The 56,444-nt window shown below is 65.5% G+C and carries 51 protein-coding genes, 1 tRNA gene and 1 riboswitch (2 of these 53 running past the window's edge); of the genes, 22 read left to right on the forward strand and 30 right to left on the reverse strand.

The features are described from left to right. From AC1DV8_RS02975 to AC1DV8_RS03025, 11 genes are all read right to left on the reverse strand, one after another. Window positions 1–21 carry the beginning of an ABC transporter ATP-binding protein gene (locus AC1DV8_RS02975; RefSeq protein WP_477156422.1) on the reverse strand. 804 nt of this gene lie to the left of the window's left edge, so only the first 21 of its 825 coding nucleotides appear in the window; it begins with the start codon at window positions 19–21; its stop codon lies off the left edge, out of view. Beyond that, window positions 18–836, reverse strand: a complete 819-nt coding sequence (locus AC1DV8_RS02980; RefSeq protein ID WP_477156423.1) for an ABC transporter permease — start codon at window positions 834–836, stop codon at window positions 18–20. Before AC1DV8_RS02980 ends, AC1DV8_RS02975 begins: the two co-directional genes overlap by 4 nt. 30 nt (window positions 837–866) lie before the next feature. After that, the gene (locus AC1DV8_RS02985; protein ID WP_477156424.1) at window positions 867–1,934 is read right to left on the reverse strand and encodes a putative urea ABC transporter substrate-binding protein; all 1,068 of its coding nucleotides are present in this window, start codon (window positions 1,932–1,934) and stop codon (window positions 867–869) included. A gap of 76 nt (window positions 1,935–2,010) precedes the next feature. Further along, window positions 2,011–2,133, reverse strand: a riboswitch (guanidine-I (ykkC/yxkD leader). Between the two features lie 257 nt (window positions 2,134–2,390). Next, entirely contained in the window at window positions 2,391–2,894 is a 504-nt protein-coding gene (locus AC1DV8_RS02990) for a GyrI-like domain-containing protein (protein ID WP_477156425.1), read from the reverse strand. A gap of 107 nt (window positions 2,895–3,001) precedes the next feature. Next, entirely contained in the window at window positions 3,002–4,078 is a 1,077-nt protein-coding gene (locus AC1DV8_RS02995) for an ABC transporter ATP-binding protein (RefSeq protein ID WP_477156426.1), read from the reverse strand. A 5-nt stretch (window positions 4,079–4,083) separates the two neighbouring features. Beyond that, window positions 4,084–5,076 (reverse strand): hypothetical protein, encoded by a 993-nt coding sequence (locus AC1DV8_RS03000; protein WP_477156427.1) that lies wholly within the window; start codon window positions 5,074–5,076, stop codon window positions 4,084–4,086. 11 nt (window positions 5,077–5,087) lie between these two features. After that, window positions 5,088–5,966, reverse strand: coding sequence for a carbohydrate ABC transporter permease (locus AC1DV8_RS03005; protein ID WP_477156428.1), 879 nt, complete (start codon window positions 5,964–5,966; stop codon window positions 5,088–5,090). Beyond that, window positions 5,966–6,997 carry a carbohydrate ABC transporter permease gene (locus AC1DV8_RS03010; protein ID WP_477156429.1) on the reverse strand — a complete coding sequence of 344 codons (1,032 nt, stop codon included), beginning with the start codon at window positions 6,995–6,997 and terminating at the stop codon, window positions 5,966–5,968. The genes AC1DV8_RS03005 and AC1DV8_RS03010 overlap by 1 nt, the downstream gene beginning before the upstream one ends. 144 nt (window positions 6,998–7,141) lie before the next feature. Further along, window positions 7,142–8,398 (reverse strand): sugar ABC transporter substrate-binding protein, encoded by a 1,257-nt coding sequence (locus AC1DV8_RS03015; RefSeq protein ID WP_477156430.1) that lies wholly within the window; start codon window positions 8,396–8,398, stop codon window positions 7,142–7,144. A gap of 5 nt (window positions 8,399–8,403) precedes the next feature. Next, the gene (locus AC1DV8_RS03020) at window positions 8,404–9,486 is read right to left on the reverse strand and encodes a LacI family DNA-binding transcriptional regulator (protein WP_477156431.1); all 1,083 of its coding nucleotides are present in this window, start codon (window positions 9,484–9,486) and stop codon (window positions 8,404–8,406) included. 157 nt (window positions 9,487–9,643) lie between these two features. Beyond that, window positions 9,644–10,666, reverse strand: a complete 1,023-nt coding sequence (locus AC1DV8_RS03025; protein WP_477148568.1) for a LacI family DNA-binding transcriptional regulator — start codon at window positions 10,664–10,666, stop codon at window positions 9,644–9,646. Window positions 10,667–10,872: 206 nt separating this feature from the next. On the opposite strand from AC1DV8_RS03025, the gene AC1DV8_RS03030 reads away from it, so the two are divergent. Genes AC1DV8_RS03030 through AC1DV8_RS03040 form a run of 3 tightly spaced genes read left to right on the forward strand, consistent with a single transcriptional unit; the run spans window position 10,873 to window position 14,400 of the window. Next, the gene (locus tag AC1DV8_RS03030) at window positions 10,873–12,414 is read left to right on the forward strand and encodes a sugar ABC transporter ATP-binding protein (protein ID WP_477148569.1); all 1,542 of its coding nucleotides are present in this window, start codon (window positions 10,873–10,875) and stop codon (window positions 12,412–12,414) included. Then, window positions 12,395–13,399: an ABC transporter permease gene (locus AC1DV8_RS03035; protein WP_477148570.1), complete on the forward strand. Its 1,005-nt coding sequence runs from the start codon at window positions 12,395–12,397 to the stop codon at window positions 13,397–13,399. The genes AC1DV8_RS03030 and AC1DV8_RS03035 overlap by 20 nt, the downstream gene beginning before the upstream one ends. A 50-nt stretch (window positions 13,400–13,449) precedes the next feature. Then, window positions 13,450–14,400, forward strand: coding sequence for a substrate-binding domain-containing protein (locus AC1DV8_RS03040; RefSeq protein WP_477156432.1), 951 nt, complete (start codon window positions 13,450–13,452; stop codon window positions 14,398–14,400). On the opposite strand, the gene AC1DV8_RS03045 is transcribed toward AC1DV8_RS03040, so the two are convergent. Then, on the reverse strand, window positions 14,347–15,282 hold the full coding sequence (locus tag AC1DV8_RS03045; RefSeq protein ID WP_477156433.1) for a LysR family transcriptional regulator: 936 nt from the start codon (window positions 15,280–15,282) through the stop codon (window positions 14,347–14,349). The two genes, AC1DV8_RS03040 and AC1DV8_RS03045, sit on opposite strands and share 54 nt — an antisense overlap. Window positions 15,283–15,456: 174 nt before the next feature. Between AC1DV8_RS03045 and AC1DV8_RS03050 the strand changes: the two genes are divergently transcribed. The 5 genes from AC1DV8_RS03050 (at window position 15,457) to add (ending at window position 20,670) form a co-directional block, all read left to right on the forward strand. Beyond that, entirely contained in the window at window positions 15,457–16,458 is a 1,002-nt protein-coding gene (locus AC1DV8_RS03050) for a nucleoside hydrolase (RefSeq protein WP_477156434.1), read from the forward strand. Continuing rightward, a complete protein-coding gene (locus AC1DV8_RS03055; protein WP_477156435.1) occupies window positions 16,455–17,771 on the forward strand; it encodes an ABC transporter substrate-binding protein in 1,317 nt (438 codons plus the stop codon). The genes AC1DV8_RS03050 and AC1DV8_RS03055 overlap by 4 nt, the downstream gene beginning before the upstream one ends. 185 nt (window positions 17,772–17,956) lie before the next feature. After that, window positions 17,957–18,829 (forward strand): carbohydrate ABC transporter permease, encoded by an 873-nt coding sequence (locus tag AC1DV8_RS03060; protein WP_477148575.1) that lies wholly within the window; start codon window positions 17,957–17,959, stop codon window positions 18,827–18,829. Then, the gene (locus tag AC1DV8_RS03065; protein ID WP_477156436.1) at window positions 18,829–19,677 is read left to right on the forward strand and encodes a carbohydrate ABC transporter permease; all 849 of its coding nucleotides are present in this window, start codon (window positions 18,829–18,831) and stop codon (window positions 19,675–19,677) included. The genes AC1DV8_RS03060 and AC1DV8_RS03065 overlap by 1 nt, the downstream gene beginning before the upstream one ends. A 12-nt stretch (window positions 19,678–19,689) precedes the next feature. After that, window positions 19,690–20,670 carry an adenosine deaminase gene (gene add, locus AC1DV8_RS03070; RefSeq protein ID WP_477156437.1) on the forward strand — a complete coding sequence of 327 codons (981 nt, stop codon included), beginning with the start codon at window positions 19,690–19,692 and terminating at the stop codon, window positions 20,668–20,670. Between the two features lie 60 nt (window positions 20,671–20,730). Here the strand turns inward: add and AC1DV8_RS03075 are convergent. After that, window positions 20,731–20,807, reverse strand: a tRNA-Met gene (locus tag AC1DV8_RS03075). Between the two features lie 235 nt (window positions 20,808–21,042). Here AC1DV8_RS03075 and AC1DV8_RS03080 point away from each other — a divergent pair. After that, entirely contained in the window at window positions 21,043–22,287 is a 1,245-nt protein-coding gene (locus AC1DV8_RS03080) for a glycoside hydrolase family 5 protein (protein ID WP_477156438.1), read from the forward strand. Window positions 22,288–22,296: 9 nt separating this feature from the next. On the opposite strand, the gene AC1DV8_RS03085 is transcribed toward AC1DV8_RS03080, so the two are convergent. Together AC1DV8_RS03085 and AC1DV8_RS03090 are read right to left on the reverse strand one after the other, a co-directional pair. Further along, on the reverse strand, window positions 22,297–23,715 hold the full coding sequence (locus AC1DV8_RS03085) for a phenylacetate--CoA ligase family protein (RefSeq protein WP_477156439.1): 1,419 nt from the start codon (window positions 23,713–23,715) through the stop codon (window positions 22,297–22,299). A gap of 10 nt (window positions 23,716–23,725) precedes the next feature. Then, window positions 23,726–24,718 (reverse strand): lipid II:glycine glycyltransferase FemX, encoded by a 993-nt coding sequence (locus AC1DV8_RS03090; RefSeq protein ID WP_477156440.1) that lies wholly within the window; start codon window positions 24,716–24,718, stop codon window positions 23,726–23,728. Between the two features lie 281 nt (window positions 24,719–24,999). On the opposite strand from AC1DV8_RS03090, the gene AC1DV8_RS03095 reads away from it, so the two are divergent. From AC1DV8_RS03095 to AC1DV8_RS03105, 3 genes are all read left to right on the forward strand, one after another. Further along, window positions 25,000–26,439 carry a lipopolysaccharide biosynthesis protein gene (locus AC1DV8_RS03095; protein WP_477156441.1) on the forward strand — a complete coding sequence of 480 codons (1,440 nt, stop codon included), beginning with the start codon at window positions 25,000–25,002 and terminating at the stop codon, window positions 26,437–26,439. Window positions 26,440–26,549: 110 nt separating this feature from the next. Beyond that, window positions 26,550–27,050 carry a response regulator gene (locus AC1DV8_RS03100; RefSeq protein WP_477148582.1) on the forward strand — a complete coding sequence of 167 codons (501 nt, stop codon included), beginning with the start codon at window positions 26,550–26,552 and terminating at the stop codon, window positions 27,048–27,050. Window positions 27,051–27,056: 6 nt separating this feature from the next. Further along, window positions 27,057–28,133: a glycosyltransferase family 4 protein gene (locus tag AC1DV8_RS03105; RefSeq protein WP_477156442.1), complete on the forward strand. Its 1,077-nt coding sequence runs from the start codon at window positions 27,057–27,059 to the stop codon at window positions 28,131–28,133. Window positions 28,134–28,195: 62 nt separating this feature from the next. On the opposite strand, the gene AC1DV8_RS03110 is transcribed toward AC1DV8_RS03105, so the two are convergent. Continuing rightward, the gene (locus AC1DV8_RS03110; protein WP_477156443.1) at window positions 28,196–29,779 is read right to left on the reverse strand and encodes a GumC family protein; all 1,584 of its coding nucleotides are present in this window, start codon (window positions 29,777–29,779) and stop codon (window positions 28,196–28,198) included. 262 nt (window positions 29,780–30,041) lie between these two features. Between AC1DV8_RS03110 and AC1DV8_RS03115 the strand changes: the two genes are divergently transcribed. From AC1DV8_RS03115 to AC1DV8_RS03125, 3 genes are read left to right on the forward strand one after another with little or no spacing between them, the layout of a single operon-like run. Next, window positions 30,042–31,307 (forward strand): nucleotide sugar dehydrogenase, encoded by a 1,266-nt coding sequence (locus AC1DV8_RS03115; RefSeq protein WP_477156444.1) that lies wholly within the window; start codon window positions 30,042–30,044, stop codon window positions 31,305–31,307. After that, on the forward strand, window positions 31,304–32,578 hold the full coding sequence (locus AC1DV8_RS03120) for a glycosyltransferase family 4 protein (RefSeq protein WP_477156445.1): 1,275 nt from the start codon (window positions 31,304–31,306) through the stop codon (window positions 32,576–32,578). Before AC1DV8_RS03115 ends, AC1DV8_RS03120 begins: the two co-directional genes overlap by 4 nt. Before the next feature lie 3 nt (window positions 32,579–32,581). Continuing rightward, window positions 32,582–34,552 (forward strand): heparinase II/III family protein, encoded by a 1,971-nt coding sequence (locus tag AC1DV8_RS03125; protein ID WP_477156446.1) that lies wholly within the window; start codon window positions 32,582–32,584, stop codon window positions 34,550–34,552. A gap of 5 nt (window positions 34,553–34,557) precedes the next feature. Here AC1DV8_RS03125 and AC1DV8_RS03130 read toward each other — a convergent pair whose 3' ends face one another. Continuing rightward, window positions 34,558–35,703: a glycosyltransferase family 4 protein gene (locus tag AC1DV8_RS03130; RefSeq protein WP_477148588.1), complete on the reverse strand. Its 1,146-nt coding sequence runs from the start codon at window positions 35,701–35,703 to the stop codon at window positions 34,558–34,560. A 46-nt stretch (window positions 35,704–35,749) separates the two neighbouring features. Further along, complete coding sequence (locus AC1DV8_RS03135; RefSeq protein WP_477148589.1) at window positions 35,750–36,766, reverse strand: lipid II:glycine glycyltransferase FemX; 1,017 nt, start codon at window positions 36,764–36,766, stop codon at window positions 35,750–35,752. A gap of 232 nt (window positions 36,767–36,998) precedes the next feature. Here AC1DV8_RS03135 and AC1DV8_RS03140 point away from each other — a divergent pair, with 232 nt between their 5' ends. From AC1DV8_RS03140 to AC1DV8_RS03150, 3 genes are all read left to right on the forward strand, one after another. Continuing rightward, entirely contained in the window at window positions 36,999–38,270 is a 1,272-nt protein-coding gene (locus AC1DV8_RS03140; RefSeq protein ID WP_477156447.1) for a VpsF family polysaccharide biosynthesis protein, read from the forward strand. Between the two features lie 191 nt (window positions 38,271–38,461). Continuing rightward, window positions 38,462–39,832, forward strand: coding sequence for an exopolysaccharide biosynthesis polyprenyl glycosylphosphotransferase (locus tag AC1DV8_RS03145; RefSeq protein ID WP_477156448.1), 1,371 nt, complete (start codon window positions 38,462–38,464; stop codon window positions 39,830–39,832). A gap of 18 nt (window positions 39,833–39,850) precedes the next feature. Then, on the forward strand, window positions 39,851–40,204 hold the full coding sequence (locus AC1DV8_RS03150) for a hypothetical protein (RefSeq protein ID WP_477156449.1): 354 nt from the start codon (window positions 39,851–39,853) through the stop codon (window positions 40,202–40,204). On the opposite strand, the gene AC1DV8_RS03155 is transcribed toward AC1DV8_RS03150, so the two are convergent. Continuing rightward, the gene (locus tag AC1DV8_RS03155; RefSeq protein WP_477156450.1) at window positions 40,201–40,401 is read right to left on the reverse strand and encodes a DUF2934 domain-containing protein; all 201 of its coding nucleotides are present in this window, start codon (window positions 40,399–40,401) and stop codon (window positions 40,201–40,203) included. The genes AC1DV8_RS03150 and AC1DV8_RS03155 overlap by 4 nt on opposite strands. 240 nt (window positions 40,402–40,641) lie before the next feature. Here AC1DV8_RS03155 and AC1DV8_RS03160 point away from each other — a divergent pair, with 240 nt between their 5' ends. The 3 genes from AC1DV8_RS03160 to AC1DV8_RS03170 all read left to right on the forward strand — a co-directional run bounded on the left by AC1DV8_RS03160 (window position 40,642) and on the right by AC1DV8_RS03170 (window position 45,335). Beyond that, complete coding sequence (locus tag AC1DV8_RS03160) at window positions 40,642–42,492, forward strand: ABC transporter ATP-binding protein (RefSeq protein ID WP_477156451.1); 1,851 nt, start codon at window positions 40,642–40,644, stop codon at window positions 42,490–42,492. Further along, window positions 42,489–44,387: an ABC transporter ATP-binding protein gene (locus tag AC1DV8_RS03165; RefSeq protein ID WP_477156452.1), complete on the forward strand. Its 1,899-nt coding sequence runs from the start codon at window positions 42,489–42,491 to the stop codon at window positions 44,385–44,387. Before AC1DV8_RS03160 ends, AC1DV8_RS03165 begins: the two co-directional genes overlap by 4 nt. A 111-nt stretch (window positions 44,388–44,498) precedes the next feature. After that, on the forward strand, window positions 44,499–45,335 hold the full coding sequence (locus tag AC1DV8_RS03170) for an aldo/keto reductase (RefSeq protein WP_477156453.1): 837 nt from the start codon (window positions 44,499–44,501) through the stop codon (window positions 45,333–45,335). Window positions 45,336–45,366: 31 nt separating this feature from the next. On the opposite strand, the gene AC1DV8_RS03175 is transcribed toward AC1DV8_RS03170, so the two are convergent. From AC1DV8_RS03175 to AC1DV8_RS03205, 7 genes are all read right to left on the reverse strand, one after another. Then, the gene (locus AC1DV8_RS03175) at window positions 45,367–45,843 is read right to left on the reverse strand and encodes a group II truncated hemoglobin (protein ID WP_477148597.1); all 477 of its coding nucleotides are present in this window, start codon (window positions 45,841–45,843) and stop codon (window positions 45,367–45,369) included. 79 nt (window positions 45,844–45,922) lie between these two features. Beyond that, window positions 45,923–46,561: a hypothetical protein gene (locus AC1DV8_RS03180; protein ID WP_477156454.1), complete on the reverse strand. Its 639-nt coding sequence runs from the start codon at window positions 46,559–46,561 to the stop codon at window positions 45,923–45,925. Window positions 46,562–46,820: 259 nt separating this feature from the next. Beyond that, window positions 46,821–47,081 (reverse strand): cell division topological specificity factor MinE, encoded by a 261-nt coding sequence (minE, locus tag AC1DV8_RS03185; RefSeq protein WP_477148599.1) that lies wholly within the window; start codon window positions 47,079–47,081, stop codon window positions 46,821–46,823. Continuing rightward, window positions 47,078–47,893: a septum site-determining protein MinD gene (gene minD, locus AC1DV8_RS03190; protein WP_477148600.1), complete on the reverse strand. Its 816-nt coding sequence runs from the start codon at window positions 47,891–47,893 to the stop codon at window positions 47,078–47,080. The genes minE and minD overlap by 4 nt, the downstream gene beginning before the upstream one ends. A gap of 20 nt (window positions 47,894–47,913) precedes the next feature. After that, window positions 47,914–48,645, reverse strand: coding sequence for a septum site-determining protein MinC (minC, locus tag AC1DV8_RS03195; protein ID WP_477156455.1), 732 nt, complete (start codon window positions 48,643–48,645; stop codon window positions 47,914–47,916). A 205-nt stretch (window positions 48,646–48,850) separates the two neighbouring features. Continuing rightward, window positions 48,851–49,402: an alpha/beta hydrolase gene (locus tag AC1DV8_RS03200; RefSeq protein WP_477156456.1), complete on the reverse strand. Its 552-nt coding sequence runs from the start codon at window positions 49,400–49,402 to the stop codon at window positions 48,851–48,853. 16 nt (window positions 49,403–49,418) lie between these two features. Continuing rightward, window positions 49,419–49,658, reverse strand: coding sequence for a hypothetical protein (locus AC1DV8_RS03205; protein WP_477148603.1), 240 nt, complete (start codon window positions 49,656–49,658; stop codon window positions 49,419–49,421). Between the two features lie 126 nt (window positions 49,659–49,784). Between AC1DV8_RS03205 and pdxR the strand changes: the two genes are divergently transcribed. After that, window positions 49,785–51,179 (forward strand): MocR-like pyridoxine biosynthesis transcription factor PdxR, encoded by a 1,395-nt coding sequence (pdxR, locus tag AC1DV8_RS03210; protein ID WP_477156457.1) that lies wholly within the window; start codon window positions 49,785–49,787, stop codon window positions 51,177–51,179. Between the two features lie 565 nt (window positions 51,180–51,744). Here pdxR and hutG read toward each other — a convergent pair. The 4 genes in view from hutG to hutI are tightly spaced (at most 3 nt apart) and all read right to left on the reverse strand, a layout consistent with a single transcriptional unit that may run on beyond the window. Beyond that, window positions 51,745–52,563 (reverse strand): N-formylglutamate deformylase, encoded by an 819-nt coding sequence (gene hutG / locus AC1DV8_RS03215; RefSeq protein WP_477156458.1) that lies wholly within the window; start codon window positions 52,561–52,563, stop codon window positions 51,745–51,747. Window positions 52,564–52,566: 3 nt separating this feature from the next. After that, complete coding sequence (gene solA / locus AC1DV8_RS03220; RefSeq protein WP_477156459.1) at window positions 52,567–53,733, reverse strand: N-methyl-L-tryptophan oxidase; 1,167 nt, start codon at window positions 53,731–53,733, stop codon at window positions 52,567–52,569. Next, on the reverse strand, window positions 53,730–55,271 hold the full coding sequence (gene hutH / locus AC1DV8_RS03225; RefSeq protein WP_477156460.1) for a histidine ammonia-lyase: 1,542 nt from the start codon (window positions 55,269–55,271) through the stop codon (window positions 53,730–53,732). The genes solA and hutH overlap by 4 nt, the downstream gene beginning before the upstream one ends. Next, window positions 55,268–56,444 carry the 3' portion of an imidazolonepropionase gene (gene hutI, locus AC1DV8_RS03230; protein WP_477156461.1) on the reverse strand. 38 nt of this gene lie beyond the right edge of the window, so the window shows 1,177 of its 1,215 coding nt (coding positions 39–1,215); its start codon lies beyond the right edge, outside the window — the gene reads right to left on this strand; its stop codon occupies window positions 55,268–55,270. The genes hutH and hutI overlap by 4 nt, the downstream gene beginning before the upstream one ends.

The raw sequence follows: 56,444 nt of genomic DNA on the forward strand, positions 1-56,444 counted from the left end.
GACATTGTCGACGACGATCATGACGCCTTCCCCAGTTCGGACCACGGGAAGACGCGGATGCGCAGCCAATCGAGGAGGACGTTGGTCAGGACCGCGAGCAGCGTGATCCAGATCACGTAGGGGAAGATCACGTCCATCGACAGGTAGCGGCGGACGAGGAAGATGCGGTAGCCGAGCCCCGAGTCTGCCGATATCGCTTCGGCGGCGATGAGGAACAGCCAGGCCGGCCCGAGCTGCAGGCGGAGGCAAGTGATGAGCCGGGGCAGGATCTGCGGGAGGACGACGCGGAGTGCGATCTGCCACGAATTGCCGCCCAGGGTTTCGGCTTTCACGGTCTGCTCGCGCGGCAATTCCATGACCTTGAGCGCCAGGTCGCGGATCATGATCGGGGCGACGCCGATGACGATCAGGGTGATCTTGGATGTCTCCCCGAGCCCCATGACGATGAAGAGAATGGGCAGCAGCGCCAGCGGCGGGACCATCGAGACGGCGGCGAAGAACGGGGCGAGCAGGGCCCGCGCGTAGGGCAGCATGCCGATGATCATGCCGAAGCAGAGCGCGATCACCGTCGAGATGCCGAGTGCGGTGAACAGGCGCCCGAGGCTTGCAAGCGTGTCGCCCCAGAGCAGGTATTCGCCGGTGCGCGGGTCGGCGATGAAGGCCATGCGGTTGATGGCATCGGTCAACGAGCCAAGCGCCGGCAGCAGCTTGTCCGCGGGGTTTTCGGTGAGGCGGGCGGCCGAGCCCAGCGCGTAGGCGAGCACCAGCAGCACGAAGGGCGCCAGTGCGAGGAGCAGCTGGTTGGTGCGTGTGGGCTTGAGGTTGATCAGGCGCATGGGGGCGGTCCGCCGTTCGTCACCGTCTGGTCAAAGCGACCCCGCCGCGGCCTCCTTCATGTAGGCGTCGGAGAACCGCAGCTTGATGTTGTTGGCATCGCCGAGGACCTCGCCGGACGGCAGCTCGATGCCGATCACGTCGGCTGAGGGGGCGCCGGAGCCGAGCAGGCCCTTGTCGAAGAGGAAGGTGCGGACCTTGTCCATGGTGGCCTTGAGGTCCGGGCTGTCAGTGAAGGCCACGGCCTCGGCAGGCGTCGGGAACAGCTTGGTGGCGGCGAGCTGGGACTCGAAGCCGGCCTGGTCGGTGCCCGAGGCGGCGCCCATGGCGGCGCGAGCCGCGGCGCCTTCCGGGGTGTCGGCGGTCATCACGGCCATGGTGTCGTACCAGATGCCGGCCAGCGCCTTGCCGAAGTTCGGGTTGTCCTTCAGCGTGGCGGAGTTAGCGACCATCATGTCGATGATCTCGCCAGGAATCTGCGAGCTGTCGAATACCTTGTGGGCGTCGGGAAGCGCGGCAATTTCGGAGACCATCGGGTTCCAGGTCACCATGGCGGTGACATCAGGGGTCTGGAAGGCGCCGACCATATCGGGGTCGGAGGTGTTGACGACGTTGACGTCGCGCTCGGTCATCCCGGCGCTTTCGAGGGCGCGGGCTAGCAGGTAGTGGCTCACCGAGAACTCGACGAGGTTGACCGGTTGGCCCTTGATGTCGGCGAGCGCGGTCTTGTCCTTCAAAATCACCGCGTCGTTGCCGGCGGAGAAATCGCCGATGATGACGGCGGTGGTGTCGACGCCGCCGGCGGCGGGGATCGACAGGCCGTCCATGTTGGTGAGCGTCACCGCGTCATAGGCGCCAGCGGTGTATTGGTTCATCGACTCGACGTAGTCGTTGAACTGGGTGACCTCGATGGTGATGCCGTACTTGTCGGCCCACTTGTTGACGATGCCGTTGTCAGCGGCGTAGCCCCAGGGCATCCAGCCGACATAGATCGACCAGGCGACCTTGAAGTCAGTCTTTTCGGCCGCGAAGGCGAGTGTCGCCGTGCTGGCGGCAAGGGCCGCGAGGGCGAGGGCGGAAACCAGTTTGGTGAACTTCATGCGCAATCCCCTGTTTCGACTTGGGGATTGGCGAGGGCGCGTAAAGACCCGCGCTGCCAATCCCTTGGCTTACGAGGTCTCCCGGGCTTTTGTCCCGCCGTGTCCCGGGCGGATGTCTCCCGCGCCGGTGGGTGCTCTCGGACCAGACACGCCGGCTCTTTAGAAAGATGCCGACGCCGGAACCCTAGCTCCTAATCTCTGCATACAGTCCAGCAAGCGACGTGCCACTCTAGGAAATACAGTGATTTCAATGAGTTGTTATGTGGATCGGCCTCGCCGCAGAACGCGACCTGCGGATTTTGCGAGCGCGATGGTCACGAAGTAGGCACTGCCTGCTGCTAAGGCAGAGACGCTGCATCTCGCCAGGCGCTGGCCAAAGCAAGCGCTGAGAACGGGAGCCGGGTTTGCCGGTCACGCGGCGCCCGCCTTTGCCCCTGTACGGATGGAATGATGCCGCTAGGTCACGATCTTGATCGATAACTCCACATCCCAGAGCAGCTTTCTTGGCTCGATCCGGTGATCGGTCAAATAGGCCTCGTAGCGGCACACGTACGACTCGGCTTGGGTGGGGTCGATCGGCTCAAACGCGGTTCCCGTATCGCGCGCCCACTTCATGAGCGCTTGATTGCTGCGCAGGCCGTTGCCCCTGTAGATAAGGGAGGCGAATTTGCCGCCAGGGAGCAAGCCGGCCTTGATCTGGGGGTGGTTTGGCGGGGCCGACCCGGTCAGGAAGCCGGCCTCGATATCCATGATGTCCTTCATGTCGCAATGATAGTAGCGGAGGAAGTACGGCCCTTCCTCCTCGATGCCGTTGGTCTTGCTCCACGCCCGCAAGTCCTTGAGCGCCCGCGTGGCGCGAGCGAACATTCCGGGAAACGGGGTCTTCAACCGTATCCCCACATAGGGCCGGTCGCGCTTCTCGACGATCGTGGCCGGACCGATGACGGTTTCTGCCTTCATGCCGCCCTCCATGTGCTCAACTTGTAGCGAATGCTTCCGCATTCCAACACGTTCAAGACGGGCGCATTTGATAATCCGTGCCTTGTGCCTTCCGTCAGACTTTGGCGTTAGTGCACCGCTGCCCCCGAGGCCAGGAACAGACTTGCCCTCTCGGGCTGTGGCGCAAGGTTCAGGTCCTCGCCGACGACTACGTCCACATCGCCGGGAAGCGCCACGATGATCTGCTGGCCGGATGCGAGGGTCATTGCAGCGAGGGTTTCGTTGCCGAGCCGCTCGACGAGCTTCACTTTGCCGCCAATCTGGTGGTCGCCGGTGGTGCCCAGGTGATGCGGCCGTAGGCCGATGGTGACCTCGTCGCCGCTGCTCACGGCGGCGTTCGAGCGGGGAAGGACCAGCGTGCCAATGTCACTCGACGACAGCTTGACGCTGGTCGCATCGGCGTCATCGACGCGGGCCTTGAGCAGGTTCATCTTCGGCGAGCCGATGAAGCCGGCGACGAACAGGTTCGCCGGACGATGGTAGAGGTCAAGCGGCGAGCCGATCTGCTGGACGACACCGGCGTCGAGCACGACGATCTTGTCGGCGAGCGTCATGGCTTCGACCTGGTCGTGGGTGACATAGATCATCGTCGCCCCGAGGTCGGCGTGGAGCTTCGCCAGTTCCATGCGCATGTCGACACGCAGCGCCGCGTCGAGATTGCTCAGCGGCTCGTCGAACAGGAACACGCCGGGATGACGCACGATAGCGCGGCCGATGGCGACGCGCTGGCGCTGGCCGCCCGAGAGCTGGCTCGGACGCCGCTCGAGCAGGTGCTCCATCTGCAGGATGCGTGCGGCTTCGGCGACCTTGGCGTCCTTTTCGGCCTTGGGCGCCTTGGCGATGGTGAGGCCGAAGGCGAGGTTCTCGCGCACCGTCATGTGCGGGAAGATGGCGTAGCTCTGGAACACCATGGCGATCGACCGGTCCTTGGGCGGCAGGTCGTTGACCACCCGGTCGCCGATGGTGAGCGTGCCCCCCGAGATGTCCTCGAGCCCGGCGATCATCCGGAGCAAGGTCGACTTGCCGCAGCCTGACGGGCCGACGAACACGCAGAACTCACCGTCCGCGATGTCGATGTCGACACCCTTGATGACCTCGGTGGAGCCGTAGACCTTCTTGATACCGTTGAGCGACACGCGTGCCATTGTTGCTACTCCGCTGCGTCTCTGATGGGGACTACCGAAAGCAGGCCGTCTGCGCCGACGACCACCGGTTCGGGATCCATGACGTAACCGCCAAATTGCGCCTTGCCGTTGTCGGCAAAGCCGAGAATCCGCAGCCCGTCCGGCGTTTCGACAATCCGCGCCGCATACCGCCGGCAGGGTTCGGCGCCATCGAGGAACGGACCGGGCGCGATCTGCCAGGGCCCGCGCGGATCGTCTGCGATGAGGTAGTGCGTGCCGGTGACCGGGCTTTGCGGGTTGAACCGCCGGTAGGCCTCGGACCATTGCTGGCCCGAGCAGCAGAACAGGCAGTACCATTTGTGGCCCTGCCGAAAGACCTGCGGCACTTCGAGCTGGCCGAAACCGCCGGAGAACACCGGTGGCTGCAAGGTCCAGGTCATCAGGTCGTCCGAGGTGGCAAAGCCGATCGCCCCGCCGGCGTTGGGTTCGGCCACGCCGGGAACGCGGGCGGTGAAGTACATCAGCCAGCCCTTGCCGTTGGGATCTCGCATCACCCACGGATCGCGCATGGCGCGGTCGTGCCAGTGGCCGATGGCATGCTGCGCCTCGTAGTGCGCGGCCGCCGGCCCTTCGATATCGAGGCAGAAGCCGGTGCCGACGCGCTGCCAGTTGTGCAGGTCCGTCGAGGTGGCGTGGCCGATACGCTGATAGAGTCCGTCCTCAGCGCGGCGCGTGCCGGTGTAGAACAGGTGCCATAGGTCATCGTCGCCGCGGATCACCGAGCCGGTCCAGGTGGTGTAATCGTCCCAGGCCGAGCCGGCACTGGGGGTCAGGCTCGTTCCCAGGTGCTGCCAGTCGATGAGGTTGTCCGACACGGCGTGTCCCTGCGAGACGTTGAAGTGGCGTAGATCGGGATCGCCAAGGCCCTTGTCGGCCTGCAGGAAGAACCCGTGCCAACGGCTGCCGTCATGGACGTACCAGCTGTCCCAGATCCATTTCTTTTCGAGGGCAATGACCATGAATAACTCCGTCAGCCTTTGACGCCGGTCGAGGCGATCGAGGCGATAAATGCGCGTTGCAGGAAGAGGTAGAAGGCGAGCACCGGCACGGTGATCATCGACAGGTAGGCCATGATCTCGCCCCAGGCCCGGTTGAGCTGGAAGAAGTACTGCAGCCCGACCATCACCGGCCGGTAGCCCTCCTGCTGCACCACCATCAGCGGCCACAGGTACTGGTTGTACATGACGAGGAACTTGAGGATTGCCGCGGTCGCCAGCACCGGGCCAGCAAGCGGCATCACCACCTTGCGGTAGACCTGCCACCAGGTTGCCCCTTCGACGCGGGCGGCCTCGATCAGCTCGCCCGGCAGGTCCTTGAAGTACTGCACGAACAGAAAGATCGTGAGGCCGTCCGCGATGAAGGGGACGATCTGCACCTGGTAGGAGTTGAGCCAGCCGAAGGTCAGGCCGTCGAGGCCGAGCCACGGCAGCTTGGAGGCGATTAGCAGCAGCGGGATGGCGATGGTCTCGAACGGTACGATGAGTGTCGCGAGGATCGCCGTCAGCACCAGTTCGCGTCCGCGCCAGTCGACGAACACAAAGGCGAAGGCGGCGGCGGAGCAGATGAGCAGCGATAGGATCACCGTCACGCCGGTGACCAGCACCGAGTTGAAGATGAACAGCCCCACCGGCGCCCGCTTGAACGCGTCGGAATAGTTATCGAGCGAGATGTCGCCCACCGGCAGGAACGCGGCGAGGCTGCCTGTGTCACCCAGCAGTTGCTGGTCCGGCTTCAAACTCGACACCACCATGAAGATCAGCGGGAAGATGAAGATCACCGCGATCAGGATCAGCACGGCATAGCGCACGGCGAGGCGCAGCCCGCGGTTGTCGGAGGCGATCGTGGCCATCACTTCTTCTCCCGGGTGAGGTAGCGCTGGATCAGCGAGATCGAGAATACGATGACGAACAGGATCACCGAGATGGTCGAGCCACCGGAGATGTCCTGCTTGCCGTAACCGCGTTCGACCGCCTGGAAGACGATGGTCTGGGTGGAGTCGAGCGGCCCGCCGCCGGTCATCACGTCGATCTGCGAGAACAGCGCGAAGGCCTGCATGGTGATGACGATCAGGATCAGCACGGCCGTATTGCGGAGGCCGGGCCAGGTGACATAACGGAACACCTGCCACTTGCTCGAGCCCTCGATAGCCGCGGCCTCGTACAGTGAGGGACTGATGGTCTGGAGGCCCGAGAGCCAGATCACCATGTGGAAGCCCACCGCCTGCCAGATCGACATGGCGATGATGGCGCCGAGCGCGGTCGAGGGGTTGCCGAGCCAATCCACCTTCGGGAACGCCCCGAAGGTCACCGCGCCAAGCAGGTTGTTCAGCAGCCCACTGCTGCCGTCATAGATGAAGCGCCAGAGCAGCGAGACGACGACGATCGAGACCACGACCGGCATGAAATAGATGGCGCGGAACAGGTTGATGCCCTTGAGCCGCTGGTTGATCAGTAGCGCCAGCACCAGCGCGAGCCCGGCCTGCACCGGCGCGACCACCAGAACGAAGATGAAGGTGTTGACGATCGCCTTCATGAACACGACGTCGCGGGCCAGCACATAGGTGGGGTTATCGCCCAGCTGGAAGCTGAACCATTCGCGCATGCCGTCGAATTGCGGGAAGTCTGGATTGTTGCGGGTGAAGCTTCGCAGCGACGGATACTTTGGCGCGCCGGCCTCGTTGCGCACCACGGCGCCCGTATCGTCGCGCTCGGGCTCGAGCGTCAGCAGACCGACACCGAGCAACTGCTCGTAGTTGGCAAGGCCGACGAACTGGGTGGGATTGGGCGAGATCAGCCGCTGGTTGGTGAAGCTGAGGATAATCGCGAAGATGAACGGCAGGACCACGAACACGGCGATGAGGAACGCCGCCGGCCCCGCCATGAGCCATCCAACTCGATTTGACCGTGTGAACTTGGAAGCCATGTTGATCTCGCGAATTGCCAAGGACTTGGGGACCGGCGTGGGGACCGACGTGGGACCCCGGCCGGAGCCGGGATCCCTCCCAGGGCTAGAGGGAGTTGAGCCCTAGAAGCCGTAATTGCCGTTCTTGGCGATGTCGGCGTCGATCTCGTCGACCGCGGCATCGAGCGTCGCGCTGACCTCGGCGCCGTTGGCGATATCGGCAATGGCCTTTTCGAACACCTTGGCGGCGACGACGTAGCCCGGGGTCACCGGACGGACGAGCGCCTGCTTGGCCGAGAGATCGAAGAACACGGCCATGTCGCCGCCGTCCTTGTAGTGCTCTGTCAGCTGGGCCGCCGTCGGGGTGGCCGGGATCAGGCCGATGCCGTCGGTGAAGGTCGCGAGATACTTGTCCTGCAGGGCGAACTCGATGAACTTGGCCGCCCCGTCGGGATGGGCCGACTTGGCCGAGACGCCGAACTGCCAGGATGCCGCGCCGATCTTGGGCCCGTTACCGAAATCGGGAGCAGGCAGGAAGACGGTGTCCGGGAACTGCTTGAGCGTGTTCAACGCTGCCCAGTTGCCGTTCCACGAGAAGGCGTACTTGCCGGCGGCAAAGCCGTTGTCGCGGTCCGCAGGATCCTGAGTCGCCTGGGCATAGCCGTCCTTGAACAGGCTCTGCCACCATTCGCCGAACGCCACCGCGGCTTCGCCATTGAGCACGCCTTCCGCAGTCTTGTAGGTCGAGCGATCGACGATGTCGCCGCCGAAGCTCTGCAGGAACGGCGAGAACGCATAGGGGTACCACTCGCCGGTCCAGGCCATGCCCGGGTCGAAGGCGAACTCGTACTTGCCCGAAGCCTTGGCCTTGGCCAGGGCGTCCATGAATTCGTCCTTGGTCCAGGGCTGGTCGAGGGTCGGCTGCCGGAGCCCGAGCTCGTCGAGGATCGACTTGCGGGTGACGAGGGCCACCGCCGCGTCCCACAGGCCGATCGAATAGAGCTGGCCGTTCCAGACGCCCTTGGTGCCGGGCAGGAACGTCGCGATCTTGCTCTCGTCGATCTTGAGCGGCTGCATATAGCCGGACCACGCCCAGTTGGGCATCACCGGGCCGTCGACGTCGAGAATGTCCGGCAGGTTGCCCGCCAATGCCCCGGCGACGACGCTGTCGTTATAGGCGGCCTGCGGGAAGCTCTGCAGCTCGACCTTCCAGTCGGCTTGGCTGGCGTTGAAGTCCGTGATGATCTGATTGACGATCTTGGATTCAACTTCGTTGCCGGCGCCGTGATACCACATGGAGAGCGTGGTCTGGGCGAAGGCAGCGCCTGACGAAAGCGCCGTAGAGAGCAGGACGCTCGCTAGGATCGCGAATTTGCTCATTGTCATTAGTCCTCCCTGACGAGTTTGAGCTGTGAGACATTGGGGGAGCGCCGCTCGGCCACCGAGCTGCGCCAGTAGACCGGCCCCGCGACGATATCGGGGCCCGTCTCATCTCGGCCTTCGCCGGAGATCAGGTCCAGGAGGCGCTGCGCCGCGCGCACGCCCATGGCGGTATAGGGGAGCTCCACCGTGGTCAGCGGCGGATAGAGCGTCTCGGCGATAACGCGGTAGTTGTCGTAGCCGGCCACCGAGATCTCGTCCGGCACCTGCAGGCCGCGCGAGCGCAGGATCCCGTAGACCTTGAGCGCCATGCGATCATTACCGCAGCAGAACACGGTGGGCGGCTGCGGCAGGCGCAGCATGTGGTCGATTGCCGCCCACAGCACTTGCGTCTCGCCCTCGGGGCTGCCGATCTCAACGCACTGTACCAGCGTCGGGTCATAGGCAAGCCGCGCCTCGGCCAGCGCCTCGCGGTAGCCCGCCTTGCGCAGCCCTGTCGCAACGATATCCTCGCGCAGCGTCAGGTAGGCGATCCGCTCGTGCCCGGCCGCGATCAGCCGCGCCACCAGGTCATGCTGTCCCCGCCGGTCGTCGGGAATCACCGCAGGCGTACCGGCATCGTCGAAGCAGTTGGTCAGCACGATCGGCGTATCGTCGGGCACAGGCGGCAGTTGGACGTTCTGGTGGTACGGGGCCACGTAGAACAGTCCTTCGACCCGGTGCTCGAGGAAGGTCTTGATGAGCTCGGGTGCCCGCTCGGAGCGGCCCCCGGAATCCGCGATCATCAACGTCTTGCCGGTGAGGCCGATGGTCTGCTGGATGCCGCGAACCAGCAGCAGTTCCGGCAGACCGGCTGGTTGCGCCGGCTCGACCTGGTCCGAGATGGCGCCGGTGATCAGCCCGATCAGGCCGGATTTGTTGGACCGCATCATGCGGGCCGCGCTGGAGGGGACGTAGCCGAGCGAAGCAATCGCGGCATTGACCGCGTCGCGCGTCTTCTTGCCGACGGGCGCGTCCCCGTTCAGCACACGGCTCACGGTCTTGGGCGACACCTTCGCGGCTTTCGCCACGTCGTAGATGGTTGCCATCTGCTCCTCCCGGGCCATTCATCGTTGTGACACCGATGTCATGACACCGATGTCATCTACGTCCAGAAGGCGCGAGAGTCAATGGTCGGCTCTAGGAGGTGGGATCGAGAAACAGGAGCGCAGCCGCAAGGCCCGCTCCGGGGTAGGGCGTACTCGGCTATGGGGCCGGGGGACTTACTGAATTGCGAACGACGAGCTCGCTGCGGAGTAGCAACTCAGTGCGGTCGGGCCGGTTGCCCTCAAGCAGGCCGAGCAGAACGTCCATGGCGGCCTCGCCGATTCTGAGCCGCGGCTGCTTCATGGTCGTGAGGGAGGGGGTAACGAAGCTGGCGAATGAGATGTCATCGAAGCCCATCACGGAGAACTGGCGGGGCAGGTCGTACCGGCGTGCGGTGAGGGCGATGATGACGCCGAGCGCGGTGGCGTCGTTGACGCACAGGAACGCCGTCGGCAGCACGTCGCGCACGAACATGTGCTCGGTTGCCTGCCTGCCGCTTTCGGTCGTGCCGTCGCCATTGAGGATCATGAGCGGATCGATGGTAATTCCGGCGCCCTCGAGCGCGGCGCGATAGCCTTTCTCGCGCAGTTGGTTGACCGCCCGGCTGGTCGAACGGCCGATGAAGGCGATCCGCTGATGGCCCTGCGAGATCAGGTGCTCGGCCGCCAGCCTCGCGCCCTCGAAATTGTCGACGCCGACGAACGGCACGTCGCTATTGGCCACCGGCTCGTTCACCGCCACCATCGGAGGCAGGCGGGTCTCGGCGCCCTCCTGGCCGTGACCGAAGGGCAGGTGCCCGGTGAGGAGAATCAGGCCGTCGGCCTGGTTGGAGCTGATAAAGCGCAGGTAGTCGGTCTCACGCTCGGGGTCGTTTCGCGTGTTACCGATCAGCACCCCGTAGCCACGCTTGCTCGCCTCGGTTTCGAGCCCGACGAGGATGTTGGAGAAGTTCGGGTCGCCGACATCGGGGGCGAGAATCAGGATCATGTTGGAGCGCCGCATGCGCAGCGAGCGCGCCATGGCGTTGGCGGCGTAGCCGGTCTGCGCAATGGCCTCGTTGACCTTGCGGCGGGTCTCGTCGGCTACCTTGGTCGGCTCGTTGATGGCCCGGCTGACCGTGGCGATGGACACCCCGGCAATCGCCGCAACGTCTTCTATCGTCGCCAGTTTTTGTTGCTGCACCTGGTACTCCGTCCGCCACCCAACTTGCCAGGCGTCCCCCTTCTTCCCTTAGCCAGAAGGCATGGAATGCGCCAGATGGTCCGACCAAAGGCTACACAGTTACCTGTCTATGTAAACCTTTACATCATTTATGAAAACCTTTACATCGATGGTTCGGAAGCGAGCGGAGGGCATAACCCGGCCGCTTCCAGGGGAGGCAAATCAAGATGTCGAACGCCGTGGGCGCGAGCGCGCCGGCGATCCTTGCGGCCAGCCGGATCTCGAAGTCGTTCAACGACGTCCCGGTGCTGTTCAGCGTCGATTTCGACGTGAAACGCGGCGAGGTTCACGCCATCATCGGCGAGAACGGCGCCGGCAAGTCCACCCTCATCAAGATCCTCTCGGGCATCGAGCAGCCGACCTCGGGCACCGTGGTCTATGACGGCAAGCAGGCCGTGCTGCCACCCAATGGCGAGGCCGAGGCGATGGGCATCGTGCTCATCCACCAGGAGCTCAACCTCGCCGAGCACCTGACCGTTGCCGACTCGATCTTCCTTGGCCGCGAGATCCGCCGTTTCGGCTTCCTCGACGTGCGCCAGATGCGTCAGAAGGCGAGGGCGGTACTCGAAACGCTGCACGTCCATGTCGATCCCGATGCGCGGATCAGCACGCTCTCGGTCGCGGACAAGCAGATGGTCGAGATCGCAAAGGCCATCAGCCGCGATGCGCGAGTGCTGATCATGGACGAGCCGACCGCCGTGCTGTCGGTGGGCGAGACGCAGACGCTGTTCGAGCAGATCCGCCGCCTCACGGCGCGCGGCGTCGCCGTGATCTTCATCTCGCACAAGCTCGACGAGGTCATGCAACTTGCCCAGCGCGTTACCGTGCTCCGCGACGGCCAGTTGATCGCCACGGTCAGCACCACGGCGCTGACGCCGGATTCGGCGGCGCAGATGATGGTCGGCCGCGAGCTCACCAACCTCTATCCGCCCAAGCACGAACCCGATATCGACGCGCCGCTGCTGCTCTCGGTGCGCGGGCTCAAGGCGCCGGGCGTCAAGGACATCTCGTTCGATTTGAGGAAGGGCGAGATTCTCGGCTTTGCCGGCCTCATCGGCTCGGGCCGCACCGCGGTCGCCGAAGCTATCGCCGGCCTCACGCACAGGACGGGCGGCGAGATCGAGGTCAAGGGCAAGCCGGCCAACTTCACCCGTGTCGCCCAGTCGGTGGCGGCCGGCCTCGCCTACATGACCAAGGACCGCAAGGGCAAAGGCCTCCTCCTCAACATGGGGCTGCAGCCCAACCTCACGCTGCTGACGCTCAAGAAGCACCTCAAGGCCGGCTTCCTCGACAGCGCCAGCGAGGCCAAGGCGCTCGAGCGCGCAGTGCGTCGCTTCGATATCCGCGCCCGCGATCCCTCGGTCGCCGTCGGCCGGCTCTCAGGCGGCAACCAGCAGAAGCTGATGCTGGGCAAGACCATGGAATCCGAGCCCGACATCATCATCATGGACGAGCCGACGCGCGGCATCGATGTCGGCACCAAGCAGCAGATCTACCACATCATCGCGGCGCTCGCCGCCGAGGGCAAAGCCATCATCGTCATCTCGTCCGAGATGCAGGAGGTCATCGGGCTCAGCCACCGCGTCGTGGTCATGCGCGAGGGTCGCATGGCGGGCCTGCTCGAGGGCGCCGAGATCACCGAAGCAGAAATCATGCGGTACGCCGCCGGCATCAAACAGAGTGGAAACGATGAGCGCATCAGCGCCTGATATTGCAGCGAAGCCCGCCAGGGGGTTCCGCCTCGATCTGAAGACGGTCGGACCCCTCGTGGCGCTGTTGTTGCTGGTGATCCTGGGCATCTCGCTCAACGAGAACTTCCTCACCTACAACAACCTCACCAACGTCCTCGCACGCTCGAGCTTCATCGGCATCATCGCCATCGGGGCGACCTTCGTCATCACCTCGGGCGGGCTCGACCTCTCGGTCGGCTCGATGGCGGCGGTGATCGCGGGCGTGATGATCATCGTCATGAATTCGCTGATCCCCTCGATGGGCATCGGAGTAGGCGTCGTCCTCGTCGGCATGGGGGCAGGCCTGCTGCTCGGCGGCGGGGCCGGTGTCGGCAACGGCCTGATGATCACGCGCGGCCGCATCGAAGCCTTCATCGTGACGCTGGGCACCATGGGCATCTTCCGCTCTCTCGTCACCTTCCTTGCCGATGGCGGTACGCTGTCGCTCAATTTCCAGGTCGCCGACGTCTACCGCCCGGTCTACTACGACGGCATCCTCGGCGTGCCGTGGCCGATCATTGTCTTCGCGGTCGTCGCGATCGGCGGCGAGATCGTCATGCGCCGCACCGCCTTCGGCCGCTACTGCGCCGCCATCGGCTCCAGCGAGCAGGTCGCGCGCTATTCCTCGATCAATGTCGATAACGTCCGGCTGCTGACCTACATCCTGCAGGGCGTGCTCGTCGCCGTCGCGGTGCTGCTCTATGTGCCGCGGCTCGGCTCGGCCTCGAGCACGACAGGCGTCCTCTGGGAGCTCGAAGCTATCGCCGCGGTGATCATCGGCGGCACCACGCTCAAGGGCGGCTACGGCCGGATCTGGGGCACCGTGGTCGGCGTCGTGATCCTCGGGCTCATCGGCAACATCCTGAACCTCCAGAGCTTCATCAGCCCGTACCTCAACGGAGCGTTCCAGGGCGTCATCATCATTCTCGCCGTGCTGCTGCAGCGGGGGCGCCGCACCAGCTAGGCCAATCGCAATCCACATCGCCCGCTCAAGGGCACTTTTGGGAGGACTAAATGAAATTGCTGAAATCTCTTCTTGCCGCGGCGGTCGTCGCCGGCGGCCTGGGTGGGGTCGCGCTCGCGCAGGACAAGGTGACCATCGGCGTCTCGGTGCCGGCGGCCGACCATGGCTGGACGGGCGGGGTCAACTACTTCGCCCAGCAGGCGATCGAGCGGCTGAAGAAGACCTACGCCAATGTCGATTTCGTCTTCGCTTCGGCCCCCGATGCGCCCAAGCAGATCGCCGACATCGAGGACATGGTCTCGACCCGCAATATCGATGCCCTCGTCATCCTGCCGGGCGATCCCGACGCGATGACCTCGGCTATCAAGCAGGTCAAGGACGCCGGCAAGTTCGTCACCGTGGTCGACCGCCAGCTGTCGATCAACGGCGTTGAGAACCTCTATGTCGCCGGTGACAATCCGGGCCTCGGCGCCAACTCGGCCGCGTACTTCAAAGATGCGCTGCCCGAGGGCGGCAACATCGTCATCCTGCGCGGCCTGCCGATCCCGATCGACCAGCAGCGCTTCGACGCCTTCATGAAGGGCATCGAAGGCACCAACATCAAGGTGCTGGACGACGAGTTCGCCAACTGGAACCGCGATGACGGCTTCAAGGTGATGCAGGACTTCCTGACCCGCTTCCCCGACATCAAAGCGGTGTGGGCGCAGGACGACGACATCGCGCTCGGCGCCATCGAGGCGATCAAGCAGGCCGGCCGCGAGAACGACATGTTCATCGTCGGCGGCGCCGGCATGCAGCAGATGCTGCAGCGCGTCCAGGCGGGCGACAAGCTCGTCCCGGTCGATGTGAGCTACAGCCCGGCGATGATCGCCACCGCGATCGAGCTCACTACGTCGCACTTTGTCGGCGGCGTGCAGGTGGCTGGCCGTTTCGTTCTCGACTCGACGCTAATCACCAAGGACAACGCCGCCGAGTTCCTCGACGCCGAGAGCCCGTTCTGATCGAACATCTGAACTGAAAACGAAGGGGSGGGGCCCCCACGGGCCCCCCCTGGCGTTCATCGTGCGGCTCGAGCGATCGTCGCGCCAGGCGAGGAACCAGTGGCCGGGGCGGGTGACCATGCCGAGTGGCGCGATCAGGCGGCCCTGTGCCAGCGCATCCCAGGTCGCGGGGCCGGGGCCAATGGCCACACCGAGGCCGGCTTCCGCCGCCTGTACGCTGAACGAGAGCGCGTCGTACCAGATGGTCTCGCGCGGGGGCAGGGCGATGCCCGCCTCGCGGGCCCAGTTGGTCCACATATCGGGCGGCCAGCGGATATCGAGCCGCGGCAGGCTCCACAGAAAATCGCGCGTCACCTGCCGATCACGCACCAGCATCGGGCTCACCACCGGACCGAACGTCTCGGGCGCCACCGGCACCACGGTCATCCCGTGGATCTTGAGCAGCGGCCCCACCCCGACATAGACATCGATCGAGCGATCGGCCGGGTTGATCTCGCGCGTCCAGGTGGTGAGCCGCACTGATTTGCCGCCGAGCGCCGCTTCGAGGCTCTGCAGCCGCGGTACCAGCCAGCGGAGGAGGAACGTGTCGGGCGCGGTCAGCATGATGGTCGATTGGCTGGCGGCTGCATGCAGATGCTCGGTGCCGCGCGTAATCGAGGCGAAGGCCTCGGTCACCGTCGCCGCGAACGCCGCCGCCTCCGGCGTCAGCTTCATCGAACGGTTGCCGCGCTCAAACAGGGCCATGCCGAACTCGTCCTCGAGGTTCTTGATGTGCCGGCTGATGGCGCCGCTCGTCACATGCAACTCGTCGGCAGCCCGCTTCACGCTGCCCAGCCGGGCGGCGACCTCGAAGGCACGGATGGCGTTGAGCAGATGCAGCATCGGACCGTTGAGGAAAAGTCAATCGAACAGCTGAAATTGAGGCTGTTTGTCACGCAACGTCCATCCTAGCGTAACGCCATAATACGCGGGCTTATCAGGCGATCCGGGAGGCACTCGGCGCCCGGACGATATCTCGCAGTTTTCCTTGACGACTATCTGCGAGTGACCAGCCCTATGCCCACCCACCGGATCATCATCGATTGCGACCCCGGCCATGACGACATGGCGGCGATCCTGCTCGCCGCCTGGCACCCGGACATTAAGATCGAGGCGATCACCAGCGTATGTGGCAACGCGTCCGTCGCCAACACCACCAATAATGCGCTGCGCATCGTTGAGGCGTTCGGGCTCGATGTGCCGGTCTATGCCGGCGCCGTGCAGCCGCTCCTCCACCGCTACGAGTTCCCCGCGGCCTTCCACGGCCCGAGCGGGCTCGACAGCGCGGGTGCGGAGCTCCCGGGCGCCACCCGTGCTGCCGAGTCCACCCACGCCGTCGACGCCATCATCGCGCTGGCCGATGCCAACCCCGGCGAGATCACCGCCGTCGTCATCGGCCCGATGACCAACCTGGCGCTGGTGCTCGCCAAGCGCCCGGACATGGCGCAGAAGCTGAAGCAGATCGTGTTCATGGGTGGCTCGGCCGGCGAGGGCAACGTCACGCCGGCGGCCGAGTTCAACATCTGGGCCGACGCCGAGGCGGCGCGGATCGTGTTCCGCTCGCGCGTCAAGCTCACGATGTTCGGGCTCAACGTCACGCACCAGACGCTGCTCGGGCGCGACCATGTTGCCGCCGTACGCGCCTCGCAGCCCGCGCCCAATCCGGTCGCTGACACTATGGAGTTCTACTGCGGCACCTACTATTCGTTCGCCGGCGCCGACAAGCCCGGCGCGCCGCTGCACGATCCCTGCGCCATCGCCTACCTGATCGACCCGACCATCTTCACAGTTGAGCAGCTTCCCGGTGAGGTGATCGTCGCGGATAGCGAGTCTTATGGCCAGACGCTGATCGACTTCCGTCCGCAGGATCCCGCGCACGACAAGCGCATCAAGAATGTCGGCGTCGCGCTCCAGGCCGACGTGGGCCGTTTCATAGACCTGGTGACCCAGGCCCTCATCTGGGGCGCCAGCCGGTATGCCTCCCCCTCGCACGTCACTCCCGAAAAGGTGCACTCATGAAGATGTGGAAGACCGCAGCCATTGCCGGGCTCGTTGCCGGCATGCTCACCACCACCGCGTTCGCGCAGCAGAAGACCCTCAACCTCATCGTCATCGAGGGTGGCGACACCACCGCCATGCAAGCGGTGGTCGATGCCTATTCGGCAGCGCATCCCGACATCAAGATCAACCTCCAGCCCTATCCCTTCGCGCAGTTCTTCCAGGTCGCCGACCTGCGCCTGCGCTCGAAGGATGCCGGCATCGATATCGTCTATGTCGATGCCCCGCTGGTCGCGAGCTATTCCTCGCGTGGGTTCCTGTCGCCGATCGATCCGGCGATCGATACCGCCAGCCTCGTGCCGGGTTCGGTCGATGCCGGCAAGTACGACGGCACGCTCTACGCGCTGCCGGTCAACAACTCGGCCCAGGTGCTCTACTACAACAAGAAGCTGTTCGCCGACGCCGGCATCGCGGCGCCCGAGGGCCTCACGGCCGGGGCCACCGCGACGCAGGCGCAGGTCGACGAGCTCGCTTCCACCAAGCGCTGGACCTGGGAGCAGGTGGCCGATGCTGCGCAGAAGCTGACCAAGCGCGACAATGGCCGCACCACCCAGTGGGGCTTCACCGTCGAGCAGTTCGGTGAGCTCTACCAGCTGCAGCCGTTCGGGGAGTCGTTGGGCACCGACGTGATCGGGCCCGACGGCTACACCGCCAAGGGCTATCTCGACAGCGAAGCCTGGACCAAGGCCGCGACCTACTGGTCGAACCTCTACAATGAGTGGGCAGTGAGCCCGAAAAGCCTCGGCTATGGCGAAGCGGCCCAGCTGTTCGGCAACGGCCAGCTCGCCATGTTCGCCGGCGGCACCTGGAACCTGCCCATCCTCAGCGACACCGGCGTCGACTACGGCGTCGCCCCATACCCCTATTTCGAGGGTGGCAAGGTGCTGACCCCGACCGGCAGCTGGTATATCGGCGTCAACGCCGCCTCGGCCAACCAGGCGGAATCGTTCGATTTCGTGAAGTACCTCACCACGTCCGACGAGGGCACGCGCGTCTGGTTCAAAGCGCTCAACCAGCTCCCGACCTACAAGCCGCTGCTCGACGAAATCAGCAACTCGGCCGACTACGATGCTTTCCCGAACGACGTGTTCCGCATGGGCGTCTACGACTCGCTCAACACCGCCAAGGTCCGTCCGGTGACGGCCGCCTACGGCCAGCTGCAGGACGCGTTCCGCACCGCTTTCGTCGATATCGCCAACGGCGTGCCGGTGAAGGATGCTCTCACGAGCGCCGTGCAGAAGTTCGAATCCGCCGCCTCGCGCGTCGCGCAGTAGTCTCCTGCGCCGCCGGTGGCTGTTGGCCCCCACCCCTGTCCCCTCCCCCTCAACAGGGGGAGGGAGACGAGAACACTGGCGCATGTGCGAGGGTCTCCCTCCCCATTCTTAGGGGGAGGGACAGGGGTGGGGGTCAACAGCCACTGTGCTACCCAGTTGTCACTTACCAGATGAAGCAGCCGCCATTGACCACCCGAGCCAAGTCCCCCCTCTTCTTCGTCGTGGCGCTCCTCACCCCCGCGCTGCTCGGCCTCGTCGTCTTCCGGCTCTATCCGATCGCGCTGGCCATCTCGGACAGCTTCTTCAACGTCTTCCGCGGCAACCAGGTGTTCGTCGGGCTCGACAACTACCTGTCGCTCGTCACCGACTCGACGTTCTGGAAATCGCTGCAGGTCACCCTCTGGTTCAACCTGCTGATCAACCCGATCCAGATCGCGCTCGCGCTGGGTCTCGCGCTGCTCTACGTGCAGAAGTTCAAAGGCGTCACCTTCTACCGCATCCTGTTCCTCATCCCGATCGGGGTGTCGCTGCCCACCGCGGTGATCATCTGGCGCATCATGCTGAGCCCCGACGGGCTGGCGAATGGCCTCCTCAACATTGCTGGCATCCCCGGCCAGCCCTGGCTGACCTCGGAGAGCCTCGCGCTCTATTCGATCATCGCCATCGCGACCTGGAAGGGGATCTCGTACTGGATGATCTTCATCATCGGCGGGCTGCAGAACATCTCGCCCGAGATCTATGACGCCGCCAAGATCGACGGCGCGCAACCGTGGCAGCGGCTGTTCTTCATCACCATCCCGCTGCTCAGGCCGACGCTGCTCTTCGTCCTCGTCGCCGACGTGTCGATCAATTTCCTCCTCTTTGCGCCCATCTTCATGATCACCCAGGGCGGCCCAGCCGACAGCACCAACGTGCTCATGTACGAGGCCTACAAATCCGGCTTCATCTTCGGCGACATGGGCCGCGCCATGGCGATCATCGTGGTGGTCGTCGCCATCCTCCTCGTCATCGTCGGGCTGCAGTTCCGCCTGCTCAACGGCAAGCCGGAGAAGAAGTGATGGCGACCACCGCACTCCGCAAAGGTCTCGGCTTCGGCCTGAAGCACCTCGCCTACATCGCCATCGCCTTCATTTTCGTCCTGCCGCTCTGGTGGGCCATTGTCTCTTCGCTCCGGTCGAACACGGCGGTCTTTGCCGATATCTTCCCCTTCACCACCAAGGCGTTGATCCCTGCGCCGTTCTCGCTCGAGGCCTACCAGGGCGTGTTCGATCGCGGCTTCGGCCTCATCATCGCCAACACCATGTTCGTCGCCATCATCACGATGATCGCGGGGCTGATCGTCAACGGCATGGCCGGTTTTGCCTTCGCGGTGTTCGACTTCAAGGGCAAGAACGCGATCCTGACGCTGATCATCATCAGTTTCATGCTGCCCTTCGAGGCGATCGCGCTGCCGCTCTACACGGTGACGCTGCAGATAGGCTGGGTCGACAATATCGCGGCGCTGATCGTGCCGAGCGTTGCCAACGGGCTTGCGGTGTTCCTATTCTACCAGTTCTTCAAGGAAGTCCCGAAGGATTACCTTGAGGCCGCCAAGCTCGACGGCGCCAATTGGCTCGATATTCTCCTCCGTATCTACGTGCCGCTCTCGATCCCGACCTGCATCAGCGCGGGGCTGCTGCTCTTCGTCTTCCAGTGGGAGGCGTTCCTGTGGCCGCTGCTCGCCATGCCCTCCCAGCAGTTCAAGGTGATCCAGGTCGGCATGGCCGCCTTCCAGCAGCAATACCAGACGATCTGGAACCAGCTCTTTGCCGTCGCGGTCATCACCGCGCTGATCCCGATCGCGCTGCTCTTGCCGCTGCAGCGCTACTATGTGCAGGGCCTCGCGAGCGCTGGTATCAAAGGTTGACGGGACAAGAGAATGACGAGAGACGAACTCAACGCGCTGCCCAAGGTCGAGCTGCACCTCCACCTCGATTGCTCGATGAGCTTTGAGTCCGTCCACGCCCTTGTCCCCGAAATGACGCCGGAGCGCTACCGCGCCGAGTTCCTCGCGCCCAAGAAGTGCAAGAGCCTCGTCGACTATTTCCGCTATCTCGGCCCGCCCTTAGCGCTGCTGCAGACGCGCGAGGGCCTGCGCATCCAGACCATCGACATGCTGCGCCAGCTCGCGGCCGACAACATCATCTATGCCGAGCTGCGCTTTGCGCCACACCTCCACCGCCAGACCGGCCTCACCACCGACGAAGTGGTCGAGATCGTCCTCGCCGCGGTTGAAGAGGGCAGGGCGCGCTACCCGGTCGAAGTCCGCCTCATCCTCTGCACCCTCCGCCCAGACGACACAGCCTCCGGGCTCGATCTCGTCCGCATCGCAGACAAGTACCGCGACCAGGGCGTCGGTGGCTTCGACCTCGCAGGCGACGAGGCGGGCTATCCGCTCGACCAGCACATCCCGGTCTTCCGCGCCGCCCGCGACAAGGGCCTCAACATCACCGCCCATGCCGGCGAAGCGGTCGGCGCCCATAGCGTGCGCGAAGTGATCGAGCAGCTCGGCACCCGCCGCGTCGGCCACGGCGTCCACTCGATCGAGGATCCCGCCGTCATCGAGCTCCTCCTCGCCAACAACGTCCATCTCGAAGTCTGCCCGTCCTGCAACATCCAGATCGACGTGTTCGACCGCTACGAGGACCACCCGATCGACCGCCTGCGCCGGCTCGGCATTTCGCTCAGCCTCAGCACCGACGCCCGCGGCCCGACGAACCTTACCCTCACCGACGAGTACGAGCGCATGCACCAGATATTTGGTTGGGGGCTGGACGAGTTCCGTGCCAGCAACCGCAGCGCCCTCTCCGCAGCATTCATCCCACCAGAAACGCGGCTGAGACTGCTCCACCGGCTGTAAGCACAGGCCGGTCGCGTTGGGCGACGGATCTCTGGCCAGGCGCCGCTTGAGGGGGGTGAATGGTAGCGGAGGAGGGAGTTGAACCCCCGACACACGGATTATGATTCCGCTGCTCTAACCAACTGAGCTACTCCGCCCCAGACGCTGGCTGGTCCCGGGACCGGCCGACGGGCGCTGGTAGCGCGGCGCCTTCTTAGGTTTGGTGGGGGTGGGTGTCAAGCGCTCCCGGGAGCGATCGTGCGGATGTCCCAGCCAAGCTGTCGGCGGCCCTCTGCGTTTGACGCCTGATACACCATAGGCAGCGATTTCGGCGGGCATGAACCCGCTCGTCACGCCGGACGGCTAACATGCGCCGCGAAAGCGGAGGGTGCGATGGCGACGATCTGGCGGGTAGTGTTTTTTGCCCTCGCGATGCTCATGGGAAGCGCGCAGGCGGCGCCGTTGGCGCTGCAGCGCGGCGTGGGCGTGCATGAATGGCTCAACTGGTCGCCACTGGCAGCCGACGGTTCCTATCGGTGGCCGCCCTATCAGACGGTGGACGAATGGCGCACCCGCTATCGCGAGCTCACCGACTGGCCAGCCGGCGACGAATTCGCCCGCATTAAGTCGCTGGGCTTCGATTTCATCCGTCTCACCGTCGATCCGGGCCCGCTGCTCGCCACCGAGGGCGCGAAGCGCCAGGAGGCATTGGCGGTGCTGGCCGAGGACGTCCGGCTGGTTCTCGCGAGCGGGCTCAAGGTGGTGTTCAACCTCCACCCCATCACCCAGGTCGCCGCCTATAGCGGGGACAGCACGGTCGAGGGTCGCTCAGACAGCGAGGGCGTCGCGCGCTACGTGGCGATGACGGCGGACGTTGCGATAATGCTGGCGCCGCTTGGCGCCGACAAGGTGGCGTTCGAGCCGTTCAACGAGCCGCAACACTATCCCTGCGAGGGCAGGGGCGACGGGCAATGGCAGAAGATCATGGAGCAGGCGATGGCGGCGATCCGTGCCGTCAGCACCGAGCTCACGGTGATCGCCACCGGTGCCTGCGGTGGCGACGTCATCGGGCTTGCCGACCTCGATCCGAATTTCGACGACCCCAACCTCTACTACAGCTTCCACATGTACGACCCGCACAGCTTCACCCACCAACAGTCGGACGAGGAGGGGGGCTTCGCTTCGGGCTTGCCCTGGCCGGCCAGTGAAGGCTCGCCGGGCGCGGTGATCGAGATGCTGCGCGCCCATATGACGGCGGCCGGTGTCACTGAGGCCGACCAGGAGCAGACCATCCTGAAGCTCGGCCCGTACATCGCCAGGTACTTCGCCGACGGCGAGGGGGAGAGCCAGCTACAGGAGGGCTTTGACTATGTCCTTAACTGGGCCGGCGCCCACGGCATCCCGACCAGCCGGCTGTTCCTGGGCGAGTTCGGCGTCATCGCCATGTCCGACGATGGCCGGATGGGGGCTTTCGCCGCCGACCGCCTGCGCTACCTGGAGGCGGTGCGGCGCAAGGCCGAGGAGCACGGCATCCCGTGGTCGGTCTGGGAATACTCCAACCGGTGGGGGATGAGCATCATCCTGCCCACGGGCCCGGCCATTCCCGACACCGCCATGCTGAAGGCACTGGGGCTTTAGCCCCAGCCCTCAGAACTGGTTCAGATCCAGCCGCTGGTCGATGAAGGCGCGCTTGCCGCCCCGGCCGCCGGCGAGGTTCTCGACCCGCTCGATCGAGAAGGTGACGCGGTCGCGCACGCGATCCTGCAGGTCTGCCGCAAGATTCAGGGCATCGGCTTCGGTGCCGCCCTCCGAGGCGATGTAGCGGATGGTGACGTGGCCCGGCCGCTCCTGCAGGAACTGGTACTCGTCGACGCCCTTGAAGAAGCGCGGGGTGTCGGGCGTCAGGTCGATGGTGACCACCCGCCCACCATCGGAGGTGATCAGGTAGTTGGGCTTGCGCCGCGGGATGATGCTGGAAACCCGCATGCGCTGGCCGTTGGCCTCGGTGGGCAGCTCGACCAGCGTGGCGCGGTCATGCGTGTCGTAGCGGATGAACGGCATGCCGGTGGAGAGGAATCCGGTGCCGATCAGCCGGCCCTCGCGGCCGGGCTCGGTGATCGGCTGGTCATGCTCGTCGACCAGTTCGGCAAGGCCGTAGAGCGGCTCGAACGTATAGAGCTCACCGCCCGCCATGCTTTCGGAGGCAAACAGCACCTTTTCGCTCAGGCCATAGAAATTGGCGATCGGCACATCGGCGCCGAAGGCCGCGGCGATGGTGGCGCGGTGGTGCGGCAGCATCGGCTCGGAGATCGGCAGGATGCCCTTGAGCGGCTGCTTGAACTCACGGCCAAGGGTGATCATGTGGCGGCCCATCAGGTCGATGGCCGAGGGGTAGCCGTAGAGATAACGCACGCCGTGCTCGTCGATCAGGTCGGCATAGTGCGCGACATCCTGCCGGGTCATCGGGAACACCGACAGGCGGAGCTCGCGCAGGGCCGGCTCCCATTCCGAGGTAATGCGGCCGCGCCCGTCGAGGCCGACGCCGCGCAGCACGATCTTGCTGTCCTTTTCGGTGAAGCCCGCCCGGCTCCAGCTGTCGTTGACGAAGGCCATTTCGCGCACGCTGCGGTCGCGATCGAGATAGAAGCCGAACGGCCGCTCGGAGTTGGAGCCGCTGGTGTCGGCGCGGTCGACGCTGGAGCGCGGGGCCGCGAGCGCACTGTCGCCGGCGGCGGTGAGATCGGTCTTCTTGAGGATCGGCAGGCGGCGCAGATCCTCGGGCATGGCCCGCTCATAGTCGAAGTCGACGCCCAGGTGGCGGTCGAGCAGGTCGCGGTAGAACGGGCTGTTGTCATGCGCCTTGCGCAGCAGGCCGCGCAGCGCCTTGAGGTGCTCGGCATTGGCATAGACCGGGTCGGCGCTGGCGGCGATGCGCTCGCGCCACAGCCGGTAGGTACCGCCGAACTTCATGCTGGTCGGCACCAGCGAGACCAGTGGCGCCAGCGACTGGCGCAGGAATTTCGGACCTCGTGCATAGGCGCCGCGCGCCACATCCATCATACTCATAACCACCCCCTTAAATGCTGATCCATTCGCCGGCGAGCTCGTACTCGACCGGCTTCATCGTTCGCTTAAATTGCGTATAGCCGTCGCCGAGCCGCAGCCCGCCGACATCAAAACTCTTCGCGCCGCGCCGTTTCATTTCGCGCATCACGTTCCACATCAGGAAGTTGCCGGCGTTGACCTTGCGGCCCTCCGGCCCGAACCAGCCGATGTGGTATTCGGCGGTATTGCCGAAGCGGACTACCGACATGCCGGCGACGGGCATGCCCTCCCGCAGCAGCTGGAACACGAGGACGTTGCCCGGCGCTGCCTCTCGCAGGCCGCGCAGCATCTCCGGGCCAGCGGCGAGGAAGTTCTTCGCCTTCATGTTCTCGAGATGGCGGGCGATCATCCAGTCATAGGTGGCGGCGTCGTCGGCGATCCGCAGCTCGGCGCCGGCTTTCTCGGCGGCGCGGGTGCGGTTGCGGAAGGTCGAGCCGAAGCTCTTCCAGAGCTCCTCGTCGCTCACCGAGATGTCGATGCGCCCGGAGCGCCACGAGGCGGCCTGGCGGCGGACATAGCCGGCCTCGCGCAGCAGGCCGATATTGTGCTCGGTCCTGTTGAGCGCCGGGGCGATCAGCAGCGGCATCGTCCACAGCCGGCCGACTGTGTTGCGCAGTGCGCGGTAGACTCCAACCACCTGTTCGTCCGACGGCATCGTTTCGAGCAGGATCGGTCCGCGATTGACGCGATTGAGCAGCTTCATGCCGAAGCGCCGGTACTGCAGCACCACCGCAAAGGCCACGGGCTGCTCGCCGACGGCAAAGATCAAGCGGCGGGATGGCCAGCCGCTGGCGTCCTTGCCGGCGGCAAAACTGAAATCCTGCGGCAGGTGGCCAACCGGTGCTGCGGCCATCAGGGCGCGCCACTCGGCTTCATCGGTGTTGACGTGCACAGTGACAGCATCGGCCGGCCGCTCGGCAGCGGCAGCCGGAGCCTCTATCTGTGGAGCAACGTCGAAGGCCATGGCAATAATCCCGGGCCCTTACCCGAGGCCGCACAGCATCGATATAACCTCGCCCGGTCCAGCAGTACCGAAAGGTTACTTTAGTGTTAATATTGGCGGCGGTATCGTGGCAGGAGCACCGGCATGATCACCGAGTAGCGCGGCGCGCCTAAGATCAGTCCGCAAATTTCGATACAATTGCTGCTATTCACCTTAGACGGCCAATTAACTATCCGTTCGACGGTCGCGGGCGTAAGCGGATTTGCCGGACCCTCGCCGGCGATGTCCGGAAAGTGCCGCCAGTGCTGTTGCGCTCCACCCTCATCTACGCTCCGGCGATGCTGCTGACGCGCCTTTCGGCGCTGCTGCTGCTGGTCATCGCCACCCGGCTCATCGACCAGACCGAATACGGGCTGCTGACGCTTGTCGTCACGGTCGGCGAGCTCACCGATTCCGCCGTCACCAACTGGCTGCGCATCGCGCTGCTCCGGCTCGGCGGCAAGGGCGAGATCAGCCGCGGCAGCCTGGCGCTGGCGGCGCGGGTGCTCGCGGTGACGACGCTCATCGGCCTCGTGGTCTCCGCGGCTGCCTCGGGCATCGTTGCGCCGGAACGCTGGGCCGAGTTTGCGCTGGCCGTCTGCACCTACCTTGCGGTCGGCTCGGTCAACCGCTTCGCGCTCACCATATTGCAGATGCAGCAGCGCCATAGCGCCTACTCCCTGCTGGAGTTTGTGCGGGCCGCCCTGCAGCTGACACTGCCAGTGGTCGTCATCTCAATGGTGCAGCACAGTTTCCTGTTCGTCTCGCTGGCCTCTTCCGCCGCGACGCTGCTCGCCGGGCTCATCGGGCTGCGGCTCGCCCTTGGCCGCGTTGTCGAGGGGCCGCCGCGCTTCGCCTATCGCGAGCTGTTCGCGCTCGGCCTGCCGATGATCGCGATCGCGGTGGTGGGCTTCGGCCTCAACAGCGCCGAGCGGGTGCTGCTCAAGATGTATTACGACGCCAGCGCCGTGGCGGTCTTCGCCGCAGTCTACGTGCTGGCCCGCCAGCCGATCGATACCATCGCCAACGCCATCAACATGGGCGGCTTCCCCGAAATGGTCAGCCGGTTCGACCGCGACGGGCCGGCCGCGGCGGCGAGCTTCCTGTCGCAGCAGATGGCGCTTCTCGCTCGGCTGACCTTTCCGGTCGCCGCGCTGCTGGTGGCGCTCAGCACCGATATCGCCAAGCTGCTGCTCCCCGCCGACTACCAGGGGCCAGTGCTGCAGATCTTCCCGCTGATCGCCGTCGCGGTGATGGCCGCCAATTTCTCGGCCTTCGTGTTCCAGAACGTCATTCACGCGCATAAGCGGCCGTGGCTGCTGATCGTCACCAGCACGCCGGGCTCGATCGTTACTATCGTGCTGTCCTTCCTCGTCATTCCGCCGCTGGCCGAGGTCGGTGCGGCGCTGGCGCTAACGGGCGGGACGCTCGCCAACCTCATCACGGCCATCATCGTCTCGCGCCGGCTGACGCCGATCCCCATCGCCTGGCGCGACCTCGGAGCGTCGGTCGGCATTGCGGTCGCGACCGGTATCGCCGCCTTCATCGCCAGCGCGTTGCTGGGCGATGCGTGGCCGCTGTTCCGGCTGGCGGCCGGGAGCGTTGCGGGTGGGTTGGTGTTCCTCGGCCTAACCGCGCTGATCCACCCCGACGAAACCCGCAATCTCGCCGGCAAGGTCAAGGCCCGCCTAGGCATCGCCTGAGCCGGGCAGGGCGGTAACCTAGCCGATTAAGGATATGGCGAGTTCCCCCGCGCTCTATGCGCAGGCGCGTGTTAAGCCCCTGTTAACCCCAAGCGGGAGGCCAACCTCTGATGATTTCGCGCAGTCTCGGCATCGCAATGCTAGCCGGCAATCCGGCCTTCAGCGGCATCCTGCAGCGCGCGCTGGAGCTTGATGGCGGGCACAAGGTGGCAAGCTTTCAGGGCGTCGAGGTGCTGACCACCTACCTGCGCATCTCGCCGGTCGACGTGGTGATCCTCGATACCGATCTGCCCGGCGCGCCGGCCATCGACATCGCCCGCGGCCTGCGCCAGCACATGAAGCTCGCGACGCCCGACTTCCAGATCGTCGCGCTCACCCGCACCCCGGCTCCGTTCCACAAACCGCTGCTCGCCGCAGGCATCGATCAGGTGCTGCTGAAGCCGGTCACGCCCGGCGCGTTGCTAGAAGCCGTCGAGGCCCTGTTCGAACCCGAGCGCGCCGTCGCGATGGCCAATGGCCCGATGGTCCGCCCGTTCGAGGGCGCCGCCACTCCGCCGGCACGGATCGGCAACGTCATCCCGCTGTTCGGCGAGGGACGGGAGCGCCGCTGACGCCCCATGGCCAAGGTTCTGCTCAATCTCCTCGGCGCCGGGTCTGCACAGCTGTCCGGCATCGCGATGTACACGGCGAACGTCTATGCCGCGCTGCTGAACCGTCGTCGCCACGACTACGTGCTGCTCACCAGCTGGAAGCCGGAATGGCTTGAACCGCACCTGCCGCTCGATGGCGTCACCATCGTGCGCGGCAAGGCTACCCCCAGCGAGAAGCTGCAATACTGGTTCGAGACGGCGCAGGTCAGTGTCGTCGCTGCGCAGCACAAGGCCGATACCATCTTCACGCCCTGGCCCCTGGCGCCGATCGCCGGCGGCAGGAAGCGGGTCCTGGTGCTGCACGATCTCTATCGCCGCACCCACCCCGAACTGCACAAGTGGCACTACCAGCTGGCCTGGAACACCTACTTCCCCCTTTCGGTTGCCGCCTCGTCGCAGGTGGTCTGCGTCTCCGACGCCACAGCCAACGAGTTCCGGCGCCTCTATCCCGATGCGGCCGGCAAGGCCGTGACGATCGGCGAGGCCTCGACGATCCGCGCGACGCCGCTCGCCGAGCGACCCGTGCCCGGCCGCTACGGCCTGTGCGTCTCGAGCAACATGGCGACCAAGAACCTGCCGCGCCTCATCGAGGCGGCGGAGCTGATGCGTCAGCGCGGCCTCGATATCCCGATCGTCTGGATCGGCAAGGACAATGGCGATGCGGTCCGCGATGAGCTGGCCCGTTATCCCGAGCTCAAGAGCTTCATTCTCCCCGGCCGGGTCGACGAGCAGCAACTCGCCACCTGGTACGCGCATGCCGATTTCTATGTGGCCCCGTCACTCACCGAGGGCTTCTGCCTGCCGGTGGTCGAGGCACAGAAGTTCGGCGTGCCGGTGGTCTGCTCGGATATCGAGGTGCTGCGCGAAGTGGGCGGGCAGGGCGCCCGCTTCTTTGACCCGTTGAACCCCCAGGCGATCGCCGATGCGATCAGCGCCGTCAGCACCGACCGGGCCGAACACGCCCGGCTCTCGGGACTTGCCCGCAGCAACGCCACCCGCTTCAGCTGGGACGACGCGGCGGCCAAGCTCGAGACCCTGTTCTAAGTACCCTCCCAAAAGAAAAGGCGCCCCGTAGGGCGCCTCGTTCATTTTGCGCGGCAACCGGCTTATGCCGTGGCCGTTGCCGTATCCCGCCGGCGCGTGTCGCGCTTCAGGTCGCGCGAGATGCCCAGCGCCACGGCAATCAGCATGCCGAAGACGAACCCGCCAAACCCACCGCCCGCGGCGACGACCACCGTCTTGGGCGGCCAGGAGCGGTCGGTCGGCGGCACGGCCGGAGAGATCACCCGCACATTAGTCGTGTCAATCTGCTCACGCTCGGCCACCTGCTTGGCGCGGCTGAGGAACGCTTCGTATATCGTGGTCTTGCTCGCGGCGTCGCGCTCGAGTTCGCGCAGCGCCACCAGCGCCTCGTTGTCGGAGAAGACGTTGGTCTTGAGGGTATCCGCCTTGGCCGTCAGCGCCTGAAGTCCCGATTTGGCTTCGTCGAGCGTCACCTTGGCGGCCGTCACCACTCGGGCGATCTCGGCACTGAGCTCGGACTGCGCCACGGCCAGCTCGGCATTGAGCTTGACGATGGTGGGATGGCGCGCGCCGTAGATCATCGACTGGCTGTCGAGCTGGGCGCGAAGGTCGGAAATCCGGGCACGCACGCCGGCCAGCGAAGCCGAAGCCTGGGTGTCGGCGGTCGATGCATTGCTGCCGGCTGCCACCAGCTCGTCATAGGCCGATTGCGCCGCGATGACGCGCGACTGCGCCTCGACCACCTGCGCGTTCAACTGGGTCAGCGTCTGGTTGCTCACCAGCTCGCCCGCACTCGCCGACAGGTTGTTGGCGCGCTTGTACGCCTCGACCTTTTCCTCGGCCGTCTTCACCGCGCCCTTCAGCTCATCGAGGCGCTCGTTCAGCGAATCCGCGGTACGCGAGGCGCCAGCCGATTCCGCCGTCGCCAGTTCGTTCTGGAACGAGGCGACGACCGCGTCGGCGATCTTCACCGATTTCTGCGGGTTTTCCGAAGAGACCTGCAGGGTAGCGACAAAGCTCGTTTCATCGGCCTTAGTGCTGACCTTCTTGGACAGCGCCGCGAGCGCCGCGAGACGCGGATTGGGCACGGCCTTGTCGCCGCCCAGCGGGATCAGCGAGGAAAGCGAGAAGCCGGGCGTAGGGTCGTAGAATTCCTTGTCGTCCACAAGGTTCAGTTCATCAACGACGCGCAGCAGCACATTGCCCGAGGTCAGGACGCGGAGCTTCGAGCCGGCATTGAGCCGCGCCGCATCGGCCTGGCCGGGCTGCTGGAACAAGTCGTCCGACACCACCTGCAGGCTGGCCGGATCGATCATGATGTCGGTCGAGACCGTGTACTTGGGTGTGCCGAACATGCCGTAAAGCCCGCCCGCTACGGCGCCGACCACCGCCAGCCCAAGGGCGAGCTTCTTGCCGCGGCCCATCCAGCTGAACAGCCGTCCAAAATCGAGCTCAAGGAAATCGCCGATCTTGTTGAGCGTCACCGTTTCCACCGGCACTGCGTCCGCGACCTGCGAGGCGGCGGCCGGCGCCGGCCTCGGTGCGGGGTGCAGCCTTGCCATTACGGCCTCGCGGTGGCCGTGGGCGTCGTCGCTCCCCAGCCGCGCGAAGACGCGTGCGCCGGAGCGGGCAGTGTCGGAAACTGGCCTGTCGGTGACGTCGGACATGGCGTTGGATCTCGTTGCTGAGGCAGCCTGTTGTTCGTGCCCTTATATACCGACGGTCGCGCCGGGCTCGCGTAATGGGATTTTTTGGTTAAGCCGCCGGCCAAATAGATACAAGTTTAGCTGTTAGGATTAACGGCTGGTTCAGGATGTCTGGGCCGCATGGTTCGGTTAAACCTCCGTTAACAGGTCAAAGAGAGTTGCGGACGACTCGATTTTTCGACGTCAGCACTACGCTGCCTGAACTAACCTTGCGGTGGGTTACATGAAGATTGCGGTTTTTGGGCTTGGCTACGTTGGTAGTACTACGGCAGGCTGCCTGGCGAGCCAAGGTCACCACATTATCGGCATAGATGTCAGCGAGACGAAGGTCCGCGACTTTCAGGCCGGTATCTCCCCGGTCCTCGAGCCCGGCCTCGATGAACGGCTGGCAACTGCCCGGGACGAGGGGCTGCTGCAAGGCTCGACTGTGATCGGCGGCCTGCTGGATGACGCCGACATTGCGCTGGTGTGCGTCGGCACCCCAAGCGCCCTCGATGGTTCGCACAATCTCAGCCACATCGCCGAGGTGACCCGCCAGATCGCCACCGGCGTGCGGCGCGATCGGTCGAGCCGCCTGACGGTTGCCTATCGCTCGACGATCCGGCCCGGCACTGTCGACGGGCTGATCGCCCCGATCTTCCGCTCGATCCTGGGCGAGAATTTCGGCGACCTCATCGAGCTGGTCTACAATCCGGAATTCCTGCGCGAATCCTCGGCCATCGCCGACTTCTTCAATCCGCCCAAGATCGTCATCGGCACAGTCGACGGCCTGCCTTCGCCCGCCATGGACCGGATGCATGAAGGCCTCCAGGCCCAGACCTTCCACGTGGGCTATCGGGAAGCCGAGCTGACTAAGTTCGTCGACAACTCCTGGCACGCGGTCAAGATTGCCTTCGCCAACGAGATCGGCCGCATCTGCCAGCAGCTCGATATCAGCGCCACCAAGGTGCACGAGATCTTCGTGTCGGACACCAAGCTCAACCTCTCGGCCTATTACACCCGGCCGGGTGGGGCGTTTGGCGGCTCGTGCCTGCCCAAGGACGTGCGGGCACTGCAGCACATTTCCAACGACATCGGCGCGAACACCCATCTGCTGGACGCGGTGCTGCGCACCAATGAGGCGCACAAACACTACCAGTTCGATCACATCGTCCGTCAGCTTACGCCCGGCGCCAAGGTGCTGCTGGTCGGCCTCGCCTTCAAGGCGAACACCGACGATCTGCGCGAGAGCCCGAATGTTGATATGGCCCGCCGGCTGATCACCGCCGGGTTCGATGTGTCCATCTATGACTCGGGCCTCGATGCACGCAAGCTGATCGGCCAGAACCTCGGCTATGCCTATTCACAGCTGCCCAAGATCGGCGAACTGCTGATCGACAAGGACGAAGCCGAGGCCGGCGATTTCGACCTGGTGGTCGCCGCCAACGGCCTGCAGCGCAGCCTGGCGCTGCGCAGCAGCAACGTGATCGATGTGAGCATGATCCCATGAGCTCGATGGCAGAGGGCGCGTACACGCCCGAACTGAGCGTCACGCAGCAGGCGAGCACCGACGTGCTGCGCGACGCCCCGCTGGCCGGCAAGAAGGTTCTGATCATTGTCGAGAACCTGCCGGTGCCGTTCGACCGGCGTGTCTGGCTGGAGGCCACGACGCTGAACAAGGCCGGAGCGGTGGTCAGCGTCATCTGTCCCGTCGCCAAGGGCTACACCAAGCGCTACGAGGTGATCGACGGCATTCACGTCTATCGCCATCCGCTGCCCGCCGAAGGTAACGGTCCGATCGGCTATCTCAAGGAATACGGCGCCGCCCTGTTCTGGGAAACGGTGCTGGCCTTCAAGGTGCTGCGCGAGCGGGGCTTTGACGTCATTCACGCGTGCAACCCGCCGGACCTGATCTTTCTCGTCGCGCTGCTGTTCAAGCCGTTCGGCAAGCGGTTCGTGTTCGATCACCACGACATTAACCCGGAACTGTACGAGGCTAAGTTCGGCCGGCGCGACCTGTTCTGGCGCCTGATGCTGGTGCTCGAGCGGCTCACCTTTGCCATGGCGCATGTGTCGATCGCCACCAACCACAGCTATCGCGACATCGCGCTCGAACGCGGTGGTATGCGGCCCAAGGACGTCTTCGTGGTGCGCAGCGGGCCCGACCTGCACAAGATCAAGCCGGTCGCTCCGAACGCACGCTGGAAGCAGGGGCGGAAGCACCTCGTCGGCTATGTCGGGGTGATGGGCGCGCAGGAAGGCGTCGACCTGCTGCTGCAGTCGGTGCACGATATCGTCGTGCGGCAGGGGCGGACCGATATCCAGTTCTGCATCGCCGGAAGTGGTCCGGAGCTGGAGCAGCTGCGCGCTCAATCCAAGCAGCTGGGCCTCACGGACTTCGTGAACCTGCCCGGCCGCATCAGCGATGCCGATCTGTTCGAAATGCTCTCGACGGCCGACGTCTGCGTCAATCCTGACCGCGTCAACGTCATGAACGACAAGTCCACCATGAACAAGATCCTCGAGTACATGGCGTTCGGCAAGCCGATCGTGCAGTTCGACGTCACCGAGGGGCGCTATTCGGCCGGCGAGGCATCGCTCTATGCCAAGCCGAACGATCCGGTGGATATGGCCGCGCGGATCACCGATCTGCTCGCCGATCCGGTACGTGGCGCCCGCATGGGACAGCTGGGGCGCGAGCGCGTCGAAGACCGGTTCAGCTGGAACCACCAGGTGCGCCCGCTGATCGCTGCCTACCAACGAGCCCTCCAGGGAATCTAGGCCATGTCCCTGGGCTGGTACCTTCATCGCCTGCGCGCCATGAGCGCAGGCGAGCTGGCGCACCGCGTCAGCGAGAAGATCAAGAAAGAACGAGCCCGCGGACGCCTGGAAGGCTGGGCCCACTACCCGGGTACGGAAGTCCGGCCGCTGCCCGGCTTGCGGGAACGGGTGCTGGGCGCGTCTCCTGCGCTCGCGGAGAAGATCCGCCTGGCCGCCGAGAAGGTTCTGGCCGGACGGTTCGCCGCGCTTGGCGTCGAATGGCCGCGGCAGGCGGCGGCCGACCGGTTTCCCCATGATCTCTGGCGGCTCGATCCGGTTACGGGCGGCGCATGGCCAGCTGCGGACCAGTACTGCTTCGACGTTCCCTACCGGCACGAGCGGCAGCTCGGCGACGTAAAATACGTGTGGGAACTGAACCGCCTGCAGTTCCTGCAGCCGCTGGCCGCCCACGCGCTGCTGGCTTCCAATGCGGATAGCGTCGCCGCTATCGAAGCGGCCGTCGACAGCTGGTACGCGGCCAATCCGCCGTTCCGCGGCCTCGGCTGGAACTCCGGTATCGAGCTCGCCCTGCGGGCCATTTCGCTGCTGATCACCGTCTCCCTGGTGGGCGAGCGCCTGTCCGTCGTCTGCCGCCGGCAGATCGCATCCATCCTCCAGGCCACCGCGACCTGGCTGAAGCGGTATCCCTCGCGGTTCTCGTCGGCGAACAATCACCTGATTGCCGAACTGGCGGGTGAGTTTCTCATCGGGCTGGCAATGCCGGGCATCGCTGGAGCTGCCGACATGGCGGCCCGGGCTCGCGCCAAGCTGGTCGAAGAGACCGCTCGCCAGATCCTGCCCGACGGTGTCCCGGCCGAGCAGTCGCCGAGCTATGGCGCCTTTTCGGCCGAGTTCGTGCTCCTCTGCTCCGTGGTTGCCCGCGATTCCGGGCAGCGGTTCCCCGCCTCGGTGGGTGAGCGCCTCAGCGCTTTCGCCGAGTTCATCGGCTGGCTAGCGCTCGAAGGCGGCACGGTTCCCGCCATCGGCGACGACGATGACGGCCGCGTCCTGACCTCGGGCAATGTCGAGCATGCCTATCCGGGCTCAGTCGCCAACGCGATCGCGGGGTTCACGGGGCGCGGTGCGCCGACGGACGCCGAAGCCGATTTTCGCGGCCTGCTACTCGGCCGCGCTGATGAACGTGCTGCATCGCCGCGGGGACAGCGGGTCTTCGCGCAAGGCGGCTACTCCGTCGTCAACGAGGAGATTGGCGGGCGGCAGGTCAGCCTGGTGTTCGACCATGGGCCGCTGGGCTATCTCTCGATCGCCGCGCACGGGCACGCTGATGCGCTGGCCATTATACTGGCGGTCGACGGCGAGCCGGTGCTGATCGATCCGGGTACTTATCTCTATCACTCGGGCGGCGCCTGGCGCGACTGGTTCCGCGGCACCACAGCACACAACACGCTGGTCGTGTCCGGCGCCGATCAGAGTACGATCTCAGGTTCGTTCAACTGGTCGCAGAAGGCCGCAAGCCGGCTCGAGCGGCACGACAAAGGCGCCCGGTGGAGCCTGACCGCGAGCCATGACGGGTATCGCAAGCGCTTCGGCGTCACCCATCAGCGCAACCTCGCTCGCACCGAGAGTGGGTTCGCCATCGTCGACAAGCTGCTCGGCGTCGACGGGGACCGGCAGGCGCAGGTCAGCTTCCAGCTTGCTCCCGACCTTTCGGCGCGCGTTGAGGGGAACGAAGTGATCGTCCAGCGTGGCGCGCTCACCATCCTCACGCTCACCTTCGAGCACGGCGACATCTCCGTGCAACGCGGTGGCGAAGGTGCCGGCGGCGGCTGGGTCTCACCTGCCTTCGGTCGCAAGCAGGAAGCCGATCGTGTCGTTTGGCAGGGCAGGGTAGGCGAAACCGGGCGCACGGTTGCGGTCGAGCTTCGGCCGGTAGCCGGCCTGGGGCACTCGGCCCGCGAACAAGAAGCGGTGTGACGCTTCTAGCCGCGGCCTGCGACAGCCTCTTCGTGCCGAACAGCGGCCCTGGGGCGTCCAGAGCCCATCCCAACGAGAGCCCGATAGCGGGCCACCAGTGCCGGCACCAGCTTCTCGCCGGTGAACTGCTCGACAATGCGCTGGCGGGCTGCGCCGGATAGCCCGGCCCACGCATCCTGCGCCAGGATGTTCTCGACGGCGGCGGCATAGTCCTCGCCCGTCGCCTCCATGTCGAAGACGACCCCCGCATCCGCGATGACCTGGCGGTTGAAGCCATTGTCCGCCACCAGCGGCACGAGCCCCTGGCTCATCGCCTCGGTCAGCGCGTTGGAATGGCCTTCGCCGCGATGCCGGGTGGGGAATATGAAGAAGTGGCCGTCACCGAGCTGCGCCGGGACCTCCGGGTGGGGGACGGCACCGAGCCACGACACAGGTAGCTCCTGAGACGCCGCCTTGAGGCCCGCAACGTAGGCCTCGTCGTCCCGTCCGATGACCTTCAGCCGTACGTCGTGCCCCCTGGCCTTGAGCGCGCGCACGCAGTCCAGCGCGACTTCGATCCCCTTCTCCGGCACGATACGGCCAAGGAAAACCAGGTTGATCCGGCCGGATGGCGGAGCGGGGCGGTTGCCCACCGTCCCCGCATCGACATAGTTGGGCAGGTAGAGCGCGTCCTTGCCGTACGGCGCGACGAGCGGCAAATAGACCTCGCCCTCGACGCAGATGAGGTCGGACATCTTCAACATGCTCTCGAAGGCGGCGCGCCTCGCCCGCTTGGGGCTGGCGGTGTCCTCGGCAATGGCGCCCGCCCTCAGGTCGACCACGAGCTTGGCGCCGCGACGGCGCGCGAGATGGCACAGCAGCCACTCGGCGAGGATGAACTGGCGGCGGAGCGGCGTGATGTGGAACACGTCCCACTGCCCGCCCTCGATGACGATGCGCCAGGCCAGGGCGGCAAAGCTCGTGCCGTAGGCCAGGATCTTCCGCCATGCCGGTTTGCGTTCCGGCGCGTAGGGCAATTCGACGACGTCGAGCCCGGCGCGATCGAGGTCATCGATCAGCCGGCGATTGGCGGCCTCGAAGCCGCCCCTGGCGGGTTCCCCCTGCCGCGCAATCGGGCCGCAATAGGCAACGGTGAGAGCGGTGGACGTCATCGAGAACCTGCCATGGCCTTACGGGCCTCCCGGCGCATCGCTGCGCCTAGAAGCCGACATACTCCCCGAGGAGGAAATACTCGGCTCCGTTCATGCCGCTTTTGAAGCTTGAGAAGCCCTTGTCGCTGTTGATGCCGCCGACATCGTAGAGGCGGCAGCCCCGCCGCTGCATCTCCTGGATGGCGCCCCAGGTAATGGCATTGCCGGCCTTCACCTTGCGGCCCTCCTCGCCAAACCAGGCGACGATGGAGTCGGCGACGTTGCCGAACTTCAGCATCACCAGCCCGGCGACGGGCCGGCCTTCATGCAATGCTTGAAGCAGCACATAGTCGGAACCGGAGTTCTTCCTGAGGCTGCGAAGGAACTCGGCATCGTGGCCGGAAAAGCCCTTCTCGGCCATGTTCTGCAGATGGCGCTCGATCATCCATTCGTGGTCGGCTTCCGCATCCGCCACCTTGACCGTCACGCCGGCCTTGTCGGCAGCGCGGATGGACTTGCGCCAGTTGTGCTCGAAGGTCTGGAACACATCATCGATCGGCAGCGCGAGATCGAGCCGGGCCGAGCCCCAGCCATTGCCCTTGCGCGGCCTGAACCCGGCCCTCGCGAGGATCGCCCGGTTTTCAGGCCGATCTTCCAGCGCGGGCGCCAGCAGCAGCACGCCGAACGGCAACCGGCCCCACCGCTTCCGCACCGCTCGATAGACGGCGGTGACAACGTAGGCGGGTGCATCGGGCATCAGGAACATCGGACCGCGATTGATGCGCGTCACGACCCGTAGCCCCGCCACGCGCTTTTCCAGCGCCTGCACGATGGCTACCGGGCGACCTGCCAGAGACAGCAACTGCCGGCTTACATGCCAACCCTTGCTGCCCTTTGCCTCGCCATAGCCAAATGCCTGGACGCTGTGAGCGCGATCGGTCTGCCCGAGCAGCCGCTCCCATTGCAGCGCATTGTTGACGGTCTCGAACACCACCGAGGTAGCATCGGTCAGCTCCAGCAGTCCGGCATTTGCTGGCGTGCCTGGAGCTGTCGTCGGTATCGAAGTCTGCAGCGCATGAGTCATGGGGCGTTAACCACTGAGGAGAGCCCGAACACTAGTCCCGCGGGCGCAGTTCAACCAACGCCAACTGCTCAAATGATTAATGGTGGATCCGTCTCACGCGGCCTTGCCGAAGCGCCGGCAGCAGCCCGTCTCGATTAAGGATACGGCGATCTCCTCCGCGCCTTGGCGGGGCAGGGCGTGCTAAACCCGGGCCACCAAAAGCCGCAACCCATGCCAGTGGAAAGGGACAGCCTTGAGCTATTCGGCCACCGGACCCAAAGCGGCCGGCGACAGTGCGCAGCGCGCCAATGCCTTCTCTCTCGCCCTGTTCCTGGCGATCCTCGCAGCACTGGTGATCCGCATCTGCGTGTCACCGGCAGTGATGGACACGGTCTACGACTACGTGCGCGAAGGCGGCGCCTTCTACAACAAGATCCACCTCGGTACCTACCTGCTGCTGTTGCTGCTGCCGGTGGCGCTGTTCACGCGCCCGGTGTTCCTCAGGGGCGAGGAGATCGTCAAGTTCCGCGATCTCGTGCGCTTCATGGGCCTGCTGGGACTGCTGATCGTCTTCCTCATCGCCACTGGTCGGGGCGGCGTGGGGGGCAATCTCATCGACACCTATCTTGTCGCCGGCGCTGTCGGCCTCATCCTCCTGGCGCAGAACCCGTCCTACCGGCGCCTCCTCGGCGACGCGGTGATCCTCATCAACCTGCTGAGCGCGCTGATGGGGCTGTTCGAGGTGGCGACCCATATCCGCATCTTCCCCTATTCGGAGGGCGAGGCGGCGTTCCGGCCGATCGGCCTCGCCGGCCATCCGCTGACCCTTGGCCTGCTGTCCGCCACGACGATCGGCTTCGTGCCGCTGACCAGCTGGAAGCCCTGGGTGAAGGTTGCCGCCATGGCGCTGCTGTTCGTTGGCACCGTCGCCGCCGGCGCACGCTTCGCGCTGATCGTCGCCACCGTCGAGGTGCTGGCGCTGGTACTGCTCGTCCCCTGGACTTCGCTCAGCCGCCGCGCCGAGCGCAAAGCCAAGCTCGCAGTGCTGATCATGGTGCTCGCGGGGGGCGCCGCGTTGATCGGCGTGATGGCCGCCGGCGGATTGCTGTCGCGCTTTTCGGAAGGCGTGGTCGATCAGAATTTCTTCGCTCGCACCGACATCTACCAGATATTCGATCACGTCACCTGGCAGGAGGTGATGTTCGGCAAGGACATCGTCGAGGTCACCAAGATCGTCAACGACAAGCTCGGGCTGCCCTTCATCGAGTCCACCCCGGTCTTCATGACCTTCCAGCTGGGTCTGACCCTCGCCATCCCCTTCGCGCTGCTGTTCTTCTGGCTGGTCTGGCGGTTGCTCCGCCACCAGTCGCGGCCGGCCTGGATCGGCACCGCCGTGTTCCTTTGCGCCGCGCTCTCCAACAACACGCTGAGCCAGAAAACCGCGGTCGTCACGATCCTCATCGTGCTGCTCGTCGCCTATTTCGAGGCGGTGCCTACCCGTGCTAGCCTCGAGCCTCGGCATTAACCGCATCTTAACCTAAGCCTTTGGCCGAATCCGGCTCCGTGCTAATCGCCGAGATACGGCAACCAGGGCAGCGATTATCCTGAATTGCCAGCAATTTGAGGCAATTTGCTGTGGCGCAAAGCGAGCTCGGGTATCAAGGCTTAGAACGGCGGCGGGCGCGTCGCGTGGTGGCCAACCAGACGGCCCTTTGCATGACCTTCGCCCTCACCGAAGGCGTGCTCGCGGCGCTAGTGATGCTGCTGCCGGCGCTGATCTACCACAACCTCTTCATGCATGTGCCGAGCGACGAACTGCTGGGATTCTACGGCGTCTACTCGCTCGTTGTCGGCGTCCTCTATGGCGGCTTCTCCGCCATCGCCGCCAACCAGTTCCTGGACCGTGCCCAGCATCCGCACACGACATTGGCACAGAGCGTCCTGGGGTGGACTGGCGCCTTCGCCATCGCGCTGTTCGGCGCCTTCATGTTTGGCGTCGCCGGCGAGCTGTCCCGCGTTTCATTGATCTCGGCTTATGTGCTCGGCGTCCCGGCGCTGCTGCTGGCCCGCACTATCGCCTACGCCGCCGTCACCACCCGCATCCGCGCCGGCCAGTTGCAGTTCCAGAAGGTTGCCGTCGTCGGCAACCGTGCCGATACCGTTCGTTTCCTCGTCAACGGCAACCTGTGGAAGACCGGCTACCGGCTCGCGGGGACGATGTATCTCGAAGACGCCGTCGACGCCGAGGGCGTGGTCCGCGAGAGCGCCCTAGTCGAGTTCGCGCAGCACTGGGTGGCGCGCGGCGCCGAGTTCATCGTATTCGTCGGGGAGATCGGCGACATCGACGGGCTGGAGCGCCTCACCAATGAGCTGAAGCGCTTTGCCATCAACGTGGTCTGCGTGCCGGCCACCGACAATGTCAGCTTCAAGTTCCTCGACGTGGTGCCGCTCGGCCCCAACAACGCGCTGCGTTCGCTGCGCAAGCCCATGAGTGACGGCGCGGTGCTGCTGAAGCGCGTGTTCGACGTCAGCGGGGCCGGCCTTGGCCTCCTTTTCCTCAGCCCGCTCCTCGCGGTCGTCGCGCTGCTGATCAAGCTCGATAGCCGCGGCCCGGTGTTCTACCGGCAGGAGCGCCGCGGCTTCAACGGCGACACCTTCCACATCTGGAAGTTCCGCTCGATGACCGTCACCGAGTCCGGGCGCAAGATGACCCAGGCCCGCGTGGGCGATAAGCGCATCACCAAGATCGGCGCCTTCATCCGCCGCACCTCGATCGACGAACTGCCGCAGCTGATCAACGTCATCCGCGGCAACATGAGCCTCGTCGGCCCGCGCCCGCATGCGCTGGTGCACGACGATGAATTGGGCGAGCAATTGGCCAGCTATGCCCACCGCCAACGCATCAAGCCCGGCATCACCGGCTGGGCCCAGGTCAACGGATATCGCGGCGAGACCTCGACTTTCGAGCAGATCGAGGGCCGTACCCGGCACGATCTTTACTACATCGACAATTGGTCGATTTTCCTCGATTGCTGGATCATCGTCTTGACGGTTTTCTCGTCCAAGACCCGGCGCAACGCCGTCTGATCCGGAGCTCTTTCGCCGATGCGCCTGTTACCGCTGCTTGCCTGGCTGCTGCTCGTTGCCGTTGCCTTCGTCACCCTGGCCCCGATCGGTTTCCGGCCCACCAGCGGCTACTCGCCCAGCATCGAACGGTTCATGGCCTTCGGGGCCATCGGCTTGCTGTTCGCGCTGGCCTATCCGCGCCATCTCTGGGTCACGGTGGTAGTGGTATTGGGGGCAGCCGTCGCGCTCGAGACGCTGCAGCTGGTGTCGGTGTCACGCCACGGCCGGCTCATCGACCTCGGCGTCAAGATGCTGGGCGGCGTGCTCGGCGTCACCGCCGGCGTCGTGATGCGCCGTGTCTGGCAGCAGTTCGTGGCAAGCCGGGCGACCTAGCCGTCCTCCGGCCCATTATCCTTCAGCCAGGCATCGTAGGTCCGCTCGCGCCGGTGCATCTCGAGCGCGCGCAGATAGTACTCCTCATCCCGGCCATCCAGTCGCCCATCCTGTTGCCACAGGAAGTAAGCGGTCTTGCGGACCGCCTCGCGGAAAGTGTCGTCCTCGGGTGGCGGCTGCCCTGTGCCTTCGGTCATCTCGATCTCGCGGGTCATTAGGCCTGAACGTTGCTTTGGGGGCGAGGTTGCATTCGTGCAACATCATGCTCGACCCGTACGGCGCTCATACGAAAGAAGGCCATCGCGCCCGCATATCTGCCTTGAACAGAACGCAAATCGGCGCGACAGATGGGGTCTTCCTCTGGTTCTACAGGGCCGAGTCTGCCGCCAATATTCCGGCGAGGGCAGGCCCAAATGCATAATGTCTGGACCCGCAAATTGAGCTCGAATGCTCCGCGCAGCGCCTATTCGCCTGGCGATGCAATGTCACATGTCGAAGCCACACAGGCCGGCAAGGGACTGACCACCCTATGGCGCATCATGGTTCAAACCTGGCGCCACCCCTGGATGGTAAGCATCACCATCGCCTCCACCATCATCGCCTGCGTGCTGCAGCTATGGGTGCCGCGGCTGCTCGGCCAGGCGGTCGATCAGGCCGAGGGCGTGCTCGATGGCGGAGCAGGGGCGGTGGATGCGCTGTGGGTCACGGCGTGGATCCTGCTGGTCGTCTCGATCGGCCGCGGCCTGTTCACGATGACCATGAACTATTTCGGCGAAGCCGTTGGTCACCACACGGCTTATGAGCTCCGCCTCGCCGTCTACGAGAAGATCCAGCGCCTCAGCTTTTCCTACCACGACAAGGTCCACACCGGCGATCTGATCACCGTGGGCATGCTCGACCTCGAGGGCGTGCGCATGTTCTTTGCCACCGGTGTGCTGCGCGTCGTGCTGCTCAGCATCCTGATCGGCGTCGGCGCCTATATGATGATGTCGACCGACCTGTTGCTGGGCATCCTGGCACTCAGCTTTGCGCCGTTTGTCGCCTGGCGCTCGTCAGTCGCCCAACTGACGCTGCGCGCCACCTGGCTGACGCTGCAGGAAATGCTGCAGAACCTCAGCCGCGTCATGGAAGAGAACCTCGGCGGTATCCGTGTGGTCCGGGCCTTTGCCGGGCAGGACCATGAGCTGAAGAAGTACGACGAGGCCTCCAACGCAGCGCTGGCGCTGGCCCACAAGCGCGTCGATATCCGCGTCTCCAGCACCTCGATGATGAACGTCAGCTTCCTGCTCTCGATGGGCCTCGTGCTCTGGGTCGGCGGCGAAAAGGTGCTGTCCGGCGCCATGACTGTCGGCACGCTCGCCTCGTTTCTCACCTTCATGACCATCCTGCAGATGCCGGTGCGCCAGCTCGGGCTGCTGGTCAACTCGTTCGCCCGCGCCTCGACCTGCGGCAATCGCCTGTTCGCCTTCCTCGACCTCGAGATCGAGATCAAGGACAAGCCGGGCGCCCAGCCGCTGAAGGTGACCGAAGGCACGGTGCGGTTCGAGAACGTCGACTTCGCCTATCCGAGCGCGCCCACCCGCAAGGTGCTGCAGAACGTCAGCTTCGAGGGCCGCCGCGGCGAAACCATCGGCATCGTCGGCCGCCCCGGCTCGGGCAAGTCGACCATCGCCCACCTGATCCCGCGCTTCTACGATGTCGATGGCGGCAAGGTCACCATCGACGGGCAGGACGTGCGCGACGTCACCCTCGCCAGCCTCCGCCAGGCGGTGGCCGTGGTGCAGCAGGACTCGTTCCTGTTCACCACCAACATCGAAAACAACATCGCCTATGGCGACCCGTGGGCGAAGGAGGGTCGGATCTCCCGCGCCTCGGAATTCGCGCAGCTCCACAACTACATCATCGGGCTGCCGACCGGTTACGAGACTATCGTGGGCGAGCGCGGCGTCTCGCTCTCCGGCGGCCAGCGCCAGCGCCTGAACATCGCGCGCTCGCTGATGCTGCGCCCCTCAGTGATGGTGTTCGACGACTCGACCGCCGCGGTCGATGCCGGCACCGAGCAGCGCATCCGCACGGCGATGAAGCGCTTCGCCAAGGACCGCGTCACCCTCATCATCTCGCACCGGCTCTCGTCGCTGATGCACGCCGACCAGATCCTCTTCATCGAGGATGGCAGCATCGTCGAGCGCGGCACGCATGAAGAACTGCTCGCCCTGGGCGGCCGCTACCGCGCCCTCTACGACCTCCAGGTCAAGCCTGGCGACGACCATCTGGAGGCCGCCGAATGACCGACGTGACCGTCAACGACGACGAAAGCGAAGACCGCCGCCAGCGCCCGCCACGCGCCGTGGTCGGCTCCAGCCTCGATCGCGAGGAAGAGGTGTTCGGCAAGGCCTACGATCCCAAGATCGTTCGCCGCATCTGGGCCTTCGTGAAGCCGTACCAGAAGCAGATCTACATCTCGGTCGCCGCGGTGCTGGTCTTCACCCTGACGCAGCTGGCTTTCCCGCTGATCATCCGGTTCGCCATCGATAACGGCATGTCCGCCGGCGGTGGCGGCCGATCCGTGCTGCTGTGGGCTATCGTCGGCTTCGCCGTCACTATCGGCTTCAACTTCGCCGCCAGCTGGATCCAGGAGTCCGTGGTCGGCAAGGCGGCCGAGGACGTGCTGTTCGACATGCGCCGCGGCATGTTCGAGCACCTGCAGCGCGTGTCGCTCAGCTGGATGGACAAGACCGAGGTCGGCCGGCTGATGTCGCGCCTGATGGGCGACGTGAACTCCATGCAGGAGTTCCTTGAAACTTCAGTGCTTTCCGTCGGTGACATCGTGCTGCTATTCGGCATCATCGGCGTGCTGCTGTGGCTCGATCCGATGCTCGGCGCCATCACCATGGCGACCATGCCGATCCTGTTCATCGTGCGCCTGTTCTGGCTGCCGCCCGCCAAGGTCAGCTTCATGGCGGCGCACCACACCAACTCGTCGGCCAACGGCGCCCTCGCCGAAGGCATCAACGGCGTGCGCACCGTGCAGAGCCTCGACCGGCAGAAGGTCAATTTCGACCTCTACGAGGAAAAGGCCCGCGCCAACCTCAAAGCGCACCTCCGCGCAGCCAAGTTCGCCCAGGTGATGGTGCCGATCGTCGACACCCTCACCGGCATCTCGATGGCGACGGTCATCGTGGTCGGCGGCCAGATGGTGCTCGGCCACCAGGTCGAGGTCGGCGTGATGGTGGCGTTCCTGTTCTACATCCAGCGCTTTTTCGATCCGATCCGCTCGCTCACCATGCAGTACTCGGTGTTCCAGCGCGCCATGAGCTCCGGCACCCGCATCACCGAAGTGCTTGATGTCCCCGTGAACATCGAGGACAAGCCCGATGCCGTCGCGCTCACCGGCGCCATGGACGGCTCGGTCGAGTTCAAGAACGTCACCTTCGGCTATCGCAAGAACCAGCCGGTGCTGAAGAACGTCAGCTTCCGGGTCAATCCGGGCGAGACCGTCGCCATCGTCGGCCCCACCGGCTCGGGCAAATCGAGCTGCATGTCGCTGGTCCACCGCTTCTACGATGTGTGGGACGGCTCGGTCACCGTCGGCGGCATCGACGTGCGCGACGTGACCCAGGATTCGCTCGGCGCAGAAGTCGCCATGGTGCTGCAGGAGCCGTTCCTGTTCACCGGCTCGGTGATCGAGAACATCCGCTACAACAAGCAATCGGCCACCCGCGAGCAGATCATCGACGCCGCCAAGGCGGTTGGCGCGCATGACTTCATCATGTCGCTGGCCGATGGCTATGACACCAAGCTCGAGCAGCGCGGCGGCAACCTGTCGCTGGGCCAGCGCCAACTGATCAGCTTCGCCCGCGCGCTCGTCGCCGACGCCAAGATCCTCGTCCTCGACGAAGCCACGGCGAACATCGACAGCTACACCGAGATGCTGATCCAGCGCGCCCTCAAGCGCCTGCTCGAAGGCCGCACCGGCCTCGTCATTGCCCACCGCCTCGCCACCATCCGCGGCGCCGACCGCATCATCGTCTTGCAGAACGGCGAGCTCCTGGAGTCGGGCAACCACGAGCAACTGATGAACAAGCAGGGCCTCTACGCCAAGCTTTACACCATGAACTACTCGAGCTTCGACGACATGCCCGAAAACGGCGACGAAGCCCCACCCACCGGCAAGGCGACCTGATCGGTCAACCGGCCTCTCCGTGATCCTTCCCCGCGCGGCGGTGGAGGGGGACCGGCGTAGCCGGTGGAGGGGGCGGCCATCTCGCCCTGAGCCCAAACCCAGGAACACCACATGCCCCTTCCACAGCACACCCTGAACGACGGCACCACGCTCCCGGCCGTCGGCCTCGGCACCTACGCGCTCCGTGGCATCTCCGGCGCCGAGGGCATGGCCGAGGCGCTGCGCGAAGGCTATCGCCTCCTCGACTCCGCCGTGAACTACGAGAACGAGGGCGCGGTCGGCAAAGCCGTCCGCATGTCCGGCATCCCGCGTGAGGAAATCCGCGTCACCTCGAAACTACCCGGCCGTCATCACAAGAAGCCCAACGTCACCTCGGCCATCGAGGAGTCGGTGCTGCGTAGCGGTCTCGACTACCTCGATCTGTACCTGATCCACTGGCCCAACCCGAGCCAGCAGCTGTTCGTCGAAGCCTGGGAGGGCATGATCGAGGCCCGCGAGCGCGGTCTCGTCCGCTCGATCGGCGTCTCGAACTTCCTCCCCGAGCATCTCGACCAGCTGATCGCCAAGACTGGCGTTGCCCCCAGCGTCAACCAGGTTGAGCTGCACCCGTACTTCAACCAGGCCGAGCAGCGCGCCGCCGACAAGCAGCGCGGCATCCTCACCCAGGCCTGGACCCCGATCGGCAAGGGCACGGGCCTCCTCGCCGAACCGCAGGTGGTCGCGGCCGCCAACAAGCACAACCGCACCCCAGCGCAGGTCGTCCTCCGCTGGCACCTGCAGCTTGGCGTCCTGCCCATCCCGAAGTCCGCCACTCCGTCGCGTCGCCGCGAGAACCTCGCCGTCACCGACTTCCAGCTCGACGACGCCGATATAGCGGCGATCAATCAGCTCTCCCGCCCGGACGGCCGCCTGTTCGACGGCGATCCCCGCACGCACGAAGAGTTCTGAACCGGCCACGCTGCAGCTCCGGCCGGCGGCTTCACCCCCGATACGGCCCGCCCGGCGGGCCCCAGCCCCAGACCGGCATCGGGGGATCACCCTTCGGCGCCGCCACACCCGGTTGCGAGTTGATCACTGCGATCCGGGTGCCCCACTCGAGATAGCCGACGAACGCCGCCCGGAACTCCGGGTCGCTGGGCAGCCCCACCTCATCCGCTGTCTCCAGCATCAACTCGATCCAGCGCTTCCGCTGTTGCTCGGTCAGCGCCCGGCCGAGATGGCGAGCGATCATCCCGGTATGCGAGCCGCCGTGGTCGGTGTAGGGCGTGCCGCCGCCGAACACCTCGGCGATGAAACTCGCGACATGCGCGGCGTGTCGGGGGTCCATGTTGGCAAACACCGGGCCGATCACCGGATCGGCTGGCACCTTCTGATAAAACCGCGCGGTCAGCGCCGCGATCCGCTCCTCGCCGCCCACCCATTCACTGAGCGTCGGCACTGCTGCTGGTGGCGCCATGAGGTCCTCCCGATCCGCTGCACCCGGCGATACTCCACATCTCGCCTTGGGCTCGCAACCTGACCATAGAGGCAGTCCGCTACTGGTGGCTCTTCAGCCGCTCCGCCGACTTTCGGGCCCGGGCCGCCGTCAGTGCCTCCTTGAAGCGCCCTTCGTCCGGCAGATGCTCGTAGCTGATGTGAAAGAGCGCGGTATTGGGGCCGGTGATGGGGAACATCTCGTTGGACTCGGTCTGGCTCACCACCAGCATGGCGTCCATCAGCTTGCGATCGTAACCGAGGCTGGCGAGGTACCAGGCCGCAGCGGCCACGCCCTCGTCGGGGATGGCGATGGTCACCATGGACGTCCGGTAGAACGGCATGTGCAGCGACACCACGCCATTGGCGTAGAGGGCCTCGCCGCCCAGCCAGAGGAAGGCGCAGGCCGAGTAGCACATGGTGCCCGAGGCATAGGTCGCAAGGTGCTGCTGGCGCGCCCAGCTGCCGATTTCGATGGCCGTCATGAAGTCGCCGCCGGGGCTGTGGAGGTAAAGCCCCACCACTGCGCCCTTGGCGTCGGCAACGGCGTTGCGGATCTTGCCGAAGTCGCTGGCCTCGATGGTCCCATCGATGATGATCGTCTTGAGATCCGGGCTGTAGAAGATGCTGGCGGCGGCCGCGGGCGAAGCGAGCAGCGCCGCCGTCATCGCATAAGCCGCCGGCAGCATGGTGCTGCGCATCGCCACGTCCCCGTCGGCTAATAGCCGGTTCGCGTCTAAAGTGCTCGTCTGCAGTATTTCAGCGAATATTGGGTCGCACAGGCATTCAGGTGGCGCGATCGACAGTAAGTCATGGGACGTTCGTTCGCAATTGTTCACGGCAACCCGGTATGCCCGGGCAAGGCCTGCGCCCGCCAACGTGACCAATCGCCTGGGTTGGCGCGAAGCGCCAACGCCTCGCGTTCCGGCAGCACCAGAACTGTCAGTTCGCGGCCGGCGCCTAATGCGCCGGCGCGCCTGCGTTTGGGATGTGAATGTCGATCGCCAGGGTGGACGTCGTCTCGCCGCGATCCATGCTCACGCGGACATCATCCTGATCGACCTGCACATGCTTGGTGATCACCGCCATGATCTCCTCGCGCAGCATGGCCACGAGATCGGGCTGGTTGCGGTTGTTCCGCTCATAGGCCAGCAGCACCTGCAGCCGGTCGCGAGCGACGGGTGCGCTACCGCGTCTTTTGAAAAGGTCGAGCAGGTTCACGCCGCCCTCCTGCCGAACAGCCGATCGAAAAGCCCTCTCCTGTCGACGGGCAGCACCATCGGCACATCCTCGCCCCTCAGCCGCCGTGCTGCCTCGATATAGGCGCGCGCGGCAATGTTGGTGGGCTCGTTGAGCGTCACCGGCGAGCCGACATTGGAGGAGCGCAGGACGCCTTCGCTCTCGGGAATGATCCCCAACAGCGGCGTCGAGAGAATGTCGAGCACGTCGTCAATGTTGAGCATCTCGCCGCGCGCCGCACGCGCCGCGTCGTAGCGCGTCACGAGGATGTATTTGGAAATGCTCTCGCCCTGCTCGGCCTTCAGAGTACGGGAGTCGAGCAGCCCGATGATGCGGTCGGAGTCGCGAACCGAGCTGACCTCGGGATTGGTCACGATCACCGCCTCGTCGGCAAATCGCATCGCCAGCTGCGCGCCCCGCTCAATTCCCGCCGGACTGTCGCAGATCACGTAATCGAACTTCTCCCTGAGATCGCCGATGACCCGGGCCACACCTTCCTCGGTGAGGGCGTCCTTGTCCCGCGTCTGCGACGCCGGCAACAGGAACAGGCTGTCGAGACGCTTGTCGCGGATCAGCGCCTGCGAGAGCTTCGCCACGCCCTGTGTGACGTTGATGAGATCGAACACCACGCGCCGCTCAGCACCCAGCACCAGATCGAGGTTGCGCAGGCCGACATCGAAGTCGATGACGACCACCCTCTGGCCCATCTGGGCCAGCGCAGCGCCGAGAGCGGCAGTCGAGGTTGTCTTGCCCACGCCCCCTTTGCCCGATGTGACGACCACTACCTTGGCCATGTTCCTGTCTCCAATCTTCACTAGTCGAGGGCTGCGATCCAAATCGTGCCGTTATCGAGAAAGGCCTGTATCGGCCGGCCGCGCGAGGACGGCTCCATGTCGTCGGCGGTGCGATACCAGCCATCGACAGCCAGCAGCTCCGCCTCATTCTTCTGGCAAAAGATGCGGGCCTCGGCGTTGCCGGCGGCGCCAGCGAAGGCGCGGCCGCGCAGCGTGCCATAGATATGAATGGATCCCCCGGCGATGATCTCGGAACCCGAGCCTACCGAGCCGAGGACGGTGACGTCCCCATGTGGGTGAAACACCGACTGCCCAGAACGGACCGGTGATTTGATGATCAGCGACTTCGGCTCGGCCGCATCGTCCTTCTTGGCCGGCGCAGCATTCTTTTCCGTGGCGCTGCCGGGCCTTCCGACGGGTTCGTCGAGCAGCGTCGTCTTGGCCCCCTTGAGCAGGGGCGGCAGGTCGGCGCCGAGAACGTCGATTCCGTCCGCCTCAATCGCGTAGACCCGAATTCCGCGGTCGGCGAGCAGCGAGACAAGCGTGCCGATCTCGCGCGCATTCGGCTTCAGCGCATTGAGGTCGAGCACCACCGGGCGACCCGCAAAGAACCCGGGCGAGTTCTCGGTCCAGCGATCCAGCCCAGCCAGCCACTCGCCCAACGGTGCCTCGGGCGTCAGCGCGAAGGCGACAAACGAGCGCGCCCGGAAACGGATGGACTTCTTCTGGATAGAAGGTGCGGCGCTGTTCACGGAGGGGATCCTTACTGAGTGGTTAAGGCTAGCCCTGCATGGTTAATGAGGCGTAAACCCCGCTCGATTGGCCACGGGTTTCGCACCGGCATCGGGGCGGGTGCTACACCGGCCAAAGTCCGCTACTGGCCAAAAGCGCGCCCGCTCCTTGATCGGTGCCCCTGGGGCGTGGCGCCACGTCAGCCGAGGCGTCGATCGTCGTGGGTCAGCGCGATTGAAGGTCACGGACGTCCCGCACGACGTCACCCAGGTCGTTGTTGAGCTGGTGATCCCGATCCGCGAGGAGACGGGGCGTGGCGTGCGGGATAGCGGCCGCGCAGAGCTTCATGTGCTCGACCGGGACTTCAGCGTCTGCGGCGCCGTGGTAGAGGAACACGGGAAGGTCGACGGTAAGCTCGGCCAGCTTCCGAGGGTCGATTTCATCGTCAGGCCAGCCGCCGGCGCCGAAGAAGGGGGGCGCGATGAGCAGGACCGCACTCCACTTCCGCTTCGGCCGGTGCTCGGCCAGGGCGTGGATCAGAAACGCACCACCAACCGAATGGCCGACGAGGATCGCATCCTCGTCCAGCGCGTCGAATTGCTTGTAGAGCTCGGCTTTCCACGCCGGGTAGTTCGGATCGCCTTCGTTCGGCATCCGCGGATAGCGAACGGCATAGTCCCGGCCGAGTCCGGCTTCGAGGCTCGCGACAAGCTTGTTGTCCCAGGCGTCGTGCGTTCCGTCGCCGCCGCCTTGAATGAAGAGGATTTGCTTGGGCATGGTCAGTTTCTCCAACTCAGTACGGGAACCAGGTCTGGCGCGTGGCGGCCTTGCGCCCGATCTGCTCGATCAGCTGCTCGCGGGTGACGCCGACATCGCGCAGCAGGTGCTCGGGCGCAAAGAGCAGGTTCTGCAATGCGTCCCTTTTGGCTCGCGCTGCCCGGCGGGCGGCGAGCAACTGGACGATCGTATGGTAACCGCGGACCAGGGGTGACTGGACGGAACGGTCAGCGGGGGCGAAATCGGCGATGGCCATTTGCTTCTCCAACGGTTCGACTGATGGGATCGGCCCTGTTCTGCACGGGGCTCGACGCCCTAGCGGGCAAGGAGGAAGCTATGGCAAACTGGGTAGGTACTTAATGACCAGTTGAGGCGGAAACACTTGTCCAGTCGAGATGCCGAGCTGCTGATCAGCGTGGATCGCCAAGGGGCAGGATCCCTGCAGGCCCAGGTCGAAAGGCAGCTGCGCGACGCCATCCGCGGTGGCACGTTGCGACCGGGGAGCGAAGTACCGTCGACCCGCGACCTTGCCCGCGATCTGGGCATTTCGCGACCCCTGGTGATGGAAGCCTACGCCCAGCTTGCCGCCGAAGGCTACCTGGCGCTGCGCCAGGGCGCGGTGCCGCGCGTGGCGGATACGGCGCCGGGCCAGCAGGTCCAGGACAATCTCCCGCCCGAGAGCATCTCGACCCTCTCCTTCCACTATGACTTTCGACCCGGCAGCCCGGACCTGTCGACTTTCCCCTCCGCACGCTGGCTGAAGGCGGTCGAGGCTGCGCTCAAGGCGATGGCGCCCGCTGACTTCGGCTACGGACAACGCTACGGAGTCCTGCCCTTGCGCCAGGCGTTGGCGGACTACCTCGGGCGCGTGCGTGGCGTCAGCGCCGATCCGCGCCAGATCCTGATCACCAGCGGCTTCGAGCAGGCGCGGACCTCTATGGCGCGGGCGTTGAAACGTCGTGGAGTCACGCGGCTCGCGCTCGAGGATCCGGGCTACTACGACCGCGACGTATGGCTCGCTGCCGGCTTGAAGCTCATCCCCATCCCCGTGGACAAGGACGGCATCGACGTTGCGGCGCTGGCGAGGAGCGGGGCGCAGGCGGTGCTGCTGACACCCGCTCACCAATCGCCAACCGGCGTGGTGATGAGCGGCGCACGTCGCCTCGCGCTCGCAAGCTGGCTTCGCGACAATAACGCGGTCGCGCTCGAGGACGACTACGATGCCGAGTTCCGCTACGATCGTGCCCCGATCGGTGCGCTTCAAGGCCTTGCTCCCGGCCACGTCGTCTATGCCGGCACCGCGAGCAAAACGCTTGCCCCTGCACTGCGGCTGGGCTGGATGGTGGTCCCCGCCGATCTGCTGTTGACGCTCGAGGACGAATTGCGGCTGATGGATTGCGGCCGCGGCCGCATCGAGCAGTTCTCCCTGGCTCACTTCATCACGACCGGCGACTATGATCGGCACCTGCGCAAGATGCGCGCGGTCTACCGCGACCGTCGCGAGGCGCTCCTCGCGGTCGTCAGGTCTGAACTGCCCGAGGCCGAGGTCGACGGCATTTCAGCCGGCTTGCACGCGACCGTGCGCTTCCCCCGGCGGCTCGACGAGGCGACGATCCTCGAGAACGCCGATAAGCGCGGCATTGGCCTGAGCTTCATGCGCCGGCACTATCTCGGCGCCGCGCCTGCCGAGAGCACCCTGCTGCTCAGTTACGCGAGCATGCCCGAGTCGGCCCTTCGCACCGCCGTTCGCACCCTTGCCCCGATGATCAACAGCTAGCCCCGAGGCGCGGCGCAGCGATTGCGCTGGAGCCCGAAAGAGTCTGTGTGCAGGGGCTAACGTCCGATTATGGCGCAGAGCGGACGCCGGTGAGCGTCCGGTTGTGGCCCAAAACGGACACTCGGGCCTCTTGTGCCTGCGCCCAACTGGAGGGCATCTCGGTACGGAAGGCGCCGGCCGAGACGTAACCGCGTCGCAAGGGCAGGGAATTTCCTTTGCAGGTGCCGAAAACACATTTGCCACGGCGACTAACCCGTGACGTTCCACGACCCCAGGACGGTCCCAGGGTCATGTTCACCTCGAAGGTTGAGGACTGTGTTACCGCTCATTCGGAGCTAGTCGCAAAGAGCGTCACATCTCTGAATGGGCCGATCGATCGTCCTTGGGGGCGCCGAACCGCGGCTTTTGCGGATCCCTCCCGAAATGTTGGGAAATCGCGCAGGAGTTCCGGTAGTCGCTTGATGCCAATCGCAGGCTGCCTCGGCGGGCGGTCGGGTAGCGCATAAGCGGACTGCGACTGCTCTCCGGCTCAAACCGGACCTTCTCGGCCTGTCGCCGGGCGCCCTCACGCAGTCCCGGTTTGGGCCCACTGCGCGAGGGCGGCAAGCGTCGGTTGCAGGATCGCTCGCATAGGAGCTGCCTTGGTCTCGCTATAGGGGGCGGGGAGGTCGTCTTCGGTTTCGTCCATGTAGCCGCGACAGGCCAGTTCCATCTGGATCGCGTGGACGCCGTGGGCGGGATCGCCGTTGTCGCGGGTGATCCAGCCGCCCCGGAACCGGCCGTTGGTGACGCGCGAGAACCCGGGTACGTCGCAATAGTTCTCCACCAGCGTCGCAACGGCGGCATCCGCAGTGGGGCCGTTATTGGTGCCGATGTTGAAGTTCGGCAGTTCGCCCTCGAACAGCCGGGGCACACGCGAACGGATCGAGTGGCAGTCGTAGAGCACGATACGAGGGTGCGCAGTTCTCAGCCGGACGATCTCGGCCTTGAGTGCGGCGTGATAGGGGGTGAAATACGTCTCACGGCGGCGGTCGACCTCCGTGGCGTCCGGTTCCTGCCCGGGTCGGTAGAGTGGCCGGCCGTCGAAGCTGGTGGTGGGGCAGAGACCGGTGGTGTTCTGGCCCGGGTAGAGCGATGCGCCCGAGGGATTGCGGTTGACGTCGATCACCGAGCGCGAAATGGCCGTACGGATGACCGTGGCGCACAGTCCTGCGGCGAAGTCGTAGAGCTGGTCGATCCACCAGTCGGTGTCCCTGAGGGCGAGCGCACGCGACACGAACGCCGGCTCCAGCTCCGCAGGGATGATGGTGCCGGTATGGGGCAGGCTCACGATGAGCGGCGCCGTGCCGCGGTGGACGGTGAGCCAGTCGGTAGGGGAGGTCATAAGTCAGGCCGTTTCCTTGATTGCCTCGGCGCGCCGGGTCAGCGCCGCGAACGAGAACGCGTCGATGGGCAACGCCGTCTGTCCTTCCGCGGCGAGGTCGGCGAGGATTTCGCCCACGACGCTTGCGAACTTGAAGCCATGCCCCGAGCAGGGCGAGGCGACGATGATGTTCGGGTTCGCAGGCAGGACATCGATAAGGAAGTCGTCGCCGGGCAGCATGGTGTAGCGGCAGGTGACGTAGCCGCTCGGTGATCCCGCCGCGGCAGGGAGGCGGCGGGTGATGAAGTCGTGAAGGAGGGCTCGGTCGGCTTCGTTGACCGGTGGGTTGGGCTCTTCGGGGTCGATCACTTCGTGGAAATGGGCGTGCTTGCCGATTTTGACGCCCTCCGGTCCGAGCGCCGGGAAGCCGAAGAAGGAGCCTGCGGCGCTTTCGCCGCGCAGGAACACGGGCATCCGGCCCAGCGCGGTCGCGAGGGTATCGCGTGGGTGGTACCAGCCGACGACCTGGCGGATGGGCGTCGCAAGACCCGCGAGATCGGGCACGAGATCGGCAATGTAGGAGCCGGTCGCCACGATGACCTTGCCGGCGCGATAGGTGCCGGTGTCGGAAACGATGCGGATGCCCGCATCGCTGGGCTCGATCGCCAGCACACGCTCGCCGAAATGCAGCGCCGCGCCATCGGCGCCGGCGAGGCGGAGCGCCGCCATCACGGCCTTCTCCGGGCGGAGGAAGCCGCCCTGTGGATCGAATACCGCGACTTCGTCGCCGTCGAGCTGGAAAGCCGGGAAGCGGTCGCGCATGGCTTGCGGGTCGAGCAGTTCGTGCGCGAGGCCGTGGAGCTTGCACGAGGCCAGCGTGCCCTTGACGATCGGGTCGTCCGGCCGGCCGATCTGCAGCACGCCGGTGATGGTCAGCAGGTCCTCGCGCGCCCGCGCTTCGAGCGCCCGCCAGTTGGCGTAGGCGCGGCGCAGCAGCGGCACATAGGCGGGATCCTCGAAATAGCCGAGACGGATCAGGCGGCTGTCGCCATGCGAGGAGCCGCGATCGTGGTTGGGCCAAAAGCGGTCGATGCCGATCACCTTGAGGCCTCGCGCCGCGAGTTGCGCGGCGGCGTTGGCGCCCATGGCGCCGAGGCCGATGACAGCGACGTCGAAATAGCTCTCGGTCACTGCCCGGTCTCCACGACGCCCGGCAGCTCGCGTGCGGTGCTCGCGCCAAGCTCACCCGATCGCACGAGCATAGCGGCATCAGCCATATCAGGGGCGAAATGGCGATCGTCGGAGAGGTGCGGCACGAGGGTGCGCAGCAGCGCGCGGGCAGCCTCGAGCGGGGTGCTGGAGATCAGCGGCTGATGGAAATCGCAGCCCTGCGCGGCGGCGAGAAGCTCGACGCCGATGACGTTGGCGGCGTTCTCGGCCATCGGCAGCAGGCGCCGCGCTCCGTGAGTCGCCATCGAAACGTGGTCTTCCTGGTTGGCCGAGGTCGGGATGGAATCGACGCTTGCGGGAAAGGCACGCTGCTTGTTCTCAGAGACCAAGGCCGCTGCGGTTACCTGCGCGATCATGAAGCCGGAATTGAGCCCCGGCTTGGGGGTGAGGAAGGCGGGCAGACCCGAGAGGGCGGGATCGACCAACATGGCGACGCGGCGCTCGGCCAGTGAGCCGATTTCGCAGATCGCCATGGCGATGATATCGGCCGCGAAGGCCACCGGCTCGGCGTGGAAATTGCCGCCGGAGATGACCTCGCCCTCGCGAGCGAAGACCAGCGGGTTGTCCGAAACGCTGTTGGCCTCGATGGCGAGGGTAGTCGCTGCCTGCCGCAGGATATCGAGGCAGGCGCCCATCACCTGCGGCTGGCAGCGCACGCAATAGGGGTCCTGTACGCGGGTGTCGCCGATGAGGTGCGAGGCGCGGATGGCGCTGCCGGCCATCAGTTCGCGGAGCGCCGTGGCGACCTCGGTCTGGCCCCGATGCGGGCGGACGGCGTGGATGCGCGGATCGAACGGCCCGTCCGAGCCGCGCGCCGCATCGGTGGCGAGGGCGCCGGTGACGAGTGCAGCCTGAAACACGCGCTCGGCCTCGAACAGGCCGGCCAGCGCGAGGCCGGTCGAGACCTGGGTGCCGTTGAGCAATGCCAGCCCTTCCTTCGGGCCGAGGACCAGCGGCGCCAGACCGGCGGCGGCGAGTGCCTGCTCTGCCGGGACTACTGCGCCTTGGACGAAAAACGCGCCGACGCCCATCAAGGCCGCGGTCATGTGAGCGAGCGGGGCAAGGTCGCCCGAGGCGCCGACGGAGCCCTGGCCGGGCACGACCGGCATCAGGTCTTTGGCGATGCAGGCGCTCAGATGCTCGATGGTCGACCAGCGTACGCCGGAAAAGCCCTGGGCAAGGCTCGCGAGCTTCAGCGCCATGACGAGGCGCATCACGGGAGCCGGTAGGGGATCGCCGACGCCCGCCGCATGGGAGAGGACGAGGTTTTTCTGCAACTGGGCGAGGTCGGCATCGGGGATGCGGATGCTCGCGAGTTTTCCGAAGCCGGTGTTGATGCCGTAGACCGGCTCGCCCTTCCTGACGATCGCCTCGACCGTCGCGGCGCCGGCCTCCACTGCCGGACGGCTCGACGCGCTGAGCGTGACGGCCGCTCCGCGATAAATGCTCCGCCAGGCGCCGAGCGACACGGCGCCCGGCAGCAGTTCAACGTTGGTCACTGGCCCCTCCAGATGCGTTGGTGCAGCGGGTTGAACCCGATGCGATAGACGAGCTCGGCCGGGCGCTCGATGTCCCAGAGGGCGAGATCGCAAGATTTGCCGGCCTCGATCGTGCCAGTTTCGCCGAGCCGACCCAGCGCCCGTGCGGCCTCGCGGGTGACGCCGGCGATGCACTCGTCGACCGTCAACCGGAACAGTGTTGCCGCCATGTTCATGGTGGTCAGCAGCGAGGTGATCGGCGAGGTGCCCGGGTTGCTATCGGTGGCCACAGCCATCGGCACGCCATGGCGGCGGAAGGCGGCGACCGGTGGCAGTTGCGTTTCGCGGAGTACGTAGAACGCGCCTGGTAGCAGCACGGCGACGGTGCCGGATTGCGCCATCGCTGCCGCGCCGTCCTCGTCGGTGTATTCGAGGTGGTCGGCGGACAGCGCGCCGTGCTCGGCGGCAAGGCGCGCGCCGTGGAGATTGGAGAGCTGGTCGGCGTGGAGCTTTACCGGCAGGCCGAGAGATTTGGCCTTCTCGAACACCGGCGCCATCTCGGCTGGCGAGAAGGCGATGCCTTCGACGAAGCCGTCGACCGCATCGGCGAGGCCTTCCGCCGCGATGGCGGGCAGGATTTCGTCGATCACCAGCTTCAGGTAGCCAGCTCGATCGCCGGCATATTCGGGCGGCAGGGCGTGGGCGGAGAGGCAGGTGGTGGCGATGGAGACGCGCCGGTGTTCGGCCAGCTGGCGGGCCACCCGGAGCATGCGGATTTCGCTCTCGAGATCGAGGCCGTAGCCGGATTTGATCTCGATAGTGGTGACGCCTTCGGCGAGCATCGCGTCGAGCCGGCGGAGGGCGCTGGTCATCAGTTCCGCCTCGCTGGCGGCCCGTGTCGCGCGGACCGAGGAGATGATGCCGCCGCCGGCGCGGGCGATTTCTTCGTAGGAGGCGCCGGCAAGCCGCATTTCGAACTCGCGGGCGCGGTCGCCGCCATAGACGAGATGGGTGTGGCAATCGATGAGGCCGGGGGTTACCCAGCGGCCCTCCAGATCGACGGTCTCGCGCGGTGCGAGCGAAGCGGGCAACTCGGCCATCGGGCCGACCCAGGCGATGCGGCCGTCCTTCGCGGCAATCGCGCCCTGTTCGATGATCCCGAGCCCGGGTGCGCCGGAGGCGAGCGTTGTGATG

It is taken from the genome of Devosia sp. P3_B2, from assembly GCF_056402875.1.

Coding starts and splice junctions, on each gene's coding strand:
- AC1DV8_RS02980 (WP_477156423.1), bottom strand. CDS start 836: ATGCGCCTGATCAACCTCAAGCCCACACGCACCAACCAGCTGCTCCTC.
- AC1DV8_RS02985 (WP_477156424.1), bottom strand. CDS start 1,934: ATGAAGTTCACCAAACTGGTTTCCGCCCTCGCCCTCGCGGCCCTTGCC.
- AC1DV8_RS02990 (WP_477156425.1), bottom strand. CDS start 2,894: ATGAAGGCAGAAACCGTCATCGGTCCGGCCACGATCGTCGAGAAGCGC.
- AC1DV8_RS02995 (WP_477156426.1), bottom strand. CDS start 4,078: ATGGCACGCGTGTCGCTCAACGGTATCAAGAAGGTCTACGGCTCCACC.
- AC1DV8_RS03000 (WP_477156427.1), bottom strand. CDS start 5,076: ATGGTCATTGCCCTCGAAAAGAAATGGATCTGGGACAGCTGGTACGTC.
- AC1DV8_RS03005 (WP_477156428.1), bottom strand. CDS start 5,966: ATGGCCACGATCGCCTCCGACAACCGCGGGCTGCGCCTCGCCGTGCGC.
- AC1DV8_RS03010 (WP_477156429.1), bottom strand. CDS start 6,997: ATGGCGGGGCCGGCGGCGTTCCTCATCGCCGTGTTCGTGGTCCTGCCG.
- AC1DV8_RS03015 (WP_477156430.1), bottom strand. CDS start 8,398: ATGAGCAAATTCGCGATCCTAGCGAGCGTCCTGCTCTCTACGGCGCTT.
- AC1DV8_RS03020 (WP_477156431.1), bottom strand. CDS start 9,486: ATGGCAACCATCTACGACGTGGCGAAAGCCGCGAAGGTGTCGCCCAAG.
- AC1DV8_RS03030 (WP_477148569.1), top strand. CDS start 10,873: ATGTCGAACGCCGTGGGCGCGAGCGCGCCGGCGATCCTTGCGGCCAGC.
- AC1DV8_RS03035 (WP_477148570.1), top strand. CDS start 12,395: ATGAGCGCATCAGCGCCTGATATTGCAGCGAAGCCCGCCAGGGGGTTC.
- AC1DV8_RS03040 (WP_477156432.1), top strand. CDS start 13,450: ATGAAATTGCTGAAATCTCTTCTTGCCGCGGCGGTCGTCGCCGGCGGC.
- AC1DV8_RS03050 (WP_477156434.1), top strand. CDS start 15,457: ATGCCCACCCACCGGATCATCATCGATTGCGACCCCGGCCATGACGAC.
- AC1DV8_RS03055 (WP_477156435.1), top strand. CDS start 16,455: ATGAAGATGTGGAAGACCGCAGCCATTGCCGGGCTCGTTGCCGGCATG.
- AC1DV8_RS03065 (WP_477156436.1), top strand. CDS start 18,829: ATGGCGACCACCGCACTCCGCAAAGGTCTCGGCTTCGGCCTGAAGCAC.
- add (WP_477156437.1), top strand. CDS start 19,690: ATGACGAGAGACGAACTCAACGCGCTGCCCAAGGTCGAGCTGCACCTC.
- AC1DV8_RS03080 (WP_477156438.1), top strand. CDS start 21,043: ATGGCGACGATCTGGCGGGTAGTGTTTTTTGCCCTCGCGATGCTCATG.
- AC1DV8_RS03085 (WP_477156439.1), bottom strand. CDS start 23,715: ATGAGTATGATGGATGTGGCGCGCGGCGCCTATGCACGAGGTCCGAAA.
- AC1DV8_RS03090 (WP_477156440.1), bottom strand. CDS start 24,718: ATGGCCTTCGACGTTGCTCCACAGATAGAGGCTCCGGCTGCCGCTGCC.
- AC1DV8_RS03100 (WP_477148582.1), top strand. CDS start 26,550: ATGATTTCGCGCAGTCTCGGCATCGCAATGCTAGCCGGCAATCCGGCC.
- AC1DV8_RS03105 (WP_477156442.1), top strand. CDS start 27,057: ATGGCCAAGGTTCTGCTCAATCTCCTCGGCGCCGGGTCTGCACAGCTG.
- AC1DV8_RS03110 (WP_477156443.1), bottom strand. CDS start 29,779: ATGTCCGACGTCACCGACAGGCCAGTTTCCGACACTGCCCGCTCCGGC.
- AC1DV8_RS03115 (WP_477156444.1), top strand. CDS start 30,042: ATGAAGATTGCGGTTTTTGGGCTTGGCTACGTTGGTAGTACTACGGCA.
- AC1DV8_RS03120 (WP_477156445.1), top strand. CDS start 31,304: ATGAGCTCGATGGCAGAGGGCGCGTACACGCCCGAACTGAGCGTCACG.
- AC1DV8_RS03125 (WP_477156446.1), top strand. CDS start 32,582: ATGTCCCTGGGCTGGTACCTTCATCGCCTGCGCGCCATGAGCGCAGGC.
- AC1DV8_RS03130 (WP_477148588.1), bottom strand. CDS start 35,703: ATGACGTCCACCGCTCTCACCGTTGCCTATTGCGGCCCGATTGCGCGG.
- AC1DV8_RS03135 (WP_477148589.1), bottom strand. CDS start 36,766: ATGACTCATGCGCTGCAGACTTCGATACCGACGACAGCTCCAGGCACG.
- AC1DV8_RS03145 (WP_477156448.1), top strand. CDS start 38,462: ATGACCTTCGCCCTCACCGAAGGCGTGCTCGCGGCGCTAGTGATGCTG.
- AC1DV8_RS03150 (WP_477156449.1), top strand. CDS start 39,851: ATGCGCCTGTTACCGCTGCTTGCCTGGCTGCTGCTCGTTGCCGTTGCC.
- AC1DV8_RS03155 (WP_477156450.1), bottom strand. CDS start 40,401: ATGACCGAAGGCACAGGGCAGCCGCCACCCGAGGACGACACTTTCCGC.
- AC1DV8_RS03165 (WP_477156452.1), top strand. CDS start 42,489: ATGACCGACGTGACCGTCAACGACGACGAAAGCGAAGACCGCCGCCAG.
- AC1DV8_RS03170 (WP_477156453.1), top strand. CDS start 44,499: ATGCCCCTTCCACAGCACACCCTGAACGACGGCACCACGCTCCCGGCC.
- AC1DV8_RS03175 (WP_477148597.1), bottom strand. CDS start 45,843: ATGGCGCCACCAGCAGCAGTGCCGACGCTCAGTGAATGGGTGGGCGGC.
- AC1DV8_RS03180 (WP_477156454.1), bottom strand. CDS start 46,561: ATGCGCAGCACCATGCTGCCGGCGGCTTATGCGATGACGGCGGCGCTG.
- minD (WP_477148600.1), bottom strand. CDS start 47,893: ATGGCCAAGGTAGTGGTCGTCACATCGGGCAAAGGGGGCGTGGGCAAG.
- AC1DV8_RS03200 (WP_477156456.1), bottom strand. CDS start 49,402: ATGCCCAAGCAAATCCTCTTCATTCAAGGCGGCGGCGACGGAACGCAC.
- AC1DV8_RS03205 (WP_477148603.1), bottom strand. CDS start 49,658: ATGGCCATCGCCGATTTCGCCCCCGCTGACCGTTCCGTCCAGTCACCC.
- hutG (WP_477156458.1), bottom strand. CDS start 52,563: ATGACCTCCCCTACCGACTGGCTCACCGTCCACCGCGGCACGGCGCCG.